Source organism: Candidatus Thiodiazotropha endoloripes, assembly GCF_001708965.1.
GTDB lineage: Bacteria > Pseudomonadota > Gammaproteobacteria > Chromatiales > Chromatiaceae > Thiodiazotropha > Thiodiazotropha endoloripes.
Genome location: NZ_LVJW01000006.1, coordinates 746,449 through 804,119, shown reverse-complemented (window position 1 = coordinate 804,119; position 57,671 = coordinate 746,449). Strand labels below are relative to the sequence as shown.

The 57,671-nt window shown below is 53.8% G+C and carries 44 protein-coding genes (1 of these 44 running past the window's edge); 26 read left to right on the top strand and 18 right to left on the bottom strand.

The window, feature by feature from the left end; all coding sequences use genetic code 11:
- Positions 1-259 precede the first annotated feature (259 nt).
- From A3193_RS14280 to A3193_RS14255, 6 genes are all read left to right on the top strand, one after another.
- Positions 260-2,152, top strand: a complete 1,893-nt coding sequence (locus A3193_RS14280) for an ExeA family protein (protein ID WP_069015120.1) — start codon at positions 260-262, stop codon at positions 2,150-2,152.
- 1 nt (position 2,153) lies between these two features.
- Positions 2,154-3,032, top strand: a complete 879-nt coding sequence (locus A3193_RS14275) for a general secretion pathway protein GspB (protein WP_069003595.1) — start codon at positions 2,154-2,156, stop codon at positions 3,030-3,032.
- A 279-nt stretch (positions 3,033-3,311) separates the two neighbouring features.
- Positions 3,312-4,019, top strand: a complete 708-nt coding sequence (locus A3193_RS14270; RefSeq protein ID WP_069015119.1) for an HAD family hydrolase — start codon at positions 3,312-3,314, stop codon at positions 4,017-4,019.
- Positions 4,020-4,064: 45 nt separating this feature from the next.
- Positions 4,065-5,015 carry a patatin-like phospholipase RssA gene (gene rssA, locus A3193_RS14265; protein ID WP_069015118.1) on the top strand — a complete coding sequence of 317 codons (951 nt, stop codon included), beginning with the start codon at positions 4,065-4,067 and terminating at the stop codon, positions 5,013-5,015.
- Between the two features lie 663 nt (positions 5,016-5,678).
- A complete protein-coding gene (locus A3193_RS14260) occupies positions 5,679-6,452 on the top strand; it encodes an ABC transporter substrate-binding protein (RefSeq protein ID WP_139116891.1) in 774 nt (257 codons plus the stop codon).
- Positions 6,452-9,259 carry a bifunctional diguanylate cyclase/phosphodiesterase gene (locus A3193_RS14255; RefSeq protein WP_069015117.1) on the top strand — a complete coding sequence of 936 codons (2,808 nt, stop codon included), beginning with the start codon at positions 6,452-6,454 and terminating at the stop codon, positions 9,257-9,259. Before A3193_RS14260 ends, A3193_RS14255 begins: the two co-directional genes overlap by 1 nt.
- 91 nt (positions 9,260-9,350) lie before the next feature.
- Here A3193_RS14255 and A3193_RS14250 read toward each other — a convergent pair whose 3' ends face one another.
- From A3193_RS14250 to A3193_RS14240, 3 genes are all read right to left on the bottom strand, one after another.
- Positions 9,351-12,713: a mechanosensitive ion channel domain-containing protein gene (locus A3193_RS14250; RefSeq protein ID WP_083218771.1), complete on the bottom strand. Its 3,363-nt coding sequence runs from the start codon at positions 12,711-12,713 to the stop codon at positions 9,351-9,353.
- Between the two features lie 15 nt (positions 12,714-12,728).
- On the bottom strand, positions 12,729-13,628 hold the full coding sequence (locus tag A3193_RS14245; RefSeq protein WP_069003600.1) for an adenylate/guanylate cyclase domain-containing protein: 900 nt from the start codon (positions 13,626-13,628) through the stop codon (positions 12,729-12,731).
- A 160-nt stretch (positions 13,629-13,788) separates the two neighbouring features.
- Positions 13,789-14,622, bottom strand: a complete 834-nt coding sequence (locus A3193_RS14240; protein WP_069015116.1) for a sirohydrochlorin chelatase — start codon at positions 14,620-14,622, stop codon at positions 13,789-13,791.
- Positions 14,623-14,798: 176 nt separating this feature from the next.
- On the opposite strand from A3193_RS14240, the gene A3193_RS14235 reads away from it, so the two are divergent.
- The 3 genes from A3193_RS14235 (at position 14,799) to A3193_RS14225 (ending at position 18,169) form a co-directional block, all read left to right on the top strand.
- Complete coding sequence (locus A3193_RS14235; protein ID WP_069003602.1) at positions 14,799-15,719, top strand: LysR substrate-binding domain-containing protein; 921 nt, start codon at positions 14,799-14,801, stop codon at positions 15,717-15,719.
- 77 nt (positions 15,720-15,796) lie between these two features.
- Positions 15,797-17,038 (top strand): heme oxygenase-like domain-containing protein, encoded by a 1,242-nt coding sequence (locus A3193_RS14230; RefSeq protein ID WP_069015115.1) that lies wholly within the window; start codon positions 15,797-15,799, stop codon positions 17,036-17,038.
- 90 nt (positions 17,039-17,128) lie between these two features.
- A complete protein-coding gene (locus tag A3193_RS14225; RefSeq protein ID WP_069003604.1) occupies positions 17,129-18,169 on the top strand; it encodes an anthranilate phosphoribosyltransferase in 1,041 nt (346 codons plus the stop codon).
- A gap of 63 nt (positions 18,170-18,232) precedes the next feature.
- Here the strand turns inward: A3193_RS14225 and A3193_RS14220 are convergent, their stop codons facing one another.
- Positions 18,233-18,433, bottom strand: coding sequence for a hypothetical protein (locus tag A3193_RS14220; protein ID WP_069015114.1), 201 nt, complete (start codon positions 18,431-18,433; stop codon positions 18,233-18,235).
- Positions 18,434-18,458: 25 nt separating this feature from the next.
- On the opposite strand from A3193_RS14220, the gene A3193_RS20445 reads away from it, so the two are divergent.
- Entirely contained in the window at positions 18,459-18,707 is a 249-nt protein-coding gene (locus A3193_RS20445) for a hypothetical protein (RefSeq protein ID WP_141694566.1), read from the top strand.
- Between the two features lie 289 nt (positions 18,708-18,996).
- On the opposite strand, the gene A3193_RS14215 is transcribed toward A3193_RS20445, so the two are convergent.
- The gene (locus tag A3193_RS14215; RefSeq protein ID WP_069015113.1) at positions 18,997-20,148 is read right to left on the bottom strand and encodes a serine hydrolase domain-containing protein; all 1,152 of its coding nucleotides are present in this window, start codon (positions 20,146-20,148) and stop codon (positions 18,997-18,999) included.
- 125 nt (positions 20,149-20,273) lie between these two features.
- Positions 20,274-21,527, bottom strand: a complete 1,254-nt coding sequence (locus tag A3193_RS14210) for a helix-turn-helix domain-containing protein (protein ID WP_069015112.1) — start codon at positions 21,525-21,527, stop codon at positions 20,274-20,276.
- 311 nt (positions 21,528-21,838) lie between these two features.
- Between A3193_RS14210 and A3193_RS14205 the strand changes: the two genes are divergently transcribed.
- The gene (locus A3193_RS14205; protein ID WP_069015111.1) at positions 21,839-22,876 is read left to right on the top strand and encodes an FAD:protein FMN transferase; all 1,038 of its coding nucleotides are present in this window, start codon (positions 21,839-21,841) and stop codon (positions 22,874-22,876) included.
- 2 nt (positions 22,877-22,878) lie between these two features.
- On the opposite strand, the gene bioA is transcribed toward A3193_RS14205, so the two are convergent.
- Complete coding sequence (bioA, locus tag A3193_RS14200) at positions 22,879-24,168, bottom strand: adenosylmethionine--8-amino-7-oxononanoate transaminase (RefSeq protein WP_069003609.1); 1,290 nt, start codon at positions 24,166-24,168, stop codon at positions 22,879-22,881.
- A 327-nt stretch (positions 24,169-24,495) separates the two neighbouring features.
- Here bioA and A3193_RS14195 point away from each other — a divergent pair, with 327 nt between their 5' ends.
- Complete coding sequence (locus A3193_RS14195) at positions 24,496-24,741, top strand: CDGSH iron-sulfur domain-containing protein (RefSeq protein ID WP_069003610.1); 246 nt, start codon at positions 24,496-24,498, stop codon at positions 24,739-24,741.
- An 89-nt stretch (positions 24,742-24,830) separates the two neighbouring features.
- Here A3193_RS14195 and A3193_RS14190 read toward each other — a convergent pair whose 3' ends face one another.
- Together A3193_RS14190 and A3193_RS14185 are read right to left on the bottom strand one after the other, a co-directional pair.
- Positions 24,831-25,973: a GGDEF domain-containing protein gene (locus tag A3193_RS14190; RefSeq protein WP_069015110.1), complete on the bottom strand. Its 1,143-nt coding sequence runs from the start codon at positions 25,971-25,973 to the stop codon at positions 24,831-24,833.
- Between the two features lie 128 nt (positions 25,974-26,101).
- Positions 26,102-27,136, bottom strand: a complete 1,035-nt coding sequence (locus tag A3193_RS14185) for a thioredoxin family protein (RefSeq protein ID WP_069015109.1) — start codon at positions 27,134-27,136, stop codon at positions 26,102-26,104.
- 390 nt (positions 27,137-27,526) lie between these two features.
- On the opposite strand from A3193_RS14185, the gene A3193_RS14180 reads away from it, so the two are divergent.
- Positions 27,527-28,078, top strand: a complete 552-nt coding sequence (locus tag A3193_RS14180; RefSeq protein ID WP_069003613.1) for a hypothetical protein — start codon at positions 27,527-27,529, stop codon at positions 28,076-28,078.
- A gap of 73 nt (positions 28,079-28,151) precedes the next feature.
- Here the strand turns inward: A3193_RS14180 and cysQ are convergent, their stop codons facing one another.
- Positions 28,152-28,946: a 3'(2'),5'-bisphosphate nucleotidase CysQ gene (cysQ, locus tag A3193_RS14175; RefSeq protein ID WP_069003614.1), complete on the bottom strand. Its 795-nt coding sequence runs from the start codon at positions 28,944-28,946 to the stop codon at positions 28,152-28,154.
- A complete protein-coding gene (nudE, locus tag A3193_RS14170; protein ID WP_069015108.1) occupies positions 28,943-29,479 on the bottom strand; it encodes an ADP compounds hydrolase NudE in 537 nt (178 codons plus the stop codon). Before nudE ends, cysQ begins: the two co-directional genes overlap by 4 nt.
- Before the next feature lie 190 nt (positions 29,480-29,669).
- On the opposite strand from nudE, the gene yrfG reads away from it, so the two are divergent.
- Entirely contained in the window at positions 29,670-30,338 is a 669-nt protein-coding gene (yrfG, locus tag A3193_RS14165) for a GMP/IMP nucleotidase (RefSeq protein ID WP_069003616.1), read from the top strand.
- Here the strand turns inward: yrfG and A3193_RS14160 are convergent.
- The 4 genes from A3193_RS14160 to rhlB form a co-directional block, all read right to left on the bottom strand.
- A complete protein-coding gene (locus tag A3193_RS14160; RefSeq protein ID WP_069015498.1) occupies positions 30,310-31,191 on the bottom strand; it encodes a bifunctional helix-turn-helix domain-containing protein/methylated-DNA--[protein]-cysteine S-methyltransferase in 882 nt (293 codons plus the stop codon). The genes yrfG and A3193_RS14160 overlap by 29 nt on opposite strands.
- A 110-nt stretch (positions 31,192-31,301) precedes the next feature.
- Positions 31,302-32,153: an ion transporter gene (locus A3193_RS14155; protein WP_069003617.1), complete on the bottom strand. Its 852-nt coding sequence runs from the start codon at positions 32,151-32,153 to the stop codon at positions 31,302-31,304.
- Positions 32,154-32,320: 167 nt separating this feature from the next.
- Positions 32,321-32,683: a YkgJ family cysteine cluster protein gene (locus tag A3193_RS14150; RefSeq protein ID WP_069003618.1), complete on the bottom strand. Its 363-nt coding sequence runs from the start codon at positions 32,681-32,683 to the stop codon at positions 32,321-32,323.
- Positions 32,684-32,685: 2 nt separating this feature from the next.
- Complete coding sequence (gene rhlB, locus A3193_RS14145) at positions 32,686-34,035, bottom strand: ATP-dependent RNA helicase RhlB (RefSeq protein ID WP_083218217.1); 1,350 nt, start codon at positions 34,033-34,035, stop codon at positions 32,686-32,688.
- 138 nt (positions 34,036-34,173) lie between these two features.
- Here rhlB and rlmH point away from each other — a divergent pair, with 138 nt between their 5' ends.
- From rlmH to pmbA, 7 genes are all read left to right on the top strand, one after another.
- Entirely contained in the window at positions 34,174-34,647 is a 474-nt protein-coding gene (gene rlmH / locus A3193_RS14140; RefSeq protein ID WP_069003619.1) for a 23S rRNA (pseudouridine(1915)-N(3))-methyltransferase RlmH, read from the top strand.
- Positions 34,648-34,651: 4 nt separating this feature from the next.
- Positions 34,652-35,272: a Maf family protein gene (locus tag A3193_RS14135; RefSeq protein ID WP_069015107.1), complete on the top strand. Its 621-nt coding sequence runs from the start codon at positions 34,652-34,654 to the stop codon at positions 35,270-35,272.
- Between the two features lie 320 nt (positions 35,273-35,592).
- Positions 35,593-37,047 carry a ribonuclease G gene (gene rng, locus A3193_RS14130; RefSeq protein ID WP_069015106.1) on the top strand — a complete coding sequence of 485 codons (1,455 nt, stop codon included), beginning with the start codon at positions 35,593-35,595 and terminating at the stop codon, positions 37,045-37,047.
- Between the two features lie 21 nt (positions 37,048-37,068).
- The gene (locus A3193_RS14125) at positions 37,069-40,950 is read left to right on the top strand and encodes a YhdP family protein (protein WP_069015105.1); all 3,882 of its coding nucleotides are present in this window, start codon (positions 37,069-37,071) and stop codon (positions 40,948-40,950) included.
- 221 nt (positions 40,951-41,171) lie between these two features.
- On the top strand, positions 41,172-41,996 hold the full coding sequence (locus tag A3193_RS14120; RefSeq protein WP_069003623.1) for a carbon-nitrogen hydrolase family protein: 825 nt from the start codon (positions 41,172-41,174) through the stop codon (positions 41,994-41,996).
- A 200-nt stretch (positions 41,997-42,196) separates the two neighbouring features.
- Positions 42,197-43,639, top strand: coding sequence for a metalloprotease TldD (tldD, locus tag A3193_RS14115; RefSeq protein WP_069003624.1), 1,443 nt, complete (start codon positions 42,197-42,199; stop codon positions 43,637-43,639).
- Between the two features lie 5 nt (positions 43,640-43,644).
- Positions 43,645-44,970 carry a metalloprotease PmbA gene (pmbA, locus tag A3193_RS14110; protein ID WP_069004122.1) on the top strand — a complete coding sequence of 442 codons (1,326 nt, stop codon included), beginning with the start codon at positions 43,645-43,647 and terminating at the stop codon, positions 44,968-44,970.
- An 80-nt stretch (positions 44,971-45,050) separates the two neighbouring features.
- On the opposite strand, the gene pdxA is transcribed toward pmbA, so the two are convergent.
- From pdxA to A3193_RS14095, 3 genes are read right to left on the bottom strand one after another with little or no spacing between them, the layout of a single operon-like run.
- A complete protein-coding gene (pdxA, locus tag A3193_RS14105) occupies positions 45,051-46,049 on the bottom strand; it encodes a 4-hydroxythreonine-4-phosphate dehydrogenase PdxA (RefSeq protein ID WP_069015104.1) in 999 nt (332 codons plus the stop codon).
- Complete coding sequence (locus A3193_RS14100) at positions 46,046-47,356, bottom strand: peptidylprolyl isomerase (RefSeq protein WP_069015103.1); 1,311 nt, start codon at positions 47,354-47,356, stop codon at positions 46,046-46,048. The genes pdxA and A3193_RS14100 overlap by 4 nt, the downstream gene beginning before the upstream one ends.
- A gap of 2 nt (positions 47,357-47,358) precedes the next feature.
- On the bottom strand, positions 47,359-49,593 hold the full coding sequence (locus tag A3193_RS14095; RefSeq protein ID WP_069015102.1) for an LPS-assembly protein LptD: 2,235 nt from the start codon (positions 49,591-49,593) through the stop codon (positions 47,359-47,361).
- A gap of 386 nt (positions 49,594-49,979) precedes the next feature.
- Here A3193_RS14095 and A3193_RS14090 point away from each other — a divergent pair, with 386 nt between their 5' ends.
- The 5 genes from A3193_RS14090 to A3193_RS14075 form a co-directional block, all read left to right on the top strand.
- Entirely contained in the window at positions 49,980-51,161 is a 1,182-nt protein-coding gene (locus A3193_RS14090) for an efflux RND transporter periplasmic adaptor subunit (protein WP_069015101.1), read from the top strand.
- Positions 51,154-54,297 (top strand): efflux RND transporter permease subunit, encoded by a 3,144-nt coding sequence (locus A3193_RS14085; RefSeq protein ID WP_069015100.1) that lies wholly within the window; start codon positions 51,154-51,156, stop codon positions 54,295-54,297. Before A3193_RS14090 ends, A3193_RS14085 begins: the two co-directional genes overlap by 8 nt.
- 423 nt (positions 54,298-54,720) lie before the next feature.
- A complete protein-coding gene (locus A3193_RS20115; RefSeq protein ID WP_305782039.1) occupies positions 54,721-54,819 on the top strand; it encodes a GxxExxY protein in 99 nt (32 codons plus the stop codon).
- Positions 54,820-55,401: 582 nt separating this feature from the next.
- Positions 55,402-56,382: an aminoglycoside phosphotransferase family protein gene (locus tag A3193_RS14080; RefSeq protein ID WP_069003631.1), complete on the top strand. Its 981-nt coding sequence runs from the start codon at positions 55,402-55,404 to the stop codon at positions 56,380-56,382.
- A 572-nt stretch (positions 56,383-56,954) separates the two neighbouring features.
- A protein-coding gene (locus A3193_RS14075; protein WP_069015099.1) for a porin crosses the window boundary here: on the top strand, positions 56,955-57,671 show its 5' portion. 300 nt of this gene lie beyond the right edge of the window; the window shows 717 of its 1,017 coding nt (coding positions 1-717); it begins with the start codon at positions 56,955-56,957; the stop codon falls past the right edge of the window.

Here is a 57,671-nt window from a genome sequence, read left to right as displayed (position 1 = left end):
ACATTATTGGGTCTGAAACGATTTGAATGGCAGAGGCTTATGGGGCATAGAAAAAATAGATGTAGCGGTTGGTCAACACTGTGGCATTTATTCAAATTGGCCGATTTGGCCACTCCCCGCTGGCAGATCGATTGGGCCTGTTCCGGTGGTACAAATAGGCTGTCCTATGCACGGCTGTGTAGTAAGGTGTATCTATCGAAGTACCATGCAGGGAATCCATTGATTGTTAATCGATTACATTAGGCTCTAAGCTACTGTTATGTTCCAGGATTATTTTGGAATCGCTGAAGATCCATTCGCCATTACCCCGGATCCGAAATACCTCTTTCTGAGCGAACGCCACCGTAACGGCTTTGCTCATCTGCTGTATGGTGTAACGCAGGGGGGGGGATTCGTACAGTTGACCGGTGAAGTGGGTACCGGCAAGACACTGCTGTGCAGAAAACTGCTGGCCCAGTTGCCACGGGCTGTGGATGTGGCGTTTGTCTTCAATCCCCGTTTGAGCCCTCTGGAGCTGGTAGCCACCATCTGTGACGAACTGAGAGTGCTCTATCCACTGGGTTGCAGCAGCATCAAGGAGATCGTCGACTTCCTGAACGCCTATCTGCTGGAGAGTCATTCCCAGGGTCGACGTACGGTTGTGATCATCGATGAGGCGCAGAATCTGAGCTTTGAATCCCTGGAACAGATCAGGTTGCTGACCAATCTGGAGACCTCTTCGGAAAAGTTGTTACAGATCATCCTGGTTGGCCAGCCTGAATTGAGAAGCCTGCTGAATCGCCCGGAGTTAAGGCAGTTGGCACAACGGGTGACGGCACGCTACCATCTGACGCCCCTCTCACGTAGTGAAACCAGAGCCTACATACTGCATCGATTGAAAGTGGCCGGTTTGGAACGACCGCTGTTTACTGAAGGAGCGATTCGGCGGGTCTATAAGCTGAGTGGGGGTATCCCCCGCCTGATCAATATCCTCTGCAGTCGCGGAATGTTGGCCGCGTACGGTAAGCGCAAGGGTCAGGTCAGTCGCAGTATGTTATCCCAGGTAGCCCGCGAATTACGTGGCGAGGATGGATTGGCCTCCCGCTTCCCTTCATGGGGCTGGATGATGGCTGGGGTCAGCGCAACCTTGCTGGTACTCGCTCTGCTGCCTCAGGTGGATCTGTTTCAATTGTTTGCGGAACCCAATCATGAGGGGCAACTGGTTGAGGAGCAGCAGTCACAGCAAGTTCAACAACCCCAAGAGATACAACAGACCCAGCAGCCTCAGCAGCCCAAACCGGTGCAGGCGTCCCAACCGGTCCAGGATACCCAGCAGACCAGTGAGCTTAATAAACAGCCTGCGGCTCTCCCTGCAGCTGGAGCGATTATCGAGCAGGCTGTGGCAACTGAGCCGGATCGTTCAGGCATGGCGGTGCCCGATGTATTGAGTCCTGAAGCGCTTAAAGCCGCTGACCAGGCCTCCACCTCGATCGCCATGACTGCTCAGGATGAGATCAGGGAGCAGGAATCTTCCGCACGTACCGATGCAAAATCGAGTGAGCTGAGTGGATTGATAGGAAATGAGAACAGTGCGTTTTCCACCCTTTTCAGCTACTGGCAGGTGGTCTATCCCACCGGGGGAAAGCAGCGCTCATCCTGTGACAAGGCCGAGGAGGTCGGGCTGAGCTGTCTGTTTGGCCGGGGCTCCTGGAAAACCCTGGAATACTATAATCGGCCCGCCATTCTGGAGCTGATGATGGCGCAGGGAGAGCGCTACCATGTCGTGCTGACCGGTATGGGTGATCAGTCGGTGACACTGGATATGAATGGCCGAAAGTTCTCTTTCGATTACGCTGAAATGGATCGGTTATGGACAGGCAGTTACATCATCTTATGGCGTCCGCCGTCGTTAGCCAAGACCAGGCTGCAACTGGGCCAATCCGGGAGTGATGTGGGTTGGTTGATCTCAACCTTGGACAAGATCGAGGGTGTCGAGAGTGCTTACGATCTGACCAACCCCAGGTTTGATCAGCTGCTGCATCTGCGGGTGATGCGATTTCAACGGGAAAATGGTTTGTCGGCGGATGGTATTGTCGGTAAGCAGACTCTGATCCAGCTAAAGGGTATGGTCACTGACCGGACCAGACCCGCGCTGTTGAAGTCTGGGGGCTGAGATGTCATCGATTCTCGATGCATTGGAAAGGGCTTCCCAAAACAGATCCTCCAGTGAGCAGGAGCTGATTCCAAAAGGTTATGAGGAGAGCCCAGGTTCGGGTGGTTGGCGGATCTGGATTGTTGTGCTGGTGATTCTCCTGATCTGCGGGATAGTTGGATTTCTTTTCTACCAATCTCAGACGAGTATGGTGGATACCGAGCCACCGCAGGCTGAGGCGCAGCCTGCACCTGAATCCGTCAATCGAGTCGTGCCGGAAGTGGTCTCCTTACCGGTTGCCAAACCGGTAAAACCACAAAAGCCAGGCCTTGAGTCCCAGTTGCTGAACAGTGGGTTGCCGAGTGAGCGCTCACTGATGTCCGAGGCGAAGCTGAGTCGACCGGCAGAGCCGCCGCAACGGCTGCGACATAATCAGTCAAACGCCATCACAGTTGAGCAGACTCCAGTCTCCAGGGAGAATCAGATACCGCCTCCGTTGGCGAAACTGGAGCCCTCTCCGGCTCAGCAGCCGGAACCGCTCAAAAAGCCCCCCGTTGCAGTTCCAGAGCCGGTGAGCCCACAGGTCAAATCCGTTCCTCAATCGATAGATTCTCCACAAACTGCTGTTGCGGATGAAGCTGAGGAAGTGGTGGATGAGACTATCCCGCTGGTTTGGGAGTTGCCTCAGGGGTTGCGGGATGAGCTGCAACAACTGAAGATCAGTATCCATGTCTACCATAAACAGCCCGAACGTCGCTTTGTGCTGATCAACATGCGCCGTTATGGGGAGGGCGATAAGTTGAGAGGTACCGACTATCGGTTGAAGCAGATCGAACGTGAAGGTGTGGTGGTTGATTATGGCGATGGCCTGGTGCGGCTGCTGAGAGAGCGTCACTACTAAGCCGCCAATCTGATCCAATCGATTCGGTTGATCCGTCGCTTCAGATCGACTATTTGACTCTGTTTTGTCATATGTTCGTCACAGAAATCCGTTTCAATCGGTTGATGGGCGCCATGCTGTTTCTATCGGGGCCTGTCAGCACGATCCTGAAGGTTCAGCACTGTCAATGCTGCATAGCCAATTGAATCTGTGTTGGCAGACTCAGAGTTTCCAGGTTCCCGATTTGTTGATTGTTCCGCTTGTCTACGCAGCTGGCGGTCAGAACCATGAGGGGCCTCTATGTACTGTAATGAAAGACTTGTCATCATGGATGCTGACGGTACGACAATTGATGCTTTCGATGCCATTACAGAGACTTTCGAGGCGCACGACATGTCGATTGGCGACATTGCCCGCTTCCAGAAACGGCGGAACATTTTCAAGTATCTTGGCGGCATCAAAGAGCTGCCGAAGAACCTTCGAAAGCAGCTCAATGCGGAAAAGCGTATTGCCGTCCTGGATACCCTGACCCAGGTATACCGGCAATCAGCCCGTCTGTATGAAGGTATGGACGAACTGCTCAACCAGCTCATCGATCATCCGGGTATCCGGGTGGGGGTTGTTACCCGCAATATAACGCTTGAACCTGAGTTGACCCTGCAACAGCTCTATCGAAGAAATGGGGTGAATGTCAGCGGCCTCGATTTTGTTGTGCATCTCCCGCAAAAGGAACAAAAGCTCAATGCCTTCAAGACGCTCAGGGAGAGTTTTAAGATCAATCCGGCCAAGGCCTATGCCTGTGGTGATGAAAAGCGGGACTATGTTGCCGCCATCGGTACCGGAATGCATCCATTCATGGTCTCCTATGGATTTGAGAGTTTTGAACGGCTGACAGACAAGATCGGGGTGCCTGCTGAGTTGATATCCCGCCAGCCGTTGGATCTGAAACGGCGTATACTGCATGCCCTGGATCTGTTGCAGGATCTTCAGAATGGAAGTGTCAAGTGATCTGCAGCGTCCGGTTGTAAATGGGTATGAGGGAAGGACAACATGATGGAAAGCGATGTTAAACAAGTAAAGATCGGTTTGGCTCTTGGCAGTGGCGCGGCCCGCGGCTGGTCCCATATCGGTATTATCAAAGGATTGGCTGAGCTGGGGATTGAGCCTGAAATTGTCTGTGGCAGTTCGATTGGTGCGTTGGTGGGGGCAGCCTATGCCGCAGACAAGCTTGATCTGCTGGAAGCCTGGACACGCTCTCTGACCTGGAAAGAGATTATTCGGTTTCTTGATCCCAGCCTGAATGGTGGTGGTTTCATTCAGGGAGAGAAACTGACCGAATTTGTAACAGAGTCTGTCGATGCGGTGGATTTTGAACAGCTGCCCCGCCAGCTCGGGATTGTGGCGACTGAACTTGAAAGTGGACGTGAGGTCTGGTTTCGCAACGGTTCGGTGATGGATGCAGTTCGGGCATCCATCAGTCTACCCGGATTGTTCACCCCGGTTTTCCTGGATGGACGCTGGCTGGTGGATGGAGGATTGGCCAACCCGGTTCCCGTCTCCCTGTGTCGGGCGATGGGCGCGGATATTGTGATCGCAGTCAATCTGAATGGCGATATTTTGGGTAAGCATCTAAAGCACGATGCCCACAAAGGCAAACAGCAGACTAAGACTGTGGAGGAGGGAGACCTGCTGAACCGGATCAAGTCCCAACTGAAAAGTACTCTGGAGAGTAGTAAGCGGGACCTGGTCGGGCGGTTGTTCGGAACGGAGCGGGAAACGCCTGGGCTCTACGATGTGGTGGCTAGTTCAATCAACATCATGCAGGATCGAATTACCCGCAGCCGTATGGCTGGGGACCCGCCTGATGTGATTTTGGCGCCACGCATGTCAAAGCTCGGATTAATGGAGTTTGACGAAGCCGAAATGGGCATTAACGAGGGGTTGCGGGAGGTAAAGCGCATGCGCCCGGCGTTGGAGCAGCTGATTATTGACCCGGCACCTTGAAAGGTAATGTTCAGGGCGCTGTTGAGGCCCTTAATCGTTTGAATTTAAGAGGCGGGCTCGTTTCGGCTTAACCACCTGAGACCGATTCAGAGTGACCGGTGGCAGTGCGTGGTGCTCTCTGACTTCACTATCTTCTATTTGAACCCAATATCCTCTTTCGATTATCGACTTCTCTGCCGGATGGTTAATCAGCGGGCTGGTTTCGGCTCTGTGTGGCAATTCCGTAAGTGGGTGAAAAGACCAAATCCATGCCGTTTTTAGATCAGTGTGAAATGTGTAGCTAACTGATAATTATAAGTTTATTGTGTTTTCAGGGGGCGCTTGCGTGGGTGGTGGCGGTATAGGAAGCAAGTCGCTTGCTAACTCCAGGGCAAACAGAGTTCGTGCTGATTTGTAAAGTTTACAAATATTCGCCGATATATTTTTCTGACGTCTTTTGGATTTGGCAGGGGGATAGGATTTATGTCGTCAGTACGTGTCAGATTAGAATTACAAACTCAAATAACATTAATTTTTATACTGTTTTTTCTTCCGTTTGGTGCTTTCTCCAGCAGTAAGTGCCTCTATATATCCTCCTATCATCAGGGATATGCCTGGTCGGACGGGGTTGAACGTGGGTTGAGAAAGAGTATTGGGACCCAGTGTGAACTGAAGCAGATCGATATGGACACCAAGCGCCATAAAGATGAGGCATACAAGCAGCAGGCTGCCAAGGATGCCCGGGATCTGATTCTATCCTGGAAGCCCGATGTGGTGATTACCGCGGATGACAATGCAGCGAAATATGTGATTCAGCCCTATTTCAAGGATCATGAGATTCCGTTTGTTTTTTGCGGTATCAATTGGAATGTGGATGCCTATGGGTTTCCTTACAGCAATACCACAGGAATGGTGGAGGTTGCGCCAATCGATGTGTTGTTCAACAAGGCCAGGAGTATCCGCATCGGTGCGGAACGTGCGGTCTATCTGGGGGCTGATACCCTGACGGAGAAGAAGAATGCAGCACGCTTCGAAAGTATGGCCGAGGATATCGGTCTGTTGCTTGATCGCCGCCTGGCCTCAACAATGGCCGAGTGGCTGGCTGCGTACGAAGAGGCTCAGGAATACGATTTTGTGATCATCGGCAGTAATTCAGGCATCAACGACTGGGATGAGACCGAGGTGGTCGATCGACTGAAACGCACCACCCACAGTCTGAGCCTGACGACACATAATTGGATGATGCCCTATAGCATACTCGGATTCACCAAAATTCCTGAAGAGCACGGGGAGTGGGCGGCCAAGGCAGCGCTTGCCATTTTAGACGGTGTCGCTCCAACCGATATACCGATCGTTTCGAACAGAAAATGGGAGATCTGGGTGAATCACTCGATTCTTATGGTAAGTGGTCTGAAGCTTCCCGATCCACTGGTTAGAAAGGCCAAGAAAATACAATAATGATGCAATTCACGGTCAGGGAAAAAGTACTCATAGGCCAGCATAGACTGGTCGTGTGGGTATTGGTGGCTGTTTGTTCCCTGCTGTCGATTACCTATTCCGTAACCCGGGAGGTTTCCGCCGTCAAGGGGGAGTTTGCCAATCAGGCCTGGCAGGTTCAGCGTGCGGTGATCCATCGGGTGGCCAATCTGGAGACAGTGCTGACGGCCTTGGTCGGTCAGCACCATGCCAGTGATATGCTGAGCAGTGCGGAGCAGACCCTGTTCTCCCAGGAGTTGTTGATCGCCTATCCATTCATTCACTCCGTGATGCATGTAGAACGTGTTGCCACTCAGGATGTGGCTGCCTTCGAACGTCGCATGAAGGTGGAGGGTTTTGTCGGTTTTGGATTGAAACAGCATGAGCTTTCTCAGGAGAGTGACGGCAGTCAGTATCTGGGCTTTCACCTGCCGGTCAGTTTTATCGAGCCCATGGAGCCGAGAACTGCTAGTCTTCTCGGTTATGATCTTGCCAATGAATCGTCTTTTACCCTGATGATAGAAAAGGCGATTCGGGACGGCGATACAATTGCACTCGAAACACTGCAGAATCGCTATATCAATAAACCCCTCTACCTGATTATGAAACCGGTTTATCTGGGGCGTTACCCACCGGAAGCGGCCAGTGACCGATGGGAGATGTTGAGCGGTTTCGCTGTTTTGCGAATCGATTTTGAACAGTTCTTCTCGAGCCTGGAGTTGCCAGGTAAGGATCTAAGCTTAAAACTCTATCGCGGTGCACCGGATCTTGGTGGTTCCCTGAACAAACTGCTGACGGAGTTTGGTGCTGAAGATGAGGAACTGGGGCTGAGTCAACACCTGGTTAACTTTACCCAGCCACTGGAAGTGCACGGTTTGCAGTTCACCCTATCCATCAGTCGGATTATCAGTCTGAATGCCATTCATGGATCAAGAGTCTTCATTGAGTGGCTGATCACCATGTTGGTGTTGGGATTGATCATTGCGGTTTATCGCCATCGTCGATATGCGCAACTGCAGGAAGAGGCGGTAGAAGAGGAGCTTGCTGTCCAGGGGGCCCGATTCACCAATGTCATCGATACGGCCTTTGATGCGGTGATCACAGCGGATGGAACTGGTCGAATTGTCAGCTGGAATCAGCAGGCCAGAGAGGTTTTCGGCTATGACGAACGATTTGTCATTGGATTGAGGCTGTTTCAACTCATACTGCCCCCTGAGGCCTTTGTGAAGATTGAGCATGAACTGAAACCGATTTTTGAGAATCAGAGTAATCTCCCGAGCCGGCTCAGACTTGAGACCGTTGGTCAGAGAAAAGATGGTCAGGAGTTTCCTTTGGAACTGGCGATATCCAGCTCTACTGCCGGTAATCAGCCGATGCTCAGTATCTTTGCCCGGGACATCACGGAACGCAAACGCTGGGATGAGAAGATCCGTTATCTGGCCTATTGTGATTCACTGACCGATCTGCCCAACCGACAAGCCTTCAAGGAGCAGGTAAGCAAGGCAATCAATACAGCAAAACGCCATGGCCGGATTGGGGCGGTCCTCTATCTAGATCTGGATGAGTTCAAACGGATAAATGATACTCTCGGTCATGATATCGGCGATATGCTGTTGCAGAACATCACCAAGCGTCTGGTTGAGCAGGTGCGGATTTCCGATACGATCAGTTTCTCCCATACCGGCGAGTTCAAGGGTAAGAAAATCGCTCGTCTGGGAGGTGATGAGTTTACCGTGTTGCTGGATGAGATCGAGGAGCCTGAAGACGCCGCCATCGTTGCCAAGCGTGTTCAGAGTGTGATTGCCAGCTCTTACAATCTTAAAGGTCATGATGTCTATGTCACGCCGAGTATCGGTATCGCGATCTTTCCACGGGATGGGCATGATGTGGAGGAGTTGCTGAAAAATGCCGATACCGCCATGTATCATGCCAAGGCAGTGGGTAAAAACAACTTCCAGTTTTATACCGAACAGATGAATGCACTGGCGGCTACCCGACTAAAGCTTGAGGGTAAGTTACGTAAGGCGTTGGTTTCGAAAGAGATGGAGCTCTACTATCAGCCACAGATCGATATGCGCACCGGTCAGCTGGTCTCTGCTGAAGCGCTATTGCGCTGGCATCAGCCTGATTTGGGTATGATTCCACCCGATGAGTTCATACCCATCGCTGAAGAGACGGGTATGATCATTGAGCTTGGTGAATGGGTTCTGAATGAGGCTTGTCGTCAGAACAAAGCCTGGCAGGATGCAGGACACCAAAACATCAGAGTGGCGATCAATCTGAGCAGTATGCAGTTCATTCAGCGGGATCTCAGTCATATCGTCGATAATTCTCTGCGCAGCAGCGGTCTGGAACCGAAGTATCTCGAGTTCGAGATCACGGAAAGTATCCTGATGCGGAATGTAAACGAAACCATCGCCACACTGAACGAGTTCAAAATGATGGGTATCAATATCTCGGTGGATGATTTTGGTACCGGCTACTCATCCTTGAGTTACTTGAAACGATTTCCACTCAACTCCCTTAAAATCGATCGTTCATTTATCCGCGATATCCCGGAGAATACAGATGATGTGACGATTACCTCTGCGATTATCGCGATGGCACATCAACTCAATCTCGGGGTGGTTGCTGAAGGTGTTGAATCACAAAGACAGCTCGATTTTCTGCATCAGCAGGGATGTGAAATGGCGCAGGGATATTTTTTCAGTAAACCTTTGCCGGCTGAAGAGTTCGAGGCGATGTTGTGTGGTAATGACAACAAGGTCATGCTGCTTCAGCAAAGGTAACCGGCCACGGATTCAGTGGGATTCTGTTCGGGCCTATTGGATTAGTGTTATCAGGCCCTAGTTGAAAATCAAGCCTAAGTAAACTAAACGGCTACTTATCGGTCGGATTGTGGATATGGATGTCCCGTTGCGGAAATGGAATGCTGATTTCCGCCTGTGTGAACTTTTGATTGATCGATTCATGCAGCGCAGTGATGGTGGCCAGACGGTTGTCCATCGAACCAAGATAGACCCGCAGCAGTAGATTGAGTGCGCTATCGCCGAAGGCCTCGAATGTGGCTACCGGTTTCGGCTCGGTGAGTACGTTTTCATTCTCATCAGCCGCTTCGATCATCAGCTTCATGGCCTGCTTTACGTCACTGCCGTAGGCGATGCCTACGGTGATGATGATCCGGTTGATTTTGTCACTCAGGGTCCAGTTGATTACCCGTCCGGTGATGAACTCTTTATTTGGAATCAACATCTCCTGCTTGTCATAGTTGGTTATGGTAGTGGCGCGGATACGAATTTTAGAGACCACCCCGGTAGTATCATCCAGGGTTACAACATCACCTACCCGGATCGGTCTTTCAAACAACAATATGATGCCGCTGATAAAGTTGGCGACGATCTCCTGTAGACCAAACCCCAATCCAACACCCAGTGCGGCGACCAGCCATTGAATACTCGACCACTGAAAGCCGATGGTACTGAATGCGGTGATGATGCCGATTCCTGCAATCAGGTATTGCAACAGAGTGGTCAGGGCATAACGGGCCCCGGTCTCCAAAGGCAGTCTCTGCAAGAGTGTGATTTCGAGTATGCCGGGCAGATTCTTTGCCGCAAGGATAGTGAAAACCAGAATAATGATTCCGATGAAGATGTCGTTCAGAGTCAGCGATCCCTCTGTGACAATACCGTCCACAACCTGGGTGGCGGTAAACGGCAGTTGGATGGTGGTGAGGAAATCCAGAGCAGGTAGAAAGTCGGACCAGATCAGCCAGGTTCCCACCACAGAACCGAACAGATAGCCGAAGCGAACCAGACGTTTCGCCTGTTCGCTCAAAGTATCAAAGTTGATTTCCGGAATCTCAGCGGTAATTACCGTGCTTTCATCTTCAAGTTGCTGTTGCTCCTGCTCTCTTTGTTGACGTAACTCTTCACGCCTTTGCAGAGCACTCTCATAGCGCAGCCTTCGTTCTGCGATAAACAGATAGCGCAGTAACAGCTCTTTGAGAATAAACAGGCCGACAAAGAACCAGAAGGTCAGTTCCACCAGCTTCAACAGGCGTATGGAAAGGTTCAGATAGCCAATGCTGCCGGCAATGGCTATGCCCAGACCGATCAGTAACAGCAAGGGAAACCAGAGGAACTGGAGCTGTACCAGGATGGCATTGGGACTGATTCTATGCCAGGTCTGAAACAGTAAGTCTTTCTTGTTTAACAGACGCTGGATAAAAAACAGTGTGGTCACCATCAGAGCAATGATGGCCAGCCTTCCGATATTTTGTGTATCGACGGAGAGATAATCTCCTTCGCTGAGGGTGACAATGAAGCGTAGTGGAATGGCAACCGGTATCAGCCAACGCAACTCTTTGGCCAAGGCCGTACAGATCTGCCTGTTCCAGCGCAGGTGGCGTATCCCTATGCCTTCAGGAAGACACAGCTGATAGAGCAGCAGTGCCGCAGTCAAGGTGATACCTACGTTGACCAGCGAGGTTGCGACCACCAGGCTGAAAGGGGTGGCTGTGGGCAGGGTTTTGAGCAGGATTCCCAGACTGATCATGATGCCTGGCAAAATACCGATTTTGGCGAGCGTGAGTAGCAAGGCCCATAGGGTCAGACGAATCGAATCAGTGCGTATTTTGCGGGTCGATTTAGCTAGTAGGGGTAGCTGCAGAGTTACATTGCGCTGCTTCCAGATGATCACCATCAGCAGGGCCAGCAGGGACATCGACAGACCGGGGCGCTGTTTTGCCGCCTGGGTGATTTCGCTGCCGGTTTGAAGCCATTCCTGAGGGGATAGCAATCTGGCCACTCCGGTTTTGAGCTGATTGAAGTCGAGAAAATCGAACAGATCACCGCTTGAGATCCAGATCAGTTGATCATCAATGTAGTCTACATAACTCTCGGAAACCTCAAGCAGTTGCCGCTCGGCCTGGTCGAGTGAGGTCAGCTGGGTAATGTAACGACCATAGATCTTCTGCAGCTCGTTGAGTGCCTCCTGGCGGGATCCCAACAGGCTGAAGACCTGTTTGCGCAGTTTATCCGCCTTATCTTCCGACAGACCTTCCGTCAACGGTTGGGTAACCTGTTCGACATGCTCGGTGAGGCTGCCTTGGACCAGCAGTTGCTCTTCGATGGCAATCTGACGATCCGTGGCGATGTTGATCTCCTGTTTGCGTTCAGCCGATGAGCGACTGTAGCTCTGCAGGGAGGGCAGAGCCTGACGTCGACGGGAGAGCATTTTTCCGATCGCCTGACTGGCGCCCACCACATCGACCCGCTGTTTAGTGTGTTCGAAATCGTCGCTGATCTGCTCCAGTTGGTGCTGGGTCGCCTGCAGTTTTTGTGAGACCCGCTTTTCCCAATAGACCAACTCTTCCAGTTCAGCACGGTTTTGAGCGTTTTTCTGGGCGATCGTTTTGATCGGCTCAGGCAAGCTTTTCAACTGTTGTTTGACCTGTTCCGCCTGCTGCCTCGCCTGTTTGGCCTGTTCCGCCCTGATTTCACTGGCCGCCTGGTTGAGCTGTTGCAGTGAGGTCTGCAGTTTGCCGATCTGGGTCGTGGTCGCATCTCGCTTTGCCTGAGCCAGATTGGTCAACAGGTTCTGGTTGCCGAGGCGCAGCTTGAGCAGTTCGATTTGAGTCTCGTGGAGCTGTTTGCGACTGTTCAGCAACAGCTGTCTGGCTTGGTTCAGGTGTTTGTTTTCACCCTCATCATAGTTCCCTCTCTCCGCATCGATCTTGCTCAGTATCTCGCTGTGTTCCGATATTTCACTATTGATCTGCTGACTGCCCACCAGCAGACCGGAAAGGGTTGCGAGCTGCTCTTTATGTTGTTCTCTGGCTTGATTCAGATTAAGGCTTTGTTGACTGATCCGTTGCTCGATTTCAACCAGTTCGGACTGTTTGATAAAACTCAGCAGGCTCTCATCCTCAGTCTCAAAAGGACCGATGTTGCTGCGCAGCTTTTTGATCTCTGATGGTGCTTCCTCAATGGTTCGGCTGAGTTGTGAGATCTCCCCTTCAAGTTTGTTTGTCTGGCGTAACCATTTTTCAGCCTGATCGATCAGCTCAACAACTTTCTGCTGAGTGTTTTTTTCCAGGCTCTCATCCTGCAGTGCTTCACTTTTAATCAGTTCAAGATGTTCAGTCGCCAACAGCCGTTCCGAGTCGGCCTGATCTTGTGCTGTTTGGGCAAAACAGGTGAGGCTGATTGTGATCAGTAGCAGAGTTAGAGTGAGTCTGTTCACGATCGAGGCTAGGTGTTACTTGCTTTCCTGGAAGCGGTAACTGATCAGATGCTTGTTATTATCGGAAACCGGTTCGCCCAGGCCGATCATGCCATGGCCGAGCAGGGGGATGGTTTCCCGTCGCAGATAGAGGGATTGTTGGTTCTGGGTAGTCAGGTAGGTGCCATTGGTGCTGATGTCTTTAAGTACATATTTGCCCCGGTAATACTCCAGAACAGCATGCGATCTGGAGGCGGAGCTGGCGTTCACCACCAGCTCATTCTTTGGGTCCCGGCCAATGCCAACACTCCCCTGGGTGGGTGGCATTTTGTAGGTTTTATTGTTGTATTCGAGAATCAGTGTCTTGGTTGCCAGGCTCTGAGTGATTGGCGCGGTGTGGATGAAGGTGACATCCTCTTTCTGCCATAGCAGATCATAGATGATCATGCGTTCCACCTTACCTTTGACTTTGACCTTGTCGAACTGCCGGGCCATCAGACGCAACTCATCGGGCAGGGCCTCTACAACCTGTTCTGTGGTGATGATCTGTTTGGCCTGGGCAATGGCGGCCATTCTGGCGGCCACATTGACCGAATCCCCATACATCCGCCCCGCTTCGAAGATCGCCGGCCCGTAATGGAGACCGATGCGTGCGGCCATCGGCATACCGGACTGCTCGGCGTAGAGCTCTACCCGTTCATGAATGCGGCAGGCGGCAATGACGGCGCTGCTGGGATTGTCATATCGACTCATTACCTCATCACCGATAATCTCCACCACATGGCCACCGCATGCGATGACGACTTGGGCAATCGCCTCTTCCAGTTCGGTGATCAGCTTCTTGGCAAGGGTGTCGCCGAGGCTTTCATACATGCGGGTGCTCTCGACAATATCTGCGAATACAATGGCGTATGTTTGGGTATTGCTGGTCGACATGTGCAGATGTTGTTTCCCTATCGGAACTTGGTCACAGATGCTGAACGTTCGGGTCTGATTTAGTCTAGTGCCCTAGATGACAAACCGGTGCTGTGGAGTCTGTTTGGCGGTCTGCATCAACAGGAAATGAGTCAGTGGACCTGATCGAAGGATATGAAGATCAAACCGGATTGTCCAGTACTGAGTCGAGTCGGTCGAGCAGAATGTCGGCCAGGCCCGGATGATTTCCTACCAGTGGTGCGATACGTATTTGAATGCCTGGATGGGATCGGGTTAGCTGCTGACAGATCGATTCGATATCACCACCAGCTCCGGCATGACGTCCTGGAGAGAGGAAGAGCAGGGCAAGATCGATGGTGATATTCGGTCTGGAGCGGGCAATCTTCTCCAGCTGCTCGCTTAACAGGTGGCCATTGAAATCATATTCGTCGCCTTCCCGTCGCTCCATCACCGCCTGCTGGAGTTCGATCCCGGGGGAGAGCAGTTGACGAAGATCCGCACAGACCCGCTTTCTCACCTCACTGACCTGGGGAAGCGGCGAGCCGTGGTCGACCAGTATCACCAGTTGGGGCGGTCTGCCCTGGTCTGTGATCTGCAGCTGTTGATGGAGAATGCTTGCCACTCTCGGCTCCCCCTGGGGCAGTGGATAGAGCTCTTCAGCCAGTGTCAGCGTGAAGGGACCGTATTTGGCTCGCAGTTTTTCAAGCTGCTGGGGGATATAGGAGGTGAGTGCCCGACTCCGGCCGAAAAAGAGCGGAACCAGGATAAATGCGGTTTCGCCCTGGTTGAGCTTTTGACGCAAAAAGGTCGTCAGTATCTCGGCTGCTTCACCATTCAGTGACTCAGCGGGAATGTTGTCTGCATGCTGCAGTGAGACGGGAAAAACCTGGTGATTGGAGAGGTCGCTCAACTGATTGGCAAGACGGCGCAGATTGATCACCGAGTCTGCTCGCTTTGAGCCGTTGTCAGCCAGAAGGATGGTTGGGGTTTTCATAGGGTTTCGGGGTATCACCAAGTTTTGCCATTATCCCGCTGGCGAACCTAATCGACAACAATTTGAGTGTTACTTAACCATAAATTATTGAAGTAAATTGCGATCTGTCATTGGTGGCATACGATTTGGCTGAGGTATGATTGATCTATCTTCCATTGCCGGTGTCAATTAACAGCATGAACCTGCGTGACCTTAAATATCTTATTGCGGTGGCCGAAACGGAACATTTCGGTCATGCGGCTGCTCAGTGTTATGTCAGTCAACCCACTCTCAGTGGTCAGATCAAGAAGCTGGAAGAGGAGTTGGGAGTAACCATATTTGAGCGTACCAATCGTTCCGTGTCGATCACCCCGTTTGGTGTGGAGATCGTCAAACATGCCAAATTGATCCTCGAACAGGCGGATGTGATCAGGCAGTTGGCCCAGGCGCAACGGGATCCGATGGCCGGCGCTTTGAGAGTCGGTGCCATACCAACCGTCAGTCCCTATCTGGTACCGTTGATCCTGATGCCGTTGAAGACCCTCTATCCCCAGATGCGTCTGGTGCTCTCCGAAGAGATCACCGATATGTTGACCCAGCGGTTGCTCGATCATCAGATCGATGTGGCGATTCTGGCTACGGCGGTGAAGGAGCCTGAGCTGGAGGTGATGCCGCTTTTCGAAGAGCCCTTCTGGCTGGCTCACCCGCGGGATCACGCACTCTATGACAAGGAGGATATCAGTCGTCGTGATCTCAGCCGTCTCGATCTGCTGCTGCTGGCGGATGGTCACTGTCTCACCAATCAGGTGATGGATGTCTGCCGTATCAAGGAGGGGAAGATGGATGATGAGATGGCCGATCTGCGTGCGGCCAGTCTGGAGACCCTGTTGCAGCTGGTTGGGGCAGGTTTTGGTTGTACGTTGGTACCGGCCCTGGCGGTACGCGGTACCTGGACAACCGATTCCGGCATCATCGCCCGTAAGCTGTCACTCAAGGATGCCTATCGACGGGTCCAGTTTGTCTACCGTAAAACCTTTCCCCGCAAGCAGGCGCTGCATGCGTTGGCCGATGTGATCCGTAACCAGCTGCCGAATACAGTCAAGGCGTTGAACGAATAAGCCTAATATTGAATTTGAGACAGCGGGTGGGTAGATCATCTACAATCCCACACCACATCAGTTGAAGTGGCAGGACAATGCACGAAGCAAAGCAGCAAGCGACAGGATCCATCTTTTCCGATCTGTTAAAGAATTGTGAGTCCGATGGGCCGGTTCTGTTGCCCGGCCTACACCCCTTACCCAATCTGCTATCCCTTGAAGCGGAACAGGTTCTGGATGCGTTTCGCCAGAGTCAGCTGGAGGACTTTACCACCATCATCAGTGATCTCGATGCCTCGGAGAGTTCACTGCACCATATCTTTGAAGAGCTGTTGACGATCGCTGAGAAGGATCCTGACAACCGCTTATCCTCACTGAGTATCTTTCAGCCTGGCGCCATGCAGACCCTGTTTGTCGATCTGCATGATCACGTCATGTCCCACCCGGTTTGGCGTCACCCCTGCTTCGTGCGCATCTTCGAGGGTAATTTCAATCGGGATCAGCTCAGCTCCTTTGCCCTTAACTATTTCAATCAGGTGAAGAACACCCGTCAGTGCGTAGCGCTGGCCCAGGGGCGTTTTTCCGGTTTCATCGATCTGCCTTACGGCTGTCTGAACGAGCGGGTCTCCGAACTGGTGCAGATTACCCTGGCACAGCTGCTGGCGGATGAGTATGGGGTCGGCACTCACAGTATCGAGAGCTACCCGGATCTGGCCAGCCTGCTTGGTTCCACGACCCATATCGTGATGTACCGGAATCTGTTTGAGGGATTGGGAATACCTTTTGAACAGCAGGATCTGCCGATGCTGCCGGAAGTGGCGGATAATGTCCTGACGCAACGGCTGCTGGCCGGCCACCCCTCATTCAGTCTGCTGGAATCCCTGGCCTCGGTCGGATTGGGTATGGAGTGGGGCGTGCCTGAATTTTTCAGTCTGCTGCTCGGCGGCATGATCCGCTGGGCCTGGCGTGAAAAGGTCGAGTTGACCCAGCACCATCTGATTGTCTTTATCGCCCATGTTCAGTACGACGTACTGCATGCGATCTCAGTCATGCTGGCAACCAGCCTGCTGGGGCATCAAGCAGGCTATGAGGAGCAGATCAAACAGGCAACCAATATGCTGATGTCGAGCCGCTACAACATGATGAGCGGCCTCTACCGGCACCTTTTCGATGAGCCCTGCGACAACATCGACCAGATCGGACTGGCCTCCCGCTATCAGATAACGGACCGGCGAATCGAGCAGGCCCTGCTGGCGGCCCGCCAGGAGGTTGCTGATGCCAGCGTCACCGATGCCCGGGTCTACAAATCGGATGACCAGGTACCCTTTGTCTTTGTTTGATCCGGAATCGTGTTGAGCGACCGTAACACAACCTATCCATCAACCGGCCATTCTGATCGATAACGGATTGGATAAACACTGGAGTCGTCGATGTATCAGTCCAATAGCCCCGCAGCAGAGCGGTTCCGTAAAACCCTGATTGCCACAGCGAAGGGTTCCAAAGGGGCCCGGGATATGAGTCGGGAGCAGGCCAAGGCGGCTTTGAGTTTCCTGCTCTCTGCTGAAGCCCATCCAGCCCAGGTTGGGGCCTTTCTCACCGCCATGCGCTTCAAAGGGGCCAGGGTGGAGGAGATGAAAGGCTTCCTGGATGCAATGGAGGAGAGTGCCACCCTGATCTCGCCCAGGGTCGAACGGCTGCTTAACTGTAATGGTCCCTATGACGGTCGCAAGAAAGCACTGCACCTGAGTCTGGCGGCAGCTCTGTTGACCGTTGCTGCCGGGGTGCCGGTGGTGATGCACTCCAACAGCGGCCTGCCACCGAAGAACGGTGTTACAACAGCCGCTGTGCTTGAGGCGATGGGTATCCCCGCCTATCAGGAGCCGCTGCAGGTCGCCCTGAACATCGAGGAGAAGGGTTTTGGCCATCTGCACGCCAGCCGCTACCTACATGGTGTGGAACGCCTAAAGCCGATTCGACAGACCCTCTTCTACCGCTCCTTTCTGCACGCCTGTGAAGTGATGCTCAATCCGGCCACTGCTGGCTACTCAATCATCGGCGCTGCCCATAAGAGCTTTTTGCAACGCTTTGCCACGGCTGCAGGTGAGCGGGGCCAGCAACGGGTGATGGCGGTTCAGGGGCTGGATGGTTGTGATGAGCTACCCATGCAGCCGGTCGCTGTGGCCGACTACCATCAGGGCGAACTGAGTGAATACACCCTGGATCCGGCGGACTACGGTTTGGCCAGCCAGGAACATCAACCCTGTGCCGATCCGCAGACTACGGCGAGATTGATCCTGTCGATGTTTCAGGGGGAGTCAAGCCCTGCGCTCAACCCGGTTATCTACAACAGTGGTGTGAGACTCGCGCTGTGCGGCAAGGTTGAGCGGATTGCCGATGGAATCGAACTGGCCAGGCAGACTCTCACCTCAGGCAAGGCGGCCGAGACGGTGCGGAAATTACAAGGTTGCTGATTGAGGCTTCAATAAACAGTGCCCCGCAAGCGCGGGGCACTGACTGTTACGCGGCAGTCGCGGCTATTCACTAATGAGTTTGATTGTGGTCTTCTTTCGCGCGAACTGAATGGCTGGACCATTACCGGAGACCTTGTAGATCTCCTGCAGGGCTTCACCCCAGTGCTGAGGATTGGAGGTCATGGAGCCAGTGGTCGGCAGATCGCGGGCATGGCCGCCGTTGCTGACCGTGTGTTCGGTGTCCTTGTGGGCGAGGAAATCCACAGAGTGGTTGCTGAAGGTCTAATATATGAGCTTCGCTTCCACCTTGATCTCCCCTTTGGCATTGGCGGGTACGGTAGAGTTCTACTCCCCCTCGGCCCAGTTCTGTCCGTCCAGATTGACCCCGGCTGTTGATCCTCTCGGCTGGGTCGAATCTGTCTCGGTAATGCCGGTTGCCCATGAAAGGGTGGAGTGGAGTATGAGCGCAGTGAAGACCACGCCCAGTGATTTGCGGGTAATCATAACTAATCCTCAGTTGAATATTGCAGATCCTTAGCTTCCGATTACACAAATCCTTACAAAAACTAATGAATAAAAGTATTTCTCAATGGATTCCGAGAGGAAGGTAGGGGGACTACTACCCAGGCAGTGGGTAATTGTTTGAAATGTCCCTGGGGTGATTGATTGAGTGGGGTAGGTGAATCGTGGATTAAGCTTCGGGGGCGCTGTTCGGTTACAACGTTGCTGTTTGACGATGCCCTGAAACGGGATCGGTGTGGCGTTTGCGAAGGCATGATAAAGCAGGTGCGGCATAACCGCACCTGTATGAATCATCGGCTGGTCGTTTAATCCTGCAGCGATTCAAGTAGCTGATAGATCTTCAAAAGTAACTCCTGAGCCGCGCTGTCATAGGGATCGAAGCTGCCATTGGCACACAGGGTGATCACCGTATCCTTCTCCTGGAAGTAGATCATTTCAGCCTGATAGCCGGGGTCTTTGCCGCTATGGCTGTAGATTACCTCGTCGGTACCGGCAATCGGGGTGATTTTGATGCCCAATCCATAGTTGGAGGCTGGTGTGCCGAGCATCGAGGGTTGCAGCATTTCAGCCCGCATGGCGTCATCCAACACTAGGTCGGTTCGCAAGATGCCCAGAATGAACTCGGCCAGATCATCTGCAGTGGTTTGAATGCCGCCGTCAGCCAGACCGAAGTGGCTATACCAGGGGTAGACATCGATGGTCTCCCCATCGTCATCCACATAGCCGTGTACCAGTCCCGGGATACCTTCCGCCTCATGGCCCTGAAGGGTATGTTCAAGCCCCAGGGGTTCAATGATCCGATTGCGGATCTCACTCTGCAGGGTGGTGCCGGATGCACTCTCGATGATCAGCGCGGCCAGAATATAGTTGGAGTTGGAGTAGCTGTAATTGCTGCCAGGCTCAAAGTGCAGCGGCTGGTCGAGAAAAAACGGCAGGGCATCCTCCTGCTGCCAGTGACGGGTCGGACCGGAAAGATAGAAGAAATCGTTATCCCAAGCTTCGCTGTCGTTCTGGAAGTCGAACAGGCCTGTGGTGTGGTTGAGCAGCATCCGGATGGTCATCTGATCACTGGACGGGATTCGGTTGGTAATCTCATCGGGTAACCAATCGGTGATCCTGTCGTCGAGGCCGACCAATCCCTCTGAGGCCATCTGCACCAGGGTGGCCGCAACAAAGGTTTTACCCACACTGGCCACATAGAAACGGTGCTCGACGGTTGCCTCCTCCATGCTCTCCAGGTCACTCATCCCCGCACTGCCGGAGAAGTCGATGTTCCTGCCGGCGATGCGGACAGAGACGGCTGGTAATCCTTTGCTGACGGCCTCTTCAAGGGCGTCCTGGAACTGCTCGTTGGCTGAAGCGTCATCACCGCTGTTCGAGTTACAGCCGGTCAGCAGGCTCATACCGAACAGGGCAGAAGTGAGGATTACAGGCCAGAATCGTTTAAGACTTTTCATTGGTTCTACTCCCGATGGAAATCAATTGGTTTGCTTGGACAGCGTTTGCTGTTGCAGGGAATAGTGGCTTGAAACCGGTTGTTTATCGTCCGCGCGTGTAAGTCCGGACGAATTAAAAAGTCTTTTTAATCAGTGGATTGCCGGATGTTAGTTTGAATGTTGGCTGATTTTCGATATTGACTGGGTGTTTGTCCTGTGTGGCGTTTGAAAGCGGTATAAAATGCCGACTTGGAGTTGAATCCCGCATCCAGAGCAATACCCAGAATATTCACCTGAGCAGCCCCGGCAGTGAGATGGCGCTGAGCCTCTTCGACCCGGTAGCGGTTGATGAAATCGAAGAAGTTACACTCCGCCTGTTCATTGATCACCTGGGAGAGGTAGTTGGGCGAGATGCTGAGTTGCGCGGCCAACTGAGGCAGGGTGAGCTTGCTGTCGAGGAATGTGCGCTGCTCGTCCATGTGGTTTTGCAGTTCCTCATAAAGCAGTTGGCTGGTCTTACTGTCCAGCGCTGATCGTTGATACTTGGTATGAGATGCCGTTGGCTCCCTATCGTTCAGGTTTGCATCGGTTTGGTTGGCATGAGCATCCATCGATTGGCCGTCAGTTTGAGTTGCCGACCGATCTTGTTGAGTAAAGATCGCTGGTTGTCGCAATCCCAGGTAGCCCATGCTGTAGATCACCAGAACAATCATCAGGAAGTGGATGCCGATGACCTCTTCGGGGAAAGCGAGCAGATCAGCCAGAAAGACATCGGCCAGGTAGAAGAGATAGAGGACTACCAGGGCCAGCAGCAGGTTCTTCAACCAGGCCAGATTGATCCTTTCCAGGAAGGAGAACTGATCCTCAATCGATTTCTGATGTTGTAACAGTCGCTTGATGGAGAGTCCCAGATAGAGCGCCATCTGCAGGATTGAGAGTACTCCCACCACTATCATGGCAAGCTCGGCCCAGAGGATATCGCTATCCTGCTGCTCCCCCTGACTGTTGAGCAAGCTCTGCAGTTGCTGCTGATCGAGCAGCATCAGTGGTATCAGGATCACAAATCCCAACAGGAATGGCAGGAAGTGTCGCCACTGCTGCAGTGTAAAGTGGAAACCGGATCGAGCGGTCAAAGCCGTGACGTAGAGATAGGTGAGTGGTCCGAAGAGAAAATCGATATTGGTATCGATGACCAGCAGCCGTGGGTAGCTGGTGACATGTCCGGATTGATGGAGAAACGCCATCCACAGGTCTATGGAGAAAGTCAGGGTCAACAGGGCCAGCAGACGGTGTGCCACAGGCAGGCCGCTTTTGGCGTTGATCAGTGCCAGGGCGAGAAACATGCCCTGTACGGCACCAAGCAACATAATGGCTGAATAGAGGTCGATTTCAGGTTGCATGATGCACAGAGGTGGCTGATCTTTGGGCTGGTAGGGCCTGTTAACACGAATCCAATGGAAGGTTAAATTAGCAGCAAAACAGGTCGTAAATCCACACCAGCAGCAGGATCAATACCGAAAGACCGGCAAGATTGGCCAGGTATATCCAGAATTTGTCCATAGGTTCTCTCCATCGGTTTATCTGTTGTTAATTGTTACGGCTTGCAGCAGATAAGTCGTCTGCGCCTGTAAGTCCGGACAATCATCGTGAAGAGACGCCGCTTGGGTTAAGGCGGTACAATAGTTGTTTGTCTTTTACGGGATCTGATTGGATGTATTGGATAGTTAGAGTGTTGCTGTTGGGATTGTTGGTAATCCTGTCCGGCTGCGACAAAGGGCCGCAGGATCAGCGTCAGACCCTGCTGGTGTTTGGTACCCTGCTGGATATCCAGGCCTATACCGATCAGCCGGAGCTGTTCAATGAGGCGGTCAGGGAGTTGGATAAGACCTTTCAAAAGATGCATCGTGAATGGCATGCCTGGCAGGGAGAGGGGGAGCTGGTCCGACTGAATCGCGCACTGGCCGATGGAGAGGCTCTGCAGGTATCGGCAGAGCTTGGCAGCCTGCTACAGCAAGCCAGGCAATATGCCATCGACAGTGAGCACCTGTTCAATCCGGCAATTGGTCAATTGATCGGCCTGTGGGGGTTTCACAGCGATCAGCCTCCAGGCGGGCCGCCGCCGCGGAAGGTCGAGATCGAGGCCTTGCTGAAGCACAATCCCAGCATGGAGGATGTCAGTATTCAGGGACATCTGGTCAGTAGTACGAACTCCATGGTCGCGATGGATCTGGGTGCATTTGCCAAAGGCTACGCCTTGAATCTGGCCATCGATGAGCTGAAACGGATGGGGATTGAAAACGCGATTGTCAATGCGGGTGGGGATCTCTGTGTCTCCGGACAACATGGTGAGCGACCCTGGGTCATCGGCATTCGCCACCCCCTGGGAGAGGAAGTGATCGCCTCGGTTGGGGTAGCCGATGGTGAGTGTGTTCTGACCTCGGGAAACTATGAGCGGTACCGGGAGTTTGAGGGAGTCCGTTATGCGCATATTATCGATCCGCGCAGTGGCTACCCGGTTGCCCATGTGGCCTCCGCAACCGTGATCAGTATCCAGGGGGGGTTGGCCGATGCGGCGGCCACGGCGCTGAGTGTGGCGGGTCCGGTTGATTGGCCGCGAATCGCAGCGAAGATGGGGTTAACACAAGTGATGCTGGTGGATGATCAGGGAAAGGTCTACCTGACTCCGCAGATGCAGTCGAGGATCAGTTTCCAGCAACAGGTCGATGAGGTGGTGGTTACGGTGGACTGAAATCAAATAGGACAACGCTCAACAACATCAAACACCACCGAGGTGAGTTTGTTCAGATCTTCATCGTCGATGATGAAGGGTGGCATCAGGTAGACCAGTTTGCCGAACGGACGGATCCAGACGCCTGCATCAACGAAGCATTGTTGAATATGTTTCATCTCCACCGGTTTCTTCAGTTCCACAACACCGATCGCACCGAGTACCCGCACCTCTTCAACCTGGGGCAGTTCCCGGCATGGGGAGAGTCCCTGCTGGAGTCGTTGCTCAATGTTTTTGATCCGTTCCTGCCAGGGGGAGTTCAGCAACAGATCGATGCTGGTCAGCGCCGCCCGGCAGGCCAGTGGATTGGCCATGAAGGTTGGGCCATGCATAAACAGTCCCGGATCTCCACCACTGATGGTCTGGCTGATCTCCTCAGTGGTGAGGGTGGCGGCCAGGCTCATATAGCCGCCGGTGAGTGATTTACCGACACACATGATGTCCGGTGTAACATCCGCATATTCACAGGCAAACAGTTTGCCGGTGCGGCCAAACCCGGTAGCAATCTCGTCGAGGATCAGCAATACCCCGAACTGATCACAGAGACGACGTACTTCCTTGAGGTACTCCAACGAGTAGAAGCGCATGCCCCCAACACCCTGCACAATCGGCTCAAGCACCAGAGCGGCAATCTCATGGTGATGTTGCTCCAGCTTTTCGGTCAATCCTTTTGCCCCATCCCCTTTGCAGGGGTGTCCAAAATAGCAGGTCGGTGCATCGGCAAAGTGCTGTTTAGGCAGGATTTCAGAAAACAGACTGTGCATCCCGGTTTGCGGATCACAGAGAGACATGGCACCGAAGGTGTCGCCATGATACCCCTTGCGGATGGTCAGAAAGCGCTGTTTTCCCGGTTGTCCCTTGTCATGCCAGTACTGGATGGCCATTTTCATAGCGACCTCTACCGAGACGGAGCCCGAATCGGAGAAAAATACGGTCTGCAGGGATTCCGGTGTGATTTCGATGAGTTTTCTGGCCAGATCCGTGGCAGGTTGATGGGTCAGGCCACCGAACATCACATGGGCCAACTGTTCGGCCTGCTCGGCGACCGCCCGATTCATCTGTGGATGGTTATAGCCGTGGATCGCACACCACCAGGAGGACATGCCATCGATTAACTCTCTGCCATCAGCCAGTGTGATTCGCACACCGTCTGCGGATACCACAGGATAGACCGGTAGATCGGCTCCAATTGCACTGTATGGGTGCCAAACATGCGCTTTGTCGAAGGCTATCCAGTCTTCACTATTACTCATAAAGTAAGCTGTCTGTTGATTCGGGATGCAGAGATTAACAGATATTAGTCCGTCGGGATAATGCTCCGGATGTGATCGGCAGCTGCTTTATCGAATTTAAATCCTATTGTTACCGAACAGTAATATCAGGCCAATGAGCCATTTTCTTTCGCTGTCCGATATGATAACTATGGAGATTCCCGGGGCCTGTCAGCTCGGATCCCATTGGGTTCGTGTTAACAAATCCTTACACTAAAACCGCTTATCCCCTAGGGATAAGGCATACAATCATCACTTATGACAAGAATCACTGGTTGTATGCCTCCGGTTATAACAGAGGAGTAAACGATGGATAAACCTGTAGTAGCGGCCAAACAACCGATCGATGCGGATCTCGTGGCTGGCAAAGAGTATTGGTGGTGTGCCTGTGGACGGTCTGACAGTCAGCCATTTTGTGACGGTTCGCATCGCGGTACCGGCATCGAGCCTCTTGGTTTCAAGGCGGAGAAAAACGGTGAAGCCTGGCTCTGCCGCTGCAAACAGACCAAAACACCACCCTATTGCGACGGTAGCCATAAACAGGTGGAAGATTAGTCGTAGGCTGAATGATGGGCAAAGGAGATGCCCATGAGTGGAATTGGCTATGGATCGGGTGTCTTACCCGGATTGACTGCAACCTCTCTCTAGGCCCCTTTTTTCTTATCCAGCGAGCCTTTGTCAGGGTGCTTTTCCAACCCCTCCGGGACTTCATGTTCAATCCGGTTTCTGCCATTCGATTTGGCAATGTAGAGGGCCTGGTCGGCGCAGGCCAGAAGGTGGTTGCCCAGCTCTTTGTGATGGCTCTTTCCCAGCATTGGCAGGGTTTCGCTGACCCCGATGGAGACACTCAACTGCAAGCTCACTCCCTGGTCCAGATAGATCGGATGTGAATTGACCTCAAGGCGAATCCGCTCTGCCAGCAGCAGTGCCTCTGACAGGTTGGTCTGAGGTAGCAGAATGGCGAACTCCTCACCACCGTAACGGGTGGCAACATCACTGGCGCGTAACTGGGAGCGGATACGTTTTGCCAACTCTCTCAACACCTGGTCCCCGGCCGGGTGACCATAGTTGTCATTGATCCGTTTGAAATGGTCGGCATCGATAAACAGACAGCTGAGCGGCTGGCGATAACGGCTGGCCCGGGAGAGCTCCTCTTCCAGGCGCCGATCCAGATAGCGACGGTTGTGCAGTTCAGTGAGCGGGTCGGTGAGGCCGCTGATCAGAAGACGTTCCCGGTTGGTGACGTTTTCCAGGCAGACACCACAGATAGTGGCCAGGCGGGCGAGAAAGTCTGTCGCATGCTGTCGGGTAAACCGGTTTGCGTCCTGGCTGCCCAGATTGATACTGCCTACCAGTTGGCCACTGCAGATCAGTGGCAGAATGGCGATGCTTTTAAGGTTCCTCGGCTGATCAAACAGATTGTTGTATTCCGGCGTGAGAAACGGACCCAGCCAAGGGCTCTTCAGTCGAAGAAAGCGCTGATTGATAACACCCAGGTCATCCACGAAGCGGACGTAGGGGAACGCATCGACAGGAATGCCGTTGTTACTCAGCAGGTGTCGAATCTCGTGGTCGGGATCCAGCATCAGTAACTGAATATCGTCGACCTCAAACGAGGCGAGCAGGCCTTCGCTCATACCGCTCAATAGTTCGCCCAGGGTTTCGGCGCTAAGCAGTTCAAGCTCCCGGGCATAGAAACGCCCCAGGGTCTCCTGGTTCTCCACAGCCTTACGGGTCAGTTCTTTCAAACGGAGACGTAGGATTCGGTTTTCTTCTTTAAGATCCATTTACGTTTCGCAATCGCCACCTGGGTGGAGTATCGGCCAGTTAGAGGTGATCTTGAGGTCTATTAACCCGGCGATCCAATAGTTCACTTGCAGGGGTTCTGGGGCGCCGGGTTAATAATATGCGTTGTTCAGAGGCCGCTGCCAACGCGCCAGAGTTGATAGTCAGGCTGATTGATGTAGCCGCGGCTGGTGATGTAACTGATCACATTGCGTAGTCGGTAGAAACGCACCACCGAATCGACCCGGATGATCTCATTGCCCTGTTCATCGAAGAACAGCAGCGAGGGGGTGTAGAAGAGTCCCAGTTGTTTGGCCCATTGGCTGGCATTGGTCTTTTCGCCATCCGGGGTGATGATGGGAGTTTCGGAGCGAATATCGAGTTGTACATTATCGAATGATCTGACCAGTTTGTTGATTGCCGGATCCCTCAAAGGCTGGCCATGCAGTACATCACAGGCATGGCAGTTACCCTGTTCGAAAAACACCACCAGTGGGCGTTGACCCGGGAAACGGCTGCGGTCGAGATTGTGAGGCGGGGGGATGAAAAACTTCTCTTCATTGAGGTCACCCGCTTCAAACGCTGTACTCGCCTCACCTCTTGCCAGGTAGTCAGGAAAGCTCTCGTTACGATAGTGTCGATCGGCAACATACTCCAGGGCCGCACGAAACTGATAGGGAGGGTAGTAGCCACGCAGCCGTAGTACCTCATCACCCTGTTGATTGAAAAAGATCAGTGATGGGGTGAAATTGGTCTTCTCACGCAGGGCAAAATCCCTTTGCGTGAGGGTCTCCCCGCTCAAGGTGGTCAGCTCTTCACTACTCCAGATATCGATGGGAATGATATCGAAGTGGCGGCGGGTGTAGGTGGTGATGTCACTGAGACCGAAGTTGACCTCCAGCAGCATCTTGCAATAGGCGCAGCGTTTTTGGCCAAAGTAGAGAACAATACCTTTTTTGTCATCCTCCACGGCTTCCTCTAGATCTGCCGGCAGATCGAGAAAACTCTTTTTGAACCAATCCGGGTATTGCAGCAGATCTTCCAAGGGGAAGTCGTCGAATGCATAGACATCATCTTCGGATTCGATGGCGAAGAGTTGATGGTATGGGATGAGTAGCAGGGATACCCATAGGGTCAGCAATAGTATTCTGCGTCGCTTGGTCATAGATCTTGGCTCATGTTGGAGCCCGGAGCGTTTCTATTTCCATCGGCACCAAAAATAACCGAAACCCAATCGGGTATTGTGGTGTGATGGGACATCTTATTTGTGAGCACTGACGGGTTTATTATCAATCCGGCGCCATTCCTGTGGTGGATCGAGCCTCTGATACCCTGGATGCTCTTTATTGATATCCCTTCAGTCTAGCTGACAGAACGGAAAATCTGAACAGGTATTGGTATTTGATGTCTGAATTGGCTATCGTTCCGTGAGAGAGGGGGTTGCCGTTCAGGGCCATCGATTGGGCATGCCTCGCTGTCAGAAATTTATAAATTAGGGTAGTAGCCTTACTGCAGCCTGTCTGGCTCTGTAAGGTCGGTATGGAGAATATTAAAGATGAAAAAAACTGCAATTTATGTGGCAACTTTGGCGCTCTTCACATCCATCTCCGCAAAGGCTGAGGGGGATCCGGCAGCCTACTGTAAGCAAGCGGCAAAACTCTACCAGGATAATGATGTAGCGGGTGCCGTGGAGGAGGCTAAATGGTGCCTGGAATCCCTGGAGCAGATTCAGCAGTCGCAAAAGGGTGATCGTTTTGCCAAACAGGTGGCCGGTTGGCAACGGGGTGAGGTTTCAAAGCAAAAAGCCATGGGCATGTCGATGATTGAGACCGAGTACAGTAAAGGCAATAAATACATTAAGGTGAGTTACAACAGCGGTATCAGTGGCATGGGGGCGATGTTCAGCCAGATGGGGCTGGCCGGTGGTGGCAAAAAGATCCGTCTGGGACGCTATACCGGCATGGTGATGGAAGAGGGTAGAAACAATGAGATCCTGATCGGTCTGAAGATGACCCAGGGTATGATCAATCTCTCCTCCGATACCGCCTCACTGAATGAGTTGAAGGCTTTTGCCAAAGCCTTTCCAATCAAGGATATCGATCAGTAGAACGGATTCCGTGCGTTCGGTTACGGGTTCCCGGAGTAGTGGGAACCCGTCTGAATTGATAATCCCTCGACGCTCAGCCGAGATAGCCACTCCATTCAACGCTACTGTCGCCAAACGCCAGAAAGTGAGGATTCAAGAGTGAATCCTTGGTGTTGTAGCTGAGTGTCTCACCCTCCAATGTTGTGACCTGTCCGCCAGCTGCCTCAACAACCGCCTGTGCCGCCCCGGTATCCCACTCAGAGGTTGGCCCCAAACGGGGGTAGATATCGGCCATGCCTTCCGCGACCAGGCAGAGTTTGAGTGAACTGCCCATGCTGACCAGTTCATGTTCCCCCAGATTGTCGAGAAAGCGCTGCAGGGAGTCCCCGGCGTGGGACCGGCTGCCGGCCACCCGGGCCGGTTTCTGACAGTTGGCTGTCACGCTGATCCTCTGCGGCGGCTGGTTACCGATCTGTTTGCTGGCGCTCTGTCCCGGAATACCGTAATAGAGGGTCTTGATGACCGGGGCATAGACCGCACCGAAGCTGGGCCTGTGGCCGTCGATGAGGGCGATATTGACGGTGAACTCCCCGTTTCTTTTGACGAACTCACGGGTGCCGTCCAAGGGGTCGATCAGCCAATAGCGCTGCCAGCTGCTTCTGCTGGCAAAGGGGACTTTGGCCGACTCTTCTGAGAGTACCGGTATCTCCGGAGTGAGTCGTTCCAGTGTCGACACGATCAGCTGGTGAGCGGCCAGATCCGCCGCGGTGAGCGGCGAGTTGTCCTGTTTGGTCTCGATTTCGAATTCAGTATCGTAGATCTCCAGGATTGCCTCTCCAGCCTCGCGGATAAGGTTCAACAGCTGATCGATCGGTATCGGGAGTGTCATCTCAAAACGTTCCTTGCCAGGCAGAGCGCTGCGATTGAGCGCGCCTCCGTAAAATCGGGTTGTGCGATTAGATTGTCCCAGTCGGAGAGTTTCCATGGGACTACCTCGATGGGTTCAGGCTCATCCCCGATCAGTTGCTGGGGGTAGAGATCCCGGGCGAGGATAGCATAGGTGTGGTGTTGGATGTAGGCCGGTGCAATGGTGAAAGTCTTGAGTATTTCAAGCTTTTTTGCGGCATAGCCCACCTCCTCCTGCATCTCCCGGTTGGCGGCCTGCAGGGGATCCTCGCCTGGTTCCATACGACCCTTGGGTAGCGCCAGTTGATAGTCCTGGCTGCCGGCGGAATATTCGCGGATCAACAGGACGGTCTCATCATCCAGCATGGGTATCACCAGCACTGAACCAGTTTTACCGCCAAGCAGACGTTCGTAGACCCGTTTCTCCCCATTGCCGAACTCCAGACCAAGCTGCTCGACACGAAACAGGCGGGTTTCCGCGATCAATTGCTGTGAAACTATCTTGGGTTTTGTCACTGTGCTCTATTACATCATCCGCTAGGGTATCGATGCGGCCTGCGCCGCTCAGGGGTTGTCGTATTATCTACCCGGCACCTTAATCGGTTATGTTCAGGGCTTCAACAGCACTGCGAGGATATTGCAAACCGTGCGCTGAGCTGGGCGGCATGAGACAATAGTCGGCGGATTAATAAATTCGAGCAGTTTTATGATTCCCTGGAATGACATCGACTCTGTTTTACTGGATATGGATGGCACCCTGCTGGACCTCCATTTCGACAACCATTTCTGGCTGGAGTACGTGCCCGCCCGTTATGCGGAGGCCAAGGGTATCCCTCTGGCTGAGGCGACAGAGGAGTTATTGGGACGCTACAAAAGCGTCGAAGGCACCCTCGACTGGTATTGTGTGGATCACTGGAGCCGGGAGTTGGAGCTGGATATCGTGCTGCTCAAGGAGGAGGTGGATCATCTGATCTCTGTGCATCCCCATGTGATCGATTTTCTCGATCAGCTGATGTGTGCCGGTAAGGAGCGTGTACTGGTAACCAATGCCCATCAGAAGACCCTGGCCTTGAAGATGGAGAAGACCCGCCTGGCCGGTTTTTTCAATCAGGTCATCTCATCCCATCAGCTGGGACTGCCAAAAGAGCATCCGGAGTTTTGGAATCGTCTGCAGAATCTGCACCCTTTCGATCCTCAACGCACCCTGTTTGTCGATGACAGTCCGGCGGTGCTCAAATCGGCCCAGGCTTATGGCCTGAAATGGATCCTGGCAATTCTCAAGCCGGACTCGAAACAACCGCTGCGAGCGGGTGGTGATTTTCAGGCAATCGAGGATTTCTCAGAGATCACCGAGGGGTTGCGCTGCCTGATCTAGCCAAGCTGTCACGCTGTGCGGCCTCCCAGGCCAGCAGCGCCAGTTTTCTCGAATCCCCCCAATGGTAGATGCCTGTCTCTCCATCGGAGCGGATCACCCGATGGCAGGGGATCAGAAAAGCGATGCGATTCTCGGCAAGCGCACTACCGGCTGCCCGATGGGCCCTGGGTGTTCCGGCCAGCCGTGCCATGGTGGCGTAGGAGATAAGCTGGGAAGTGCCGATGTTGAGCAGTGCCTCCCACACCTTGATCTGAAAATTGCTACCCTTCATCAGCAGATGAAAGCGGGCTGATTCCGGGTTGCGACTGAAGATTCTGTTGATCAATTGGCCTGCCTCAAGGTCGTTCCGCTGCAACTCGGCCATCGGCCAGGCCTGCTGCAGACCATGACTCAATTCAGGGTGGTCCAGGTCGTGAAAGCTCAAGCCGACGATGCCCCGTTCCGTCCAGGCAATCATGGCGATGCCGAAAGGTGATCGAGCCAATCCATAGTGGATGCACAAGCCCTGACCCTGTTGTTTGATTTCGCCCGGACTCATGGCCTCACAGGTGACCATCAGATCGTGCAGCCTGCCAGGACCCGATAGTCCGCTCGCCAGGCTTGTACTGAGCAGGTCATTCGAGGTCAAAAGTGAGTTGCGCGCATACTCTTTGGTCAGATACTGCAGAAACCGTTTCGGCGATATGCCCGCCCATTCACTGAACACCCTCTGCAAGTGGTATTCACTCAGTTTGACCGCCGATGCGATTTCGCCAAGCGTGGGCTGACGGCGGAGATTGGCGCGGATGTACTCAATCGCCTGGGCGATGACTGTGTAGTGATGTTGTTGCTGCGGCCGCTTGTTCGTGGTCATGGCACTCTGTTGTGTGCGATCAATGTCCTCAGTCTGCACATCAAAGCGGGTCCTGGCCACCCGTTTCTTGCGGAATACAGAAACTCTGCAGAGATAGCTGTCGTTTTTGGTCAGGGCTTATCCGCGGCGGCCCGATCCCTGGTCAGCTGCTCCAGCATGTTCTCCATCTTGATCAGTCGCTGCTCCATCTCGGCGGTCCGACTGTCGATCCGGTGTACCTCGCCTGCCTCACCCTCACCACTCTCCCGGGCAAACTCCTCATGCTCCCGCTGCAGGGTTTCCAGCACGATTCCGATCATCATGTTGAGAAAGACAAAGGCTACGATGAAGATGAATGAGAGATAGAAAAACCAGCTGAGCGGAAAGATCTCCATGGTCTCGTACATCACATCGGTCCAGTCCTCGAAGGTGGCGATACGGAACAGGGTCAGCATGGCAATGGTGATGTTACCCCATAACTCCGGGTTGATCTGATGAAAGAACATGCTGCCGATGGCGGCATAGATGTAGAAGATGATGAACATCAGCAGCGACACATAGCCCATGCGGGGGATGGCGGTGACGAAGGCATTCAGCAGTACCCGTAATTCGGGGATGATCGATACCAGTCGCAGTACCCTGAAGACCCGCAGCAGTCGACCCAACAGGGCGGCTTCGCTGTCATCGACCGGGATCAGACTTGCAGTGACGATGAGAAAGTCGAATACATTCCAGGCTTTGCTGAAGAATCGTTTCAAACTGTGCTCGGCGATCATGCGGATGATGATCTCGACCAGAAAGAAGATGGTGATGCCGATGTCGAGCAGTCGCAGTATCTGGGCCACAGAGGTGGGGATCGGGTAGGTTTTGGCGCCGATCATCAGTGCCGAGATCACGATCACCAGGATAACGAAGGTCTCGAAGATCTTGTTTTCGCGAAGTTGGATGAACTGTTGTTGCAGTTGTGCAGCTGTCGGGGGCATGGCTGGTTGAATCCGGTATTGGCTGATACTCAAAAGGCCGCCGATTATATCGGAAAACAACCCTTATTGCGGTTTATGGTCAACGCTATGGATCGGGAAAGTACGGCAGAGTTCCGGGAAGTGGGGTCGCTGAGACAGATTGCCTGAGAGATCGGCGTCTAAGACCCTTATTTGCCCCAGGTTTTAAAGCGTTTTTTGCAATAGGCGAGTAGTTCGGCGTAGTTGCGGAAATAGAGTTCGAAACCATCCTCGGCCGGGGCATCGAATTCACACCAGTCGTTGTCGTAGTCGCGGCAGATTTGCGGCCGTTGGTCGTAGATACCACAACCCCCATTGGGCTGCAGATGTTCACAACTTCCCCCGATCAGCAGAAACCAGCCGTCTTCATCCTTGTAGATCTCCACCCCGGCATGGGAGACCTGCCAGAGCAGATGTTCAAAGTCACTCTTCGAACGGGGGGCAACCCCGAGGGCTTCAGTGGTGTAAGTGCAGCACTTGGAGTTGGTGCAGCGATCACACTTGTTGTCCATGGTTATTCGCTGTTGCTTTGGGGTGGCTTGGGGCCGCGCCGGCGACGTCTGTGCTTGCCTTCTCCCTTGGGTTTGTGTGCTTTATGGTGATGTCCCTTGCCATGGCTCTTCTGGCCCTCTTTGGTACGATGCCTCTGACGAGCCCCTTTCTCCGGGTAGACCCGGCTCTTTGGATCTACCTCGGCCAGCAGGTCGATAGCCACGGTCTGGGTCGGGATGGAGTGGCCGACATAGGTTTCGATATCAGGCAGAGAGAAGGCATAGGTCTCACAGGCAAAACTGATTGCCTCGCCGCTGGCCCCGGCACGGGCTGTTCTGCCAATGCGGTGCACGTAGTCTTCCGCATCCTCGGGAAGATCGAAATTGACCACATGGGTGACATCGGGAATATGCAGACCACGGGCTGCCACATCGGTGGCCACCAGGGCTGGCAGCTCACCGTCCTGAAATTTCTTCAGCAGGCTGAGGCGTTTTTTCTGCGGCACATCGCCGGAGAGCACCGCCGTATCGATGCCGTTCCCCTGCAGGAATCCCCAAACCTTGTCTGCTACCCGTTTGGTGTTGACGAAGACGATGATGCGGGCCTCCTCAAGCTGTTTGAGCAGGCCGATCAGCAGCGGGATCTTCTCCTCGTTGGCAGTCATGTAGCAGGTTTCGGTGATCTTCTCCGCCGTTACCTGCTCCGGTTCCACCTCCACACTGTGAGGGTTGTTCATGTGTTCGTAGGCCAGTTCGCGCACCCGGTAGGAGAGGGTGGCGGAGAACAGCATGCCCAGCCTGTCCTGTGGTGATGGACAGCGTCGCAGCATAAAGCGGATGTCCTTGATGAAGCCGAGATCAAACATGCGGTCGGCCTCGTCCAGCACGATCACCTGAATCTCATTCAGGTCGTAGACCCGCTGTTTGAGGTAGTCGATCAGTCGCCCCGGGGTGCCGATCAGGATATCCACACCCTGCTCGATCTGTTTGCGCTGTTTGTCATACCCGGTGCCGCCGTAGACTGCTGCGGTCTTCAACTCAGTGTGCTGGGTCAATGCCTGGGCATCGTTGTAGATCTGCACCGCCAGCTCTCTGGTCGGGGCCAGAATCAGGGTGCGGGGTTGATTGACCCGACGCTGCTCCGATGGCGGGTTGCGCAACAGGTGGTCGATGGCCGCGATCAGAAAGGCAGCAGTTTTACCTGTACCGGTTTGTGCCTGTCCGGCCAGGTCCTTTCCGGTCAGTGCAATCGGCAGGGTTTCCGCCTGAATCGGGGTGCAGTATTCGAAGCCGGCCTCTTGGATGCCCAGCAGGACCTGGGGATCGAGATCAAAGTCGGCAAAACGGGTCTCAGTCAGATGTTTATTGCTCATGGGGCGGAAGCATACAGGATAATAGGTATAACTACGATCCTGCATGGGATCAGGGCATTGGTTCTGTGTTTTCTGGCGCTGGTTTCATGGATGTAAAATTTGCCCATCGACGGACACAATCCCGTACAATCCCCCTGCATGAATATCCATCTTGTATCTGTCGGAAATCGTATGCCTGACTGGGTGGTGGACGGCTATCAGACTTATGCCCGGCGGTTGAATGGGGACTGTTATCTCCATCTGCTCGAGATCGCTCCTGGGCAGCGGGGTAAAAAGGCCGATATCAAGCGAATCCTTAAGGATGAGGGTGAAAGGATGCTGAAAGCGATACCCAAAGGGTGTCGGGTTGTGGCCCTGGATGTAGAGGGACGGGCCTGGAGTACCGAACAACTCTCCAGCAAACTGGAGTCCTGGATGGGCGATGGCCGGGATCTGGCGCTGCTGGTGGGTGGGCCGGAAGGGCTTTCGGCCGAGTGCCTGAACCGGGCGGAGGGGCGCTGGTCCCTGTCGCCTTTAACCCTGCCCCATCCGCTGGTCCGGGTAGTGGTGGCTGAACAGCTCTATCGGGCCTGGAGTCTGATGCACAACCATCCCTATCATCGTGCCGGATAGCGGTATGGGTGACCGGCCAAGTCTCTACCTGGCGTCAAGATCCCCCAGGCGGCGCGAACTGCTGCAACAGATCGGGGTGCGCTTCGAACTGCTCGATATCGAGGTCGATGAGGGGCAGCTACCTGAGGAACAGCCGGCGAATTATGTGCGGCGGGTGGCTGAGGATAAGGCTGTGGCAGGTTTCAGGCAGCTTAGTGAAGCCGCTCAATTGCCGGTTTTGGCCGCCGATACCAGCGTGGTGGTAAATGGCCATATCCTGGGTAAACCGGAAGATCGGGATCATGCTCTGTGGATGCTTGGGCAGCTTTCGGATACAACCCATGAGGTGTTCAGTGCGGTGACCCTTTGTCGATCGGTTCCACAGACCAGAGTCTCTGTAAGCCGGGTAACCTTTCGCAGGCTCAGCGAAACCGAGATGCTCGATTACTGGCATACCGGAGAGCCGTTGGATAAAGCAGGAAGCTATGCAATTCAAGGGCTTGGGGCACAATTTATTGCGCGGCTGGAGGGCAGTTATTCCGGCGTGATGGGTTTGCCGTTGTTTGAAACCGCACAATTACTGCAATTGGGCGGGATCGATTTCGGTGCCAGGAAGACTAATTTGATAGGCCCAGGTAGTATTTAGGCCGCACAGGGTGCGCCAGGCTCTTTTGGTTCAGCAATGCGGGTTACCCCTCATTACTGATTGCCGGCGTGTCGGGGTTGAGGAGAAATTGCTAGGTTGCGGGCTTAAACCTGGATTCCACGTTAGACGGCAAACATCTGTCGTAAGCTAATGGTGTGCAGCCTGATTGAATGACTTTCAGACCCACCCGATTGGGTGAACTCATTAACACAACAAGGATTCTAGGTTAATAAAATGTCCGATTGTCCGATGAAAGAGATTCGGAGACAGTACGTTTGTCTACAGGGATTAGCAATAACGAAAATAACGAAGCAGTTGATATGAGTGAAGAAATTCTAATTAATGTAACTCCTCCCGAAACCCGTGTGGCGGTCATTGAGAACGGTGCTGTGCAGGAGATCATCATCGAGCGTTCCGGAAAACGGGGCCTGGTTGGCAATATCTACAAAGGCAAGGTCTGTCGGGTTCTGCCCGGTATGCAGGCGGCGTTTGTCGACGTGGGGCTTGAACGGGCCGCATTCCTGCATGTCTCTGACATCGGTGACTCAACCGACAAGCCGAAGACCGACAATATCCATGAGCTGTTGCGGGAGGGCGAACTGGTGATCGTTCAGGTGCTGAAGGACCCGATTGGTACCAAAGGCGCCAGGCTGACCACCAACATCTCCATACCATCCAGGCACCTGGTGTTCATGCCTTCCCTTGGCAATATGGGGATTTCACAGAGAATCGAGGCTGAGGATGAACGTCAGAGACTCCGTGAACTGCTCAACCAGGTCGCGGAAACAGGCGAAATCTCAGGTGGTTATATCGCAAGAACTGCGGCTGAGGGAGTGGATGAGTCGTCGCTGAAATCCGATATGCGTTTTCTAGCCCGTCTGTGGAGCTCAATCCAGGAGAGAAGCAAACTGGCAAAAAGTATTGAGCTGATCCATGAGGATCTCTCCTTGCCTCTGAGATCGTTGCGGGATCTGGTCGGTCCCGATGTGGAGAAGGTGCGAATCGACTCCAAGGAGACCCATCAGAAATCGATCAATTTCGCACAAAAGTTCATCCCGGACATCAAACATCGCATCGAATACTACCCCGGTGAGCGTCCTCTGTTCGATCTGTATGGGGTGGAGGATGAGATACAGAAAGCCCTGGAGCGTAAAGTTCAGCTCAAATCCGGCGGCCATCTGGTGATCGATCAGACCGAGGCGATGACCACCATCGATGTCAATACCGGTGCTTTTGTTGGACACAGGAATCTGGAAGAGACCATCTTCAAGACCAATCTGGAGGCTGCCCAGGCGATCTGCCGACAACTGAGAATTCGTAATCTCGGTGGCATCATCATCATCGATTTCATCGACATGCTCGATCCGGAACATCGGCGCCAGGTTTTACGCGCGCTTGAAAAGTGTCTTGCCCATGATCATGCGCGCACCCACATCACCGAGGTCTCCTCTCTGGGGCTGGTGGAGATGACCCGCAAGCGCATTCGGGAGTCCCTGGAGCATGTTCTCTGTGAACCCTGCAGCTGTTGTGGCGGGCGCGGCTCGATGAAGACAGCCGAGACCACCTGTTATGAGATCTTTCGTGAAATTCTGCGGGAGTCCAGGCAGTTTGATGTGGAATCCCTGCTGGTATTGGCCTCCCAGGAGGTGATTGACCGACTGCTCGACGAAGAGTCCACCCATCTGGCCGAACTGGAGCAGTTTATCGGCCATCCGATCAAACTGCAGGCTGAGCAGCTCTACAGTCAGGAACACTATGATGTGGTGTTGGTCTGACTACTGCTGAATCCCGTTTTCATGCTCGCCACCGCAAAATATTTTCACACAAAGTTCTGGCAGACCATCGCCTGGCTGGTGATCCTGCTGGCGGTGGGGTTGACCCTTGCACGCTACCTGTTGCCGGGTATCGATCTGCAACCCTACCGTCAGGAGATTGAACGGGTACTCGAAAACAAAGCTGAAATGCCGCTCAGAATCGGAGCCATACAGGCGCAGCTCAAAGGCGTCCATCTGGTACTCAAGTTTGCGGATGTGAGTGCGCTGGACAAGCAGACCGAAGAGCCGCTGTTGTATGCCCCTGAAGTCTACGTCAGAGTTCAGTTGCTGAAGAGCCTGCTGGCAGGTCAACTGCAGCTGGGTGGTGGCAAAGTGGTTGGCACCAAGCTGAAGATGGAGCGGTTTGCCGATGGCTCCTTCTCATTCCAGGGTATGGAAAGAGCCGGGGAATCATCCGATACCGCTGCGGTGCTGGGAGTCTTCCTGGAGCAGAACCGGTTGCGCATGGTCGATACGGAGATTCTCATCAAGAGTGCACTGCAGGGGCGCCCTCCGCTGAGACTCAGTGGGCTGGAAGTGGATCTGTTGAACAACGGTCTGCACCATCAGCTGGCGCTGTCTGGGCGGATCGGTCATCGTGGGGAGGAGAAGATCGAACTGATTGCGGATCTTCAGCAGCGCTCGGCGGAATCCTTGGCGATGAGTGGTGAGTTCTATCTGAGGTGCGAGGATCTGCAGTTGGGCGGCCGCCTTGGGGAGTGGTTGCCCGGTGGATACCAGGTGGACCAGGGGCGGGCCAGCCTGGAGTTATGGGGTGATGTGGCGGATGGAGTGGTACAAACCATCAGTGGGCGGTCAGAGCTTCATGATCTGCATCTGACCGGTCGACAAAAGGATGAATCATTCTCCTTACAGCATCTTGTAGCCTCACTTGACTGGTCGAGGATCGAGGCAGGCTGGATGTTGGCGCTGGAGCAGTTCTCGCTGACCCAGAAGGGGCGGGAGTGGCCAGAAGGCGGTCTTGAAGTCACCTGGTGGAAATCGGCAGAAGAGGGTGCCGGATTCGAGCTGCGTGCCGACTACCTCTCTCTCGATACAGCCCACGATCTGATTTCGATCGTCGAACTGCCGGCCAGGGATCTGCAGAATGCTCTGTTGGGATTGAATCCCCGGGGTGACCTGACAGGTCTCGATTTCTATCTGCAACAGTTGCCCGGGCAGGAGATGACCTGGCAGTTGCAGGGTGAGGTTGAAAAGTTCATCTCAAATCCCTGGGAGAGTATCCCGGGTACAGCCGGCTTGAAGATGTCCTTCGATGGTAACCAGTCGGGGGGCTGGCTGAAGATCGACAGTGACAATCTCGCCATCGACTACCCGCAACTGTTTCGCAGGCCGTTGCAGGCTGACCGGGTAAAGGGTGATTTCCTGTGGAATTTTGATCTGCAGAGTGGTTTGCACATGCAGACCGACCATCTTGAGATGAGCAATCCGGATATGGGAACCCTGTCGCGCATCGAGCTGCAGATCCCGATCAGCGGCAAGGATCTGTTCGCCGATATTCAAACCGACTTCTGGAATGCGGACGGCTCACGTAAAAGTGAATATCTGCCGGTTACCGTGATGCCCGAAGGTTTGGTGGAGTGGCTGGATAAATCGATGGTCAGCGGGCATGTGAAATCGGGCAGCTTCCTGCTCTATGGCCCGGTGAGTGATTTTCCCTTCAAAGCCCACGAAGGTCGGTTCGAGGTCTGGTTCGGGGTTGAGGATCTACTGCTCGACTATATGCCCGAGTGGCCGGTTCTCTCGGAAGCAGTTGCGGAAGTTCACTTCATCAATAACGGTTTGAAAGCCAGGCTTGAGGAGGGGGTGATGCTCAACAGCCGGCTGCGGGATGTTTCTGTTGAGATCGATGAGCTGCGCAATCCAACTCCGGTGATGATCAAAGGGGAGGCCGTTGGACCATTCAAAGACATCATGGCAATCCTCGGTGATACTCCGCTCAAAGAGGATTTTCAGCCGTTTGTCGAGGCTGTGTCGGTTGGTGGTAAAACCCATACGGTCGTGGATCTGGCGATTCCACTGGAAGAGGGGCGGGGTGAGTTATCGGTTGAAGGGGCGATCGCTTTTCAGCGCGCTGCACTGCGGGTCAAACAGGCGGATATCGACTTAAAGTCGATCACCGGTGAGGTGAAGTTCGATAGCGCCGGTGTCAGCGGGAAAAAGTTGCAGGCGCAGTTTCTCAATGAACCGGTGCAATTCGATATTGCCCCCTATCGGCATCATGGCAGGGACTGGACCCGCATCAATGCAAACAGCGTTTTGGATCTGGCCAAACTGCACAAAAAATTTCCTGACTGGTATCTGCAATATTTTAAAGGCCGGGGCAGAGCTGATCTGGAGTTCAGTATCGCCCATCAGCCGAGCCGGGTGCCGGTGAGAATGAATCTGACCTCCGATCTGGTCGGTGTGGAAGTCGACCTGCCGGCCCCCTTGATCAAGCCACCGGAGGTTGCCCGGCAACTCGATATGGGGGTGGACTTTCTGAGTGATTCCACTACCGAACTGAGGGTGGTCTACGGTGATGATACCCATGGTTTGCTGCGTCTCTACGATGATTCAGAGAGACCCTGGGTCGCCGCGATCGGCTTTCAGCGGGAGCCTCTCAGTCTGGATGGGGTTGAAGGGTTTCACCTCAGTGGAAAGCTCGATCTGCTCAATGCGGACCAATGGATATCCTGGGTTAATCAGCAGGCCCGTCAATCCGACACGCCGATGCCGCGTATTGAAATGAACCTGCGGGTCGATGAACTTACCGCGCTGGGTACAGCCTGTCCCCAGACCCAGTTCACCTACAAGAATTTTGCCAATGGCTACCGGGTCAATCTGACCTCGGATACGGTACAAGGCACCATGCAGGTACCGAGCGATCTGCAGACTCAGCCGATCCTTGGGCGATTCGATTTCATCAAGCTGGATCTTGATGAGTTGGCCTCGACGATTACCGGTGAACAACCGGAGACAGATCCGCAAAACGATTTGGACCCCAGGGATGTGCCGGCAATCAATTTTTCCGTAGACAAACTTTTTATCAATGATCGGCCGATCGGCAAGGGAAACCTTACCTGGAGCAAGGAAAACAATGGAATCACGATCAACAATCTGACCCTGATCGGCGATACCATCGATCTGTCGGGGCAGGGCTATTGGCGTGTCTCACCGAAGGGCCATAACACCGGCCTGAATCTGCAAATGAAGACGCCCAGTCTGGGTGATCTGCAACATCATCTGGGATTGACCACCGGTATAGAAAAGGCACCCACCGAAGTCAAAGCTGAGCTCTACTGGCCCACTTCACCGCTGGAGATGGGTGCTGAGAATCTGTATGGCAGTATCTGGCTGGATGTGGGTAAGGGAGCGGTCGATAATGTGGATCCTGGGGTGGGGCGTCTGATTGGTCTGTTCAGTCTGAATGCACTGGGTAAACGGCTGGCCCTCGACTTCTCCGATCTCTTCTCCAAGGGCATGGCGTTTGACAGCATCCAGGGCAACTTTGTGCTGAATGATGGCGATGCCTACACCACGGATCTGGCATTGCGCAGTACAGCCGCGATGGTCGATATACGGGGTCGTACAGGGCTGAGCAGCAGAACTTATGATCAACGGGTGGTGGTGACGCCGAATGTGAGCGCCACACTGCCACTGGTTGGTGCACTGGCGATCAATCCCACAGTGGGTGTGGCACTGGCGGTGACCCAGCAGCTGTTCGGTAAACACTTTGATCGGATCGCCATGCGCACCTATGAGGTGACCGGCAGTTGGGATAACCCCACATTCAATCAGCTCTCGTTGCAGGTCGATGACGAAGAGCGGGATACGCACATGCCGGAAATGCCTGGTGATTAGGATTTACACTCCCTGGGATGAAGAGGTACAGACGCTTGATCGATGTGTTGGCCTGTCCTGAGTGGCAGTTGGATGTTGCATAGTGCTATGCTGCTGGCTATAACGGGATTTTCAGCAGGCAGATCTGTTTGCCGGGATCCGATGAAATAACAAACGACCGGTCCGGATTGATTGCTTGAATGGTCCGACGTTGGCTGAGTTTAAACAGATTAGATTGAATTATGAGTGGTAAGAAAAATCAAGTTGCTGCCATCCAGATGGCGTCAAGTCCCCATGTCAGTGCCAATCTTCTGGAGGCGGAACGGCTGATTGGCGAGGCAAGTGAAAGTGGTGCGGGCCTGGTGGTGTTGCCTGAGAATTTTGCCTTCAAGGGGGAGCATGACCGGGATATGCTGACACTCTGCGAAGAGCCGGAAGATGGACCGTTGCAGGGTTTTCTCAGCCAGATGGCAAAGCGCTATGGTGTCTGGTTGGTGGGGGGTACAATCCCCTTGCGTGCCAGTCAGGGCGGTAAAGTCCGGGCTGCCTGTCTGGTAATGGATGATCAGGGTCGTCGGGTTGCGCGTTACGATAAAATTCATCTGTTTGATGTCCATCTGGTTGAAACCGATGAACGCTATGTGGAGTCCAGTACCATCGAGTCCGGTAACCAGCCGGTGGTCTTGGACACGCCGTTTGGCAAGCTGGGTATTGCGGTTTGCTACGATCTGCGTTTTCCCGAGCTGTTTCGCAGGCTGCTGGAACAGGGTGCGGAACTGTTTGCGGTACCCTCCTCATTTACCGCGATGACCGGAAAGGCTCACTGGAAAACCCTGGTAAGAGCGCGGGCGATCGAAAATCTTGCGTTTGTGATTGCGGCTGCACAAGGGGGATACCACATCAGTGGTCGTGAGACCCATGGCCACAGTATGATTGTCGATCCCTGGGGAACAGTACTCAGCCAGGTGCCGAGAGGTACCGGCTATGTGAGTGTCGAACTTGATACGGACTATCAGAAGACCATCAGGCGCACCTTTCCGACGATCGATCACAGGCAGCTCTATTAAGCATTGGATGCCAAGCACTATCGACTACCCCGAATAAAACTGCGTGGGGCTGGGGCTATTTTATTGCTCAGCTGCGATATCATTCGTTTCTGTCGAGCGACACCTCGCTCACTCCGCCTTGCGGGACAAGAAAGAGTCCCGGCAGGGCTGATTGGAATCTTGTTAACAGGCCCAAAAACAGCCGATTGGCTGGAAACAACATGTCAGATCTGATTCAAATAGCACAACAAAATATTCTCGCCCCAGTGGGGCTGGGTGAAAGCGACCTGGACAGAATGCTGGGTGAATTGACCGGGCAGGGAGTGGATGCCGCGGATCTCTATTTTCAATCCAGCAGGCTTGAATCCTGGGTTTTGGAGGATGGCATCATCAAGGAGGGGGCGCACAATATCGAACAGGGTGCCGGTATCCGGGTGATCAGTGGTGAGAAGACCGGGTTTGCCTACTCGGATGAGCTGCAGTTACCCACCCTGCAGGAGGCGGCCCGGGCCGCTCGTGCGATAACCCGCAGTGGTGGCAATCAGAGTGTGCAGATCGCCGGATCCCCAATCGCCAAACAACTCTATGCGCCGCTGAATCCCCTGCCCAGCCTGAACGAATCGGAGAAAGTCGAGTTGCTGCAGGCTCTGGACCGGGAGGCGCGTAAACAGGATCCAAGAGTCAAGCAGGTGATCGTCAGTCTGGTCGCGGCACAGGATATCATCCTGGTGGCAGCCATTGACGGTACCCTGAGTGCCGATGTCAGGCCGCTGGTCCGCCTGAATGTACATGTCATCGCTGAGCAGAACGGACGTCGGGAGCAGGGCAGTAGTGGCGGAGGCGCGCGGGAGAGTCTTGGTTATTTCATCCAGGAGTCCCGTGGTCTCGAATATGCCAGAGAGGCGGTGCGGCAGGCGTTGGTCAACCTCGATGCGGTGGATGCGCCCGCTGGAACCATGCCGGTGGTACTGGGTCCGGGCTGGCCAGGTGTGCTGTTGCATGAAGCGGTCGGCCATGGCCTGGAGGGGGATTTCAACCGCAAAGGCACCTCAGCCTTCAGTGGGCGTATCGGTGAGCAGGTAGCATCCAGTTGCTGCACAGTCGTTGATGATGGCACCCTGCCCGGGCGTCGGGGTTCCCTGAATATCGATGATGAAGGTACGCCGAGTCAGAATACCGTGTTGATCGAAAACGGCATTCTGAAAGGCTATATGCAGGATAAGCACAATGCCCGCCTGATGAATACCGCCTCAACCGGCAATGGACGGCGCGAGTCGTATGCTCATCTGCCGATGCCGCGCATGACCAATACCTACATGCTGGCTGGTGAACACAATCCTGAAGAGATCATCGCTTCTGTGGAGCGGGGCCTGTATGCGGTTAATTTTGGTGGTGGCCAGGTGGATATCACCTCTGGAAAGTTTGTCTTCTCCGCCAGTGAGGCCTACCTGATCGAGAACGGCAAGGTGACACGTCCGGTGAAGGGGGCGACCCTGATCGGCAACGGCCCGGAAGCGATGAGCCGGATCAGCATGGTCGGGGATGACTTGAAGCTGGACAAGGGTGTCGGGGTATGTGGCAAAGAGGGGCAGAGCGTACCCGTGGGTGTCGGTCAGCCGACGCTGAAGCTGGATGAGTTGACCGTCGGAGGAACCGAGCAGTGAGCGATATGAAATCGAGGCAGCTTGATCTGCAAGAGTCGGTGGAAGAGCTGCTGCAAGAGGCCAAACGACAGGGTGCCAGTGCCGCTGAAGCCGCAGTCAGCAGTGATGCAGGACTGTCGGTAACGGTACGTCTCGGTGAGACAGAGACCATTGAACACACCCGGGACAACGGTTTGGGCGTGACTGTCTATTTCGGTCATCGGAAAGGTTCTGCCAGTACATCGGACCTGTCACCTCAGGCGATCAAAGAGACGGTGGAGGCGGCCTGCAACTTTGCCCGCTATACCTCGGAAGATGATTGTTCCGGTTTGGCTGACTCATCATTGATGGCTACCGAGTTGCCCGATCTCGATCTCTATCATCCCTGGAACCAGAGTGTGGAGGAGGCGATCGAGCTGGCGATTCGCTGTGAGACAGCGGCCCGGGAGACCGATGATCGGATCTTCAATTCTGAGGGAGCCACGCTGAACTCGCACAATGGACTGCAGGTCTACGGCAACACCCATGGATTCATTGGCGGTTATCCCTCCTCACGCCACAGCCTGAGTTGTGCGGTACTGGGCAAGGAGGGGGAGAGTATGCAGCGGGATTACTGGTATACCCTGGCGCGCAAGGGTGGGCAGCTGGATAGTGCTGAGTCCGTGGGTGAGATGGCCGCCAAAAGAACCGTGGCCCGCCTCAACGGCCGCCGGATCAAGACCCAGCAGGCGCCAGTGCTGTTCCAGTCTGACGTGGCGGTGGGTCTGCTACGCAGTTTTGTCGGCGCGATCCGTGGATCCTCCCTCTATCGCAAGGCCAGCTTTCTACTGGACCAGTTGGGAAAACCGGTGTTTCCCGCCTTCATCAACATCCATGAAGATCCGCTGCTTTCAGGAGGGCTGGCCAGTTCAGCCTACGACAGTGAAGGTGTGGCGACCAGTCGCAAGGATTTTATCCAGGATGGGGTACTGACCAGTTATGTGCTGGACAGCTATGCCGCACGAAAGCTTGGTATGCAGACCACCGGTAACGGGGGTGGGGTGAGAAACCTGCGCATCAGCAGCGGTGATCAGGACAAAGAGGGGCTGCTGAAGAGTATGCAACGAGGACTGCTGGTGACTGAACTGATGGGGCAGGGAGTCAACATGGTTACCGGTGACTACTCCCGCGGTGTTACCGGTTTCTGGATTGAAAACGGTGAGATTCAGTTTCCGGTGGAAGAGATCACCATCGCCGGCAATATGAAAGAGATGTTTCTCGGACTGCAGGAAGTGGGCAGTGACATCGAGACCCGTAGCAGCGTACAGACCGGCTCCTGGCTGATCGATAACATGATGATTGCAGGCGAGTAGACCTTCTTAGTCTGCAAATGAACGCTGCTGGTTGCGTTTTTTTGCGTTCCTTAGCGGACTGTTTTCTGCTGAAAACAGCTCTAACTTTTCGCTTGAAGCCGGCTGCGGGCCATGGTGTCGGCAACTTTCACCGCATAGATCAGGCTGCCCAGGTCGGCCTGGTCGGTGCCTGCCAGTGGCAGAGCGGTGCCGTGATCCACAGAGGTTCGGACGATCGGCAGTCCAAGGGTGATATTCACCGCCTGGCCGAAACCCAAATGTTTGAGAACCGGCAGACCCTGATCATGAAACATTGCCAGCACCGCATCAGCCTGTTGCAGATGGATCGGGGTGAACAGGGTATCGGCGGGCATCGGGCCGATCAGCTGCATACCCTGGCTGTTGAGTTCTGCCAGAACCGGCTCGATGACCTCGATCTCTTCCCGGCCAAGATGGCCCTGCTCCCCGGCATGCGGATTGAGACCACAGACCATGATGCGGGGCTGTTTGAGACCGAAGCAACTCTGCAGATCGTTATGCAGAATCGTGGCGACCTTGCGCAAGCGATCCTTGGTGATTGCATCACTGACCTCCCGTAGGGGGAGATGGGTGGTTGCCAGGGCCACGCGAAGCTCCGGTGTTGCCAGCATCATCACCGGGTGGGCATTGTCACACAGGCCTGAGAGATATTCGGTATGGCCGGTAAACGATAGGCCGGCATCGTTGATCACACCTTTGTGTACCGGTCCGGTCACCATGCCGTTGAAGCGGCCTTCCAGACAGCCTTCGGTGGCCTGTTTCAGGGTTTCGACCACATAGGGTGCATTGGCCGGATTGAGTTTGCCGCAGCTGACTTCGTTGTGTAAGGCCACCGGCAGATAGCGTAGATGGCCTGGCGGCAGAGGGGTGGGCGGCCGACTGGCATCAAAGGGATGCATTTCCAACGGAAAGCCCAGACGCTCAGCTCTTAGCTGCAAAAGCGCTGGATCCGCGACGACAACGATTTCAGTTTCCGGGTAGGGGCGCTGGGCAAGCATGACGCAGATATCAGGGCCGATCCCGGCTGGTTCTCCAGGGGTAAGTGCAAGACGTGTTATCAAGGGGGACTCAACTCTTCCAATAGTACTTCAACATAAGCTTCGTCACGCAGGCGACGCAGCCACAACTCAATCGCTTCTTCCGATTTCTGCTTCTGAATTTCCTGCCGTGCCTTGTTCTTCAGCACCTCTTCGGTACTGTCGTGCTGACGGCGTTCCAGAGGTTGTACGATATGCCAGCCAAACTGGGTTTTAAAGGGCTGGCTGATCTGATCGATCGCCATCGCATTCATCTGTTCCTCAAACTGGGGCACCAGATCTCCCGGGCTGGTCCAGCCCAGGTCGCCGCCTTTGATGGCGGAGGCCTTGTCGTCAGAGTGTGATCTGGCGAGGGTCTCAAAGCCATCCCCATTGATGATGCGTGTCCGCAGGGTTTCCAGTCGCTGGCGAGCTTCATCATCGGAGACGATCTCATTGGTGTTGATCAGAATATGACGGGCGTGGGTCTGGTTTATGATCATTTTCTGGCCGCCTTTCACTTCGGCCAGTTTGACGATATGGAAGCCAGAGGCGTTGCGGATCGGGGTACTGATAGTGTCCGCCTCCATCTCATCCACCACACTGGTGAACAGGCTGGGTATTCTTGAGGTCTCAACCCAGCCCAGATCACCCCCCTCCAGGGCCTGGCGACCATCCGAGTGGCGTATCGCCAGTTCACTGAAATCACCACCCTCAAGTAGCTCCTGATGGATCTCCATTGCCCGCTTTTTTGCGGCTTGTACATCCTGGGGTGAGGCTCCTTCCGGCGTTGCGATCAGGATATGCAGCAGGCGTACTGCGGTTCGCTGGCGGCTTGAGCCCATCTCCCGGGCAAGAAAATTCTTGATGTCCTGTTCGGTGATGACAATTCGGTTGATCACCTCTTTCTGCTTCAGGCGGTTGATCAGGATATCCTCCCGCAACTGCTCCCTGAACAGGGGGAAACGGATGCCGTCCGCTTCCAGGGTCTCGCGAAGTTGCAGCAGGGTGATGTTGTTGGTTTCGGCAATATTGGCGATCGCCTTGGTGACCGTGGCGTCATCCACGCTCAATCCCAGTCGATTGGCAGCCTGCAGTTGCAGGCGCTTGGCGATCATGCGCTCCAGGATCTGTTCCTGGATGATCTTCATCGGCGGCAGGTTGTTCCGCTTTTGCGACATCTGGGCCAGCATCTCCCGGGTTTTATTGTCAAGTTCGCTTTTCGCAATGACATCGTCGTTGACAATCGCCACGATGTAATCGAGCTCTTTCACCGCCGCCGGTGAAATGGTGCTGAAGAGCAGCAGGCAGAGCAGCAGAAGCAGTGAGCTGGTTGAGAATCGCTCAGACATGACTATCGCTCAGGCTGGTAACCATAGATGGACTGCTCCAGTTCCCGGTCAGCTTGCTGACCCAGTGAACCGAGACCCCGCAACTCAAGTTGCAGCATAAATCGCGACTCCTCATCTTCATCTTTATCCTCATTGGCCACATAGCGCTGGTAAAAGGTTCTGAGTTTCCAGCAGCAGCGGCCACCATACTCGAAACCCACTATTCTATTCATATTCCTGTCATAAAGGTATGAGTGCTTCCATTTTCCGAACACACTGAGTTGCTGGCCAAAGGGCCAGTAGACCGAAACATCCAGATCCTCGATCGAATTCCGCTTGAAATTGTAATCGACATTGAACAGCTGATGGGCTGCCGTACGGTAGCGCAGGGTGAAGCGGCCCTTGTCGATATTATCCTCTTCCAGGTGAGGATTTCTGCGCAGGCTCAGGCTGGTCTGCCAGGCTGAGCCGAAGCGGGCTGCCAATTCTGCCACAACCGCTGATGACGGGTCTTCCTCAGTTGAACCGCTCAGCTGCACCTCCCGGTCTTCGGCATAGTAGATCTGACCGATACTGGCGCGTAATCGTTCCAGACCGTTATCGGCCTGGAACCAGCGGGTGGTCAGACCGAAGGCGAGCTGGTTGGCATCACCAAAACGGTCACTGCCGGTAAACCGGTTCTGTTTGAAAAGATTGGAGAACTTCAGGTCCAGGTCGGCGGTGTCGAAATCCGGGATGTCCGATTGATCATCATGCTCGGCATACAGATAGTAGAGCCTGGGTTCCAACGTCTGGTAGGCGTTGTGGCCGAACCAGGAGGTCTCGCGTTCGAACACCAGCCCGCTGTCGAGACTGAAGGCCGGTACGAAATAGTCCGGTTTGCTCTCTTCAGCGGAATCGTCAAGCTGCAGATCGTAAGCGGCGTAGTTGAGGCTCAGGTTGGGTGTCAGATGGCCCCAGCTGCGGCGCATGGGCAGACTGATGCTGGGGCGTAGAATCAGACGCTCACCGTTGCTCAGCGTATCGTGTTTGAAGTGGGTGTATTCGCCGCGAAAACCAAGATTGATACCAAATGGGTTGTCATAGCTGCGGTAGCTGGTATGCAGTTGTGGCAGTCGGCGATAGGGGCGGCTGCTCTCACTCAGGGTCTCATCGATGGTCTGAAAACTCTGTACTCTACCGAGCAATTGCCAGTTGCCAAGGCGATAGCGGATCTCGCCTACCCGTTCCAGATTACGCGTGCTGGTGATCGCCAGGCCGGTGCCGAAGTCATCCAGATAGTTACTGTCACTCACCGCATCGGTTTCGATGCGGGTGGTCATGCCCTTGATCGGTCGACTGACATGGTAGAAGCGTAAGGCGCGTCGCTCTTCTCCGTGGTCCGGACTCTCAAGCTGGTCGTTGGGTAGATACTCACCACTGATCTCTGCCCGTTGCCGACTACCAAGGTAGCGAAACTCAGCCCCCATCATGAGTCCCCGTTTACTCATCCAGCGGGGGGTCAGGGTGGCATCGTAGTTGGGTGCCAGATTGAAATAGTATGGGGTGGAGAGCTCTGTGCCCCGTCGGTTGGAAGAGCCAGCCGAGGGGATCAGGAAACCGGTTTTTCTACGATCATCCACAGGAAAGGTGAAATAGGGCAGGTAGAGTATCGGCACACGGCCGAGTCTCAGCCTGGCATGTGTGGCGCTGCCCCAGCCTTCCTGCATATCGATCTCCAGGTCTGCTGCGGCGAGACTCCAGTCGTTTTTACCGGGGGGGCAGGTAGTGTAAGTAACTCCCTGATAGGTCGATTGCTGCTTGTTGAGCAGTTCGACTCTACTTGCCGCACCCCGGGCATTGGCGGCAGTCAGTCGGAACTCGACCTGATCAAGCCAACCACGCTGATTGTCCAACTCAAGAAAACCCTGGTCGGCGCTGAAGCGAAGGCCTGGCTGCTGGACGAACAGGTTGCCGAACAGCTCTGCAGCACGACGTGCCTCGAAATAGGTCAATCGGTCAGCTTCCGCATAGCCATCGAGCCGCCATAGTTTTACCGCGCCACTTAATTCTGTCTGCGCCGAATTCTGATCGTGGCTGATCTGGTCGGCGGTCAGTTGTATTGGCTGTTGCGGGACGGGTCGTTGCGGTACCACATCGCTATGTTGCGGGACGTCGACTGAGCAGGCGTGCCAATTGATTCCTTGGTCCAGTCTGGAGGGATCAGCGGCGTTGACAACGAAAGGCCAGAGTAGTGACAGGCTGAACCAGCAGGCCATACTAAAAGCTTCGCTTGGCCCTCTGTCTGTTTTGCAATCGTATCTGCCGGTGGACATTATTGAGGAGGTGTCTGCCTAGTGCAGCTGCTGCCTGGGGAACCTTTGTCGGTGCGGTGTTTCATACTGTTTGACGATTATGGCGTGGCCTGTTGCACTATGCTCTCGATTTGCACTGTGGGGTAAATAGGGCAAACCGTTACGACTCGCAAGTGGTATTACACCTGACCCTGTGGATTCAGGTTAAAGCCTGCCGTTGACTGCAAATCTGATTTTTGTGACAACCGCACCGGTCGACAGGTTCGCGATTGATAAATCATCACGCAGGCCGGGATAAATTCGCATAGAATCTGCCGGACATCAAATTCTTCGCACCATGAGGATTGAGCTTGACCACTGTTATCCGCCGTTTTCTGCTGAGCTTGGCGATTCTGATTGTCACCGTATTGATCGTACTGCTACTGATCGCTACCCGGCCAGAGGCCAATATGGAGATCAAAGAGCCTGCGGTTACCCGGGTGGAAGTGACTCGTGTGGTACAGCGTGATGTGCTGCCGGAAGTGACCTATACCGGGTTGCTGCGTCCCCGTCAGACTGCTTCATTGAGATTTGAGGTCTCCGGCGAATTGCTACAGCGTCATGTGGAGCCTGGGCAGTTGGTCGAGGCGGAGAGTCTGTTACTGCAATTGGAGGATGCGGACTATCAGGATGCCCTGACTGAAGCTGCCTCACAGCTGAGTGAGACCCGGGCCACCCTGCAGCGTGATCAGAAGCTGCTCGATCTGGCCAGGGAGAACCGAGGTCTGGCTGAGCGGGAGTATAAGCGACTGGAAAAGCTTGGTAAGGGTTCACTGGCTTCGGTTTCAACCCTTGAAAGCTCCCGCCAGCAACTGATCAATCTACAGGCTGAAGAGGCTCGTCTGGCTTTCAGTCTGCAGAGTAATAGAGCGCGGATTGAGCGGCAGCGTGCAGCACACAGCCGTGCACAGCGCAATCTTGATCGCACCCGTTTGCTGGCCCCCTTCAGTGGTCGGGTTAACCGGGTGATGGTCGAGGCCGGAGATTATGTGAGCGCCAACACGCTTGCGCTTGAACTGATCGATAGCCGTGATCTGGAACTGCGGGTAGCGGTCAATGGTGACGTGGTGGCGGCACTGGAATTGGGACAACAACTGGTTGTGGAAATCGACGAGCAGCAGGTAAACGGGAAGCTGATCGCTCTGCAATATGATCCGGACAGTCAGACCCATACCCATCCATTACGCATCCATGTTGATAACAGAGGCCTGATTCCGGGGCAGCTTGGGCAGGTCAAACTGCCATTGAGAGAGAGAAAGGCCGCCTTGGTTGTACCCGCTTCAGCACTGCTGCGCGAAGAGGGTAAGCACTATGTGTTTCTGATCAGGGACAATCATCTGGTGCGCCAGGAGATTATCCCCGGATTGCGCTATGGAGAGCTGCAGATCGTGCAGCATGGGCTGCAGCCGAATCAGCAACTGGTGGCGCGGGACGTGGACGTGTTGAGTGATGGAAATGAGGTACAGATAGAGGATCTCAGGGCGGATGATTGATTTCTCCATTCGCAATCCGTTGATCGTCAACCTGTTGCTGGTCATCATCCTGATGGCCGGGTTGGTCTCCTGGTACGCCATGCCCCTGGAGATGTTTCCTGTGGTGGAGCAGGACAAGGTCAGTATCAAGACCCTCTTCGAGGGGGCATCCCCCGAAGAGGTCGAGCGACAGATCACACTGCCGATCGAACAGGAGCTGGATGGTCTTGCCGATATCGATGTGATCAGCTCCACCAGTAATGAGAGTCTGTCCAACATTCTGATCGAGTTGAAAAGCGGTTCTGATGTGGACAACTTCATGCGCAAAGTGCGTACCGCACTCGACCAGGTCGATGATCTGCCTTCAGAGGCGGAAGAGCCGGAACTGGCCAGGCTTGAAACCCGATTTCCGGTCATCTCTGTCAGTCTCTATGGTGACATATCCCGAGGTGAGCTCTATCTGCTGGCCGAGCAGATCAAGGATGAGTTGATACAGATACCCGGCACCGCTTCGGTCGGGGTGGCCGGGGACCGGGAGTGGGAGATCTGGGTAGTGGTCGATCCTCAGGTGCTGGCTGCCCGGGGGGTGTCCCTGAATCTGATCTCCAAGGCACTGCGCAACAATCTGCGGGATCTTCCCGGTGGTACCTTGAAGTCCAGCGGTGGGGATATCCGCTTGCGAGGCATGGGAGTACCTCCCGATCCGCAACAGATGGCCGCCATCGTTTTGCGTAACAACGAGATGGGTGGGCAGCTGAGACTGGGGGATCTTGCTCAGGTTCAGCTGCGTCATGAGGAGGCGCAGACCCTGGGGCGTTTCAATGGCAAAGCCTCCGTCAATCTGACACTCAATAAGACCAGTCAGGCCAGTACCATCGAAGTGGCCAAGCTGGTTAGGGCCTATGTGGCAGAGCGTCAGCAATCACTGCCGGCCGGTGTGCAACTGGGGCTGTTCAGTGATCTCTCTGTCTACGTCAAGAACCGTCTTGAGACGGTGAAGTCATCCGGCATCGTTGGTCTGGCTCTGGTCTTGCTGGCGCTCTATCTGATGCTCAACTTCCGTGTGGCGTTCATCACCGCACTGGGTATTCCGGTCTCTTTCCTGGTGGCTGTCATCGCCCTCTATATGCTGGGATACAGTATCAACATGGTCTCCCTGTTTGCGTTTCTGATCGCGCTGGGATTGATCGTGGATGATGCGATCATCGTCAGTGAGAATGTCTATCGTCATCTGGAGTCGGGTGAATCGCCCACCTATGCGGCAACCCAGGGAACCCGTGAGGTCTACTGGCCGGTGGTTGCCTCCACCTCGACAACCATTGCCGCATTCATGCCGATGTTTGCAATCGGTGGAACCATGGGGGCCTTTATTTCGGTAATCCCGGTGGTGGTCACTTCATCACTGATGGGCTCACTGCTGGAGGCGTTCGGGGTTCTGCCATCCCATGCGAAAGAGTTTTTACGCAAAACGAAAACCCGTAAAAAGGGCAGGATCGACTGGTCGGCACTCAACCGGCGCTATACCCAGCTGCTGCGTAAGTGTCTCGACTACCGCTATCCGGTAGCCATGTTGAGTGTGGGTGTGTTGGCGATTGCCGTTACCTTTGCGGCCACCAGGGTGCCGTTTCTGTTGTTCGGCCATGTGGATGTAGGGCAGTTCTTCGTCAACATCGAGGCGCCGAGCACATACAGTATCGATGAGGCATCACGACTGGCTGATAAGCTGGAAGAGACGTTGATGCAGACCATTGGTGATGATGAACTGGAGACCCTGCTGACCAATGTGGGTGTGATGTTCATCGACTTTCATCGGGTGCGCATGGGAAGTCGCTACATTCAGCTGATTGTGGATCTGAAAAAGCAGAAGCCTAAGGGTTTCATCGAGCGCTGGATCTCGCCGGTAGTCAGTCTGAAGTTCACCAGGGAGGGGAGCCGGGATCGCAGCTCTGCCGAGGTGATCGATGCGGTGCGTCAGGCACTGCAGCAGGTCCCGGGTATACAGCGGATGTCAATACTGCGTGCCCAGGGTGGGCCGGCAGGTGCCGATTTGGAGGTTGGCGTTCTGGGTGAGTCTGTTACTCAGATCAGTCGCAGTGCAGAATCGATTCGCAGTTTTGTGCAACGTTTACCGGGTATTTCGGATGCCCGCCAGGACATGGATCCAGGCAAGCTTGAGTATCGCTATGAACTGAACGAGCGTGGGCGCAGATTGGGGCTGACTCAAACCCAATTGGCGGACGCGGTCCGAACCGGTTTTCTCGGGCTCAAGCTCTCCTATGTGAGCTGGCAGGATAAGCGCATTCCGGTACGTCTGATCTATGACGACGAATTGCGTCATGATGCCGGTGCCTTGTCACGTCTGCCGATCACCCTGGACGATGGGCGTACGGTCTATCTTGGCGATGTGGCGGACATTCAGGAAGCCAGGGGTTTCAATACCATCAATCGGCGCAACCTGAGTCGATTGGCGACAGTGACCGCCGAAGTGGATGCCAAGATCACCACACCGAATCAGGTGATCGAGCAGATCAAGAGCGAGTTCTCCAGTTTGCCGGAAGGGCAGCGCATCATCTTTCTCGGCGAGAAGAAAAAGGCCCAGGAGTCAATGGCGGGGATGAAGCGGGCCGGGATTATCGCCCTGGCGGTGATCTTTTTTATCCTGGCTGCCCTGTTCAAGTCACTGCTCGACCCATTGGTGGTGATGTTTGCCATACCTTTCGGTGCAATCGGCGTCATCTTCGGTCACTGGTTGTTCGACTTCAATCTGCAGTTTTTATCATTGATCGGTTTTCTTGCGTTGACCGGTATTGTTGTCAATGATTCATTGATTTTGATCGATTTCGCCAAGCGCCTCAGACGTGAAGGTTGGGAAAGAAAAGAGGCGATGGTGGAGGCGGGAAGGGTTCGTATAAGACCGATACTGCTAACCACTGCAACCACCTTCCTGGGTATCTCGCCACTGATCTTTTTTGCAACCGGTCAGACCGCGTTTCTCTCACCGATGGCAGTCAGCCTGGGATTCGGTCTGGTTTTTGCGACCCTGCTGATCCTGCTGGCGCTTCCCTGTTTCTATCTGATCGCTGATGATCTGCGCAACCGGGTTTCAAAACGGCAGAAGAGTGAAACAAGTCAGGATTATGTTGCTGAGAACCCTTAACCCATAAGAGTCTTCGTATTCTATGCGCCCATTGAGGTGTACTGGAGCGGCAGAGTGAACCGGGAAATGAGTTGTTGCTCCCATAGTTGGTTTCTCAAGCCAGGGATTCTAGGGTCTGTTAACACTAATCCAATATGCCCTTCAGGCCTAACAGGGCCTATAGGGTCAGTGTTAACCGGCCCTAAGTTCAAGGATGACTGATTTATTTACCACGAAGAGCACGAAGCACACGAAGAGATGAGAGAAGAGTACTTCGTGCTCTTCGTGTCCTTCGTGGTGCAAAAGACCGACGGACTTAACATGGTAATGAATAGGCGGCTCGTGCAGTTGGCTCATCATGTCAGATGATCAGAATTCAAGGATAATTTGATTTTTACCACGAAGGTCTCGAAAGATGGAATTTGATGAACTCTCGAATCGCAATTGCTAACTTACATGAAATTGGCTGGATTCAGAACGGGGTTGCTCATGAGTTTCAATGTCAAAAAGCTAAAGGATGGGATTAAGCGAATAGTTCTATGAATCTACGTGTGCTTTGTGCTCTTGTGGTGAAACGGAACGGCGATGAGTGCCAGACCTTGAACGGGGTGTCCCTATGGCTGCGGTGAGTGTCGACGTAGCCTTTGATTGGCGCTTTTTCAGGCGCAACAGGGCCTATTGGATTCGTGTTAACAGGCCCTAAGTTCAAGGATGACTGATTTATTTACCACGAAGAGCACGAAGCACACGAAGAGATGAGAGAAGAGTACTTCGTGCTCTTCGTGTCCTTCGTGGTGCAAAAGACCGACGGACTTAACATGGTAATGAATAGGCGGCTCGTGCAGTTGGCTCATCATGTCAGATGATCAGAATTCAAGGATAATTTGATTGTTTACCGCGAAGGTCACGAAAGATGGAATTTGATGAACTCTCGAATCGAGTGATTGGCTGTGCACTTGAGGTCCATCGTGAACTGGCTCCTGGCCTATCCAGCACTCAGCAACCATTTGTGTTCATTTGCGCAGTGAATTGTCTCTTGGTTATACAAGAACAGGTGACGAGCCCTTACCGATTCTGTACATTCCTCCGCATCAGATTTATCAGGCATCAGTATTTGGAGTCTTCATGCCACAACGTATCGCGCAGCTCAAAGATTGGCTGAACACGCTTCCGGAGATCAGCGACTACTCCTTTGAACCGGCTTCCGGTGATGCCAGCTTTCGACGCTACTTTCGCATCGGTGTGGGTGACGGCAGTTATATCGCAATGGACGCGCCAACTGACAAAGAGGATACAAAGCCTTTCATTCAGGTTGCGAATGCATTTGAGCGTATCGGATTGAATGTGCCTCATATTCATGCCATGAATCTGGAGCAAGGTTTTCTGTTGCTTGAGGATCTGGGCGATGTGCTCTATCTGGACCGTTTGAATCCCCAGACAGTGGATCGTCTCTATGGTGATGCACTGGCTGCACTGGTGACCCTGCAGGCTTGCGGGCCGAGTCACGGATTACCCCGCTATGACCGAAGTCTTCTGATCAATGAGATGGAACTGTTTCGTGACTGGCTGCTGGAAGCCCACCTGAATCTACAGTTGAGCCAGGAAGAGCGACAATTGTTGGATGAGCTGTTTCAGTTATTGGCTGAAAATGCGCTGCAACAGCCCCAGGTTTGTGTACACCGGGATTACCACTCACGCAATCTGATGGTGGTTGATTCTCATAATCCCGGTGTTATCGACTTTCAGGATGCGGTGATCGGTCCGGTCACCTACGATCTGGTCTCGCTGCTGAAAGATTGTTATATCGAATGGCCGGCCGATCAGGTGGAGGCCTGGGCAATGGGCTACTTTGAGTCGGCCTGCAAATCCGGCGTGCTTACCGAGCAGGATGAGTCCAGCTTTCTCGGCTGGTTTGATCTGATGGGGGTGCAGCGACATTTGAAGGCCAGCGGCATATTCGCCAGGCTGAACAGGCGTGATGGTAAGCCCGGCTATCTTCAGGATATCCCTCGAACCCTGGGTTATATTCTCGGGGTGGCGGATCGCTACCCGGCAACTCAAGATCTGGGTGAGTTTCTGCGTAATCGGGTCATGCCCGGCTTGTGAGTGTCAGTAACTTATCCTGATCCTGGTTAGACGTTCCCCAAAGTGATGGCTTTTTATCGATCCTGGCGTAAAAAAGCTGATTATGAGTCACCAGGATTGCCAGGATCAGTTGTATTTATAAGGTTGTGTCTGTTTTTTGCGTCGACAGCCTCTTTTCTTAAAGTATTCTTAATATTTTCCGCTCTAGATACCCTAGCTTAATCAGGTAATTCATAGGGATTATTCATAAAGTAAATCCTCAAATTGATATATCTATCTGTTATTTATGGTATTTTTGTGGGTAGTGTATTTCTAATGTTGTGATGTTTATGACGCTTAAAATAGCGCAACAATAACTGAGTTAATAGCTTGGTTTTAATCAACTCAGAATTCAGAAAATTGTCTAAAAAAATTATTTAACCAACTGATATATATTTATTTTATGGGCGCTTTATTTTGTGTGTATCAATTTTGCAACAATGGTGATTTATGTGTCTTTTTTGCAAAAAAAGTCTTGCAATTTAGAATTTCGTTGTCTAATATCTGCATCGTAGTCAATTTTTCTACCCATCAATTCTTCGGAGTTAACTCAAATGAAAAAAGTACTTTCTTTGGCAATCGCTGCTGCTCTGGTAGCACCTGCTGCAGCCATGGCTGATGCCACCATCTACGGTAAAGTCCGTCAGTCTCTCGACATCGTAGATTTCTCTGATGCAGGCGGCGACGACGAAATTCAGATCAACAACCGTACCTCCCGTCTCGGCGTTAAGGGTTCTGAAGATCTGGGCAACGGTCTGACCGGTGTTTACAAAATTGAATACGGCGTGAACATCTCTACCAACGTTGGCGGCAACGAATTTGCTGGTAACGGTGGTCTGGGCGCTCGTAACGCTTTCGTCGGCCTGGCTGGCGGTTTCGGTACTTTCGTAGTTGGTCGTCACGACACCCCTCTGAAAATCTCCACCGGTTCTCTGGACTACTTCGGTGACACCGCTGTTGATAACAACCTGGGCTACACCGAAGATCTGCTCGATCTGCGTGCTGACGGTACCCTGGCTTACATCTCACCTGCAATGGGCGGTCTGACCGCTGCTGTTGCTCTGGTTCCTGGTGAGAACACCACTTCAGTTGAAGGCGAAGAGGCTGATGGCCTGACCGACGCTTACTCTCTGGCTCTGATGTACTCTAACTTCGGTATCTTCGCTTCTGTTGCATTGGAAGTTGCTACCCCTGAGACCACTGTTCATCCTGCTACCTCTGGTGATGACCACGAGAACGTACGTGTAGGTCTGGGTTACAAGCACGACATG

Excerpts from the sequence above, each read along its gene's own strand:
- A3193_RS14280 (WP_069015120.1), top strand. The coding sequence starts at position 260 with ATGTTCCAGGATTATTTTGGAATCGCTGAAGATCCATTCGCCATTACC.
- A3193_RS14275 (WP_069003595.1), top strand. The coding sequence starts at position 2,154 with ATGTCATCGATTCTCGATGCATTGGAAAGGGCTTCCCAAAACAGATCC.
- A3193_RS14270 (WP_069015119.1), top strand. The coding sequence starts at position 3,312 with ATGTACTGTAATGAAAGACTTGTCATCATGGATGCTGACGGTACGACA.
- rssA (WP_069015118.1), top strand. The coding sequence starts at position 4,065 with ATGGAAAGCGATGTTAAACAAGTAAAGATCGGTTTGGCTCTTGGCAGT.
- A3193_RS14260 (WP_139116891.1), top strand. The coding sequence starts at position 5,679 with ATGGACACCAAGCGCCATAAAGATGAGGCATACAAGCAGCAGGCTGCC.
- A3193_RS14255 (WP_069015117.1), top strand. The coding sequence starts at position 6,452 with ATGATGCAATTCACGGTCAGGGAAAAAGTACTCATAGGCCAGCATAGA.
- A3193_RS14245 (WP_069003600.1), bottom strand. The coding sequence starts at position 13,628 with ATGTCGACCAGCAATACCCAAACATACGCCATTGTATTCGCAGATATT.
- A3193_RS14240 (WP_069015116.1), bottom strand. The coding sequence starts at position 14,622 with ATGAAAACCCCAACCATCCTTCTGGCTGACAACGGCTCAAAGCGAGCA.
- A3193_RS14235 (WP_069003602.1), top strand. The coding sequence starts at position 14,799 with ATGAACCTGCGTGACCTTAAATATCTTATTGCGGTGGCCGAAACGGAA.
- A3193_RS14230 (WP_069015115.1), top strand. The coding sequence starts at position 15,797 with ATGCACGAAGCAAAGCAGCAAGCGACAGGATCCATCTTTTCCGATCTG.
- A3193_RS14225 (WP_069003604.1), top strand. The coding sequence starts at position 17,129 with ATGTATCAGTCCAATAGCCCCGCAGCAGAGCGGTTCCGTAAAACCCTG.
- A3193_RS20445 (WP_141694566.1), top strand. The coding sequence starts at position 18,459 with ATGAGCTTCGCTTCCACCTTGATCTCCCCTTTGGCATTGGCGGGTACG.
- A3193_RS14215 (WP_069015113.1), bottom strand. The coding sequence starts at position 20,148 with ATGAAAAGTCTTAAACGATTCTGGCCTGTAATCCTCACTTCTGCCCTG.
- A3193_RS14210 (WP_069015112.1), bottom strand. The coding sequence starts at position 21,527 with ATGCAACCTGAAATCGACCTCTATTCAGCCATTATGTTGCTTGGTGCC.
- A3193_RS14205 (WP_069015111.1), top strand. The coding sequence starts at position 21,839 with ATGTATTGGATAGTTAGAGTGTTGCTGTTGGGATTGTTGGTAATCCTG.
- bioA (WP_069003609.1), bottom strand. The coding sequence starts at position 24,168 with ATGAGTAATAGTGAAGACTGGATAGCCTTCGACAAAGCGCATGTTTGG.
- A3193_RS14195 (WP_069003610.1), top strand. The coding sequence starts at position 24,496 with ATGGATAAACCTGTAGTAGCGGCCAAACAACCGATCGATGCGGATCTC.
- A3193_RS14190 (WP_069015110.1), bottom strand. The coding sequence starts at position 25,973 with ATGGATCTTAAAGAAGAAAACCGAATCCTACGTCTCCGTTTGAAAGAA.
- A3193_RS14185 (WP_069015109.1), bottom strand. The coding sequence starts at position 27,136 with ATGACCAAGCGACGCAGAATACTATTGCTGACCCTATGGGTATCCCTG.
- A3193_RS14180 (WP_069003613.1), top strand. The coding sequence starts at position 27,527 with ATGAAAAAAACTGCAATTTATGTGGCAACTTTGGCGCTCTTCACATCC.
- cysQ (WP_069003614.1), bottom strand. The coding sequence starts at position 28,946 with ATGACACTCCCGATACCGATCGATCAGCTGTTGAACCTTATCCGCGAG.
- yrfG (WP_069003616.1), top strand. The coding sequence starts at position 29,670 with ATGATTCCCTGGAATGACATCGACTCTGTTTTACTGGATATGGATGGC.
- A3193_RS14160 (WP_069015498.1), bottom strand. The coding sequence starts at position 31,191 with ATGACCACGAACAAGCGGCCGCAGCAACAACATCACTACACAGTCATC.
- A3193_RS14155 (WP_069003617.1), bottom strand. The coding sequence starts at position 32,153 with ATGCCCCCGACAGCTGCACAACTGCAACAACAGTTCATCCAACTTCGC.
- A3193_RS14150 (WP_069003618.1), bottom strand. The coding sequence starts at position 32,683 with ATGGACAACAAGTGTGATCGCTGCACCAACTCCAAGTGCTGCACTTAC.
- rhlB (WP_083218217.1), bottom strand. The coding sequence starts at position 34,035 with ATGAGCAATAAACATCTGACTGAGACCCGTTTTGCCGACTTTGATCTC.
- rlmH (WP_069003619.1), top strand. The coding sequence starts at position 34,174 with ATGAATATCCATCTTGTATCTGTCGGAAATCGTATGCCTGACTGGGTG.
- A3193_RS14135 (WP_069015107.1), top strand. The coding sequence starts at position 34,652 with ATGGGTGACCGGCCAAGTCTCTACCTGGCGTCAAGATCCCCCAGGCGG.
- rng (WP_069015106.1), top strand. The coding sequence starts at position 35,593 with ATGAGTGAAGAAATTCTAATTAATGTAACTCCTCCCGAAACCCGTGTG.
- A3193_RS14125 (WP_069015105.1), top strand. The coding sequence starts at position 37,069 with ATGCTCGCCACCGCAAAATATTTTCACACAAAGTTCTGGCAGACCATC.
- A3193_RS14120 (WP_069003623.1), top strand. The coding sequence starts at position 41,172 with ATGAGTGGTAAGAAAAATCAAGTTGCTGCCATCCAGATGGCGTCAAGT.
- tldD (WP_069003624.1), top strand. The coding sequence starts at position 42,197 with ATGTCAGATCTGATTCAAATAGCACAACAAAATATTCTCGCCCCAGTG.
- pmbA (WP_069004122.1), top strand. The coding sequence starts at position 43,645 with ATGAAATCGAGGCAGCTTGATCTGCAAGAGTCGGTGGAAGAGCTGCTG.
- A3193_RS14100 (WP_069015103.1), bottom strand. The coding sequence starts at position 47,356 with ATGTCTGAGCGATTCTCAACCAGCTCACTGCTTCTGCTGCTCTGCCTG.
- A3193_RS14095 (WP_069015102.1), bottom strand. The coding sequence starts at position 49,593 with ATGGCCTGCTGGTTCAGCCTGTCACTACTCTGGCCTTTCGTTGTCAAC.
- A3193_RS14085 (WP_069015100.1), top strand. The coding sequence starts at position 51,154 with ATGATTGATTTCTCCATTCGCAATCCGTTGATCGTCAACCTGTTGCTG.
- A3193_RS14080 (WP_069003631.1), top strand. The coding sequence starts at position 55,402 with ATGCCACAACGTATCGCGCAGCTCAAAGATTGGCTGAACACGCTTCCG.